General features: G+C 72.5%; 31 protein-coding genes, 3 tRNA genes and 2 pseudogenes. 17 read left to right on the plus strand and 19 right to left on the minus strand.

Features of this window, described 5'->3' with window-relative positions:
- The 4 genes and pseudogenes from UW392_RS37490 to UW392_RS37505 all read left to right on the plus strand — a co-directional run.
- Positions 1 to 937 (plus strand): annotated as a pseudogene (locus UW392_RS37490) (serine protease); the annotation flags it as partial.
- A gap of 28 nt (positions 938 to 965) precedes the next feature.
- Positions 966 to 1,982: a MoxR family ATPase gene (locus tag UW392_RS37495; RefSeq protein WP_320779701.1), complete on the plus strand. Its 1,017-nt coding sequence runs from the start codon at positions 966 to 968 to the stop codon at positions 1,980 to 1,982.
- Positions 1,982 to 5,341 carry an SAV_2336 N-terminal domain-related protein gene (locus UW392_RS37500; RefSeq protein ID WP_320779702.1) on the plus strand — a complete coding sequence of 1,120 codons (3,360 nt, stop codon included), beginning with the start codon at positions 1,982 to 1,984 and terminating at the stop codon, positions 5,339 to 5,341. The genes UW392_RS37495 and UW392_RS37500 overlap by 1 nt, the downstream gene beginning before the upstream one ends.
- Positions 5,342 to 5,488: 147 nt before the next feature.
- The gene (locus tag UW392_RS37505; RefSeq protein WP_320779703.1) at positions 5,489 to 6,526 is read left to right on the plus strand and encodes a rod shape-determining protein; all 1,038 of its coding nucleotides are present in this window, start codon (positions 5,489 to 5,491) and stop codon (positions 6,524 to 6,526) included.
- A 1,007-nt stretch (positions 6,527 to 7,533) separates the two neighbouring features.
- On the opposite strand, the gene UW392_RS37510 is transcribed toward UW392_RS37505, so the two are convergent.
- The 8 genes from UW392_RS37510 to fabG are packed head-to-tail and all read right to left on the minus strand — an operon-like array spanning position 7,534 to position 15,653.
- On the minus strand, positions 7,534 to 8,640 hold the full coding sequence (locus tag UW392_RS37510) for an FAD-dependent oxidoreductase (protein WP_320779704.1): 1,107 nt from the start codon (positions 8,638 to 8,640) through the stop codon (positions 7,534 to 7,536).
- The gene (locus tag UW392_RS37515) at positions 8,637 to 10,652 is read right to left on the minus strand and encodes a class I tRNA ligase family protein (RefSeq protein ID WP_320779705.1); all 2,016 of its coding nucleotides are present in this window, start codon (positions 10,650 to 10,652) and stop codon (positions 8,637 to 8,639) included. The genes UW392_RS37510 and UW392_RS37515 overlap by 4 nt, the downstream gene beginning before the upstream one ends.
- 37 nt (positions 10,653 to 10,689) lie before the next feature.
- Positions 10,690 to 12,021, minus strand: a complete 1,332-nt coding sequence (locus tag UW392_RS37520; protein WP_320779706.1) for a lysine N(6)-hydroxylase/L-ornithine N(5)-oxygenase family protein — start codon at positions 12,019 to 12,021, stop codon at positions 10,690 to 10,692.
- A gap of 51 nt (positions 12,022 to 12,072) precedes the next feature.
- A complete protein-coding gene (locus UW392_RS37525; RefSeq protein ID WP_320779707.1) occupies positions 12,073 to 12,324 on the minus strand; it encodes an acyl carrier protein in 252 nt (83 codons plus the stop codon).
- A 51-nt stretch (positions 12,325 to 12,375) separates the two neighbouring features.
- Positions 12,376 to 13,665: an MFS transporter gene (locus UW392_RS37530; protein ID WP_320779708.1), complete on the minus strand. Its 1,290-nt coding sequence runs from the start codon at positions 13,663 to 13,665 to the stop codon at positions 12,376 to 12,378.
- Positions 13,666 to 13,669: 4 nt separating this feature from the next.
- Positions 13,670 to 14,146, minus strand: a complete 477-nt coding sequence (locus tag UW392_RS37535; RefSeq protein WP_320779709.1) for a MaoC family dehydratase — start codon at positions 14,144 to 14,146, stop codon at positions 13,670 to 13,672.
- Positions 14,143 to 14,949, minus strand: a complete 807-nt coding sequence (fabI, locus tag UW392_RS37540; RefSeq protein ID WP_320779731.1) for an enoyl-ACP reductase FabI — start codon at positions 14,947 to 14,949, stop codon at positions 14,143 to 14,145. Before fabI ends, UW392_RS37535 begins: the two co-directional genes overlap by 4 nt.
- The gene (fabG, locus tag UW392_RS37545; protein ID WP_320779710.1) at positions 14,946 to 15,653 is read right to left on the minus strand and encodes a 3-oxoacyl-ACP reductase FabG; all 708 of its coding nucleotides are present in this window, start codon (positions 15,651 to 15,653) and stop codon (positions 14,946 to 14,948) included. Before fabG ends, fabI begins: the two co-directional genes overlap by 4 nt.
- Positions 15,654 to 16,382: 729 nt before the next feature.
- On the opposite strand from fabG, the gene UW392_RS37550 reads away from it, so the two are divergent.
- The 5 genes from UW392_RS37550 (at position 16,383) to UW392_RS37570 (ending at position 22,457) form a co-directional block, all read left to right on the plus strand.
- Positions 16,383 to 17,807: a class I adenylate-forming enzyme family protein gene (locus UW392_RS37550; RefSeq protein WP_320779711.1), complete on the plus strand. Its 1,425-nt coding sequence runs from the start codon at positions 16,383 to 16,385 to the stop codon at positions 17,805 to 17,807.
- A 43-nt stretch (positions 17,808 to 17,850) separates the two neighbouring features.
- Entirely contained in the window at positions 17,851 to 19,134 is a 1,284-nt protein-coding gene (gene fabF / locus UW392_RS37555; protein WP_320779712.1) for a beta-ketoacyl-ACP synthase II, read from the plus strand.
- Complete coding sequence (locus tag UW392_RS37560) at positions 19,124 to 19,597, plus strand: SET domain-containing protein-lysine N-methyltransferase (protein WP_320779713.1); 474 nt, start codon at positions 19,124 to 19,126, stop codon at positions 19,595 to 19,597. Before fabF ends, UW392_RS37560 begins: the two co-directional genes overlap by 11 nt.
- A gap of 70 nt (positions 19,598 to 19,667) precedes the next feature.
- Positions 19,668 to 21,227 carry a 5-guanidino-2-oxopentanoate decarboxylase gene (locus tag UW392_RS37565; RefSeq protein WP_320779714.1) on the plus strand — a complete coding sequence of 520 codons (1,560 nt, stop codon included), beginning with the start codon at positions 19,668 to 19,670 and terminating at the stop codon, positions 21,225 to 21,227.
- Positions 21,228 to 21,281: 54 nt separating this feature from the next.
- Positions 21,282 to 22,457, plus strand: a complete 1,176-nt coding sequence (locus UW392_RS37570) for a Glu/Leu/Phe/Val dehydrogenase dimerization domain-containing protein (protein WP_320779715.1) — start codon at positions 21,282 to 21,284, stop codon at positions 22,455 to 22,457.
- A 4-nt stretch (positions 22,458 to 22,461) separates the two neighbouring features.
- Here the strand turns inward: UW392_RS37570 and UW392_RS37575 are convergent, their stop codons facing one another.
- The 3 genes from UW392_RS37575 to UW392_RS37585 form a co-directional block, all read right to left on the minus strand.
- Positions 22,462 to 23,064: an HXXEE domain-containing protein gene (locus tag UW392_RS37575; RefSeq protein ID WP_320779716.1), complete on the minus strand. Its 603-nt coding sequence runs from the start codon at positions 23,062 to 23,064 to the stop codon at positions 22,462 to 22,464.
- Between the two features lie 4 nt (positions 23,065 to 23,068).
- Positions 23,069 to 25,864 carry a PEP/pyruvate-binding domain-containing protein gene (locus UW392_RS37580; protein WP_320779717.1) on the minus strand — a complete coding sequence of 932 codons (2,796 nt, stop codon included), beginning with the start codon at positions 25,862 to 25,864 and terminating at the stop codon, positions 23,069 to 23,071.
- Positions 25,865 to 25,927: 63 nt separating this feature from the next.
- Positions 25,928 to 28,837 carry an AAA family ATPase gene (locus tag UW392_RS37585; protein WP_320779718.1) on the minus strand — a complete coding sequence of 970 codons (2,910 nt, stop codon included), beginning with the start codon at positions 28,835 to 28,837 and terminating at the stop codon, positions 25,928 to 25,930.
- 152 nt (positions 28,838 to 28,989) lie between these two features.
- Here UW392_RS37585 and UW392_RS37590 point away from each other — a divergent pair, with 152 nt between their 5' ends.
- From UW392_RS37590 to UW392_RS37605, 4 genes and pseudogenes are all read left to right on the plus strand, one after another.
- On the plus strand, positions 28,990 to 32,220 hold the full coding sequence (locus UW392_RS37590; RefSeq protein ID WP_320779719.1) for an amino acid adenylation domain-containing protein: 3,231 nt from the start codon (positions 28,990 to 28,992) through the stop codon (positions 32,218 to 32,220).
- Positions 32,213 to 35,074: a beta-ketoacyl synthase N-terminal-like domain-containing protein gene (locus UW392_RS37595; protein ID WP_320779720.1), complete on the plus strand. Its 2,862-nt coding sequence runs from the start codon at positions 32,213 to 32,215 to the stop codon at positions 35,072 to 35,074. Before UW392_RS37590 ends, UW392_RS37595 begins: the two co-directional genes overlap by 8 nt.
- Before the next feature lie 44 nt (positions 35,075 to 35,118).
- Positions 35,119 to 36,057 (plus strand): tetrahydrofolate dehydrogenase/cyclohydrolase catalytic domain-containing protein, encoded by a 939-nt coding sequence (locus tag UW392_RS37600; RefSeq protein WP_320779721.1) that lies wholly within the window; start codon positions 35,119 to 35,121, stop codon positions 36,055 to 36,057.
- Between the two features lie 61 nt (positions 36,058 to 36,118).
- Positions 36,119 to 36,446, plus strand: a pseudogene (locus UW392_RS37605) (hypothetical protein); the annotation flags it as partial.
- A gap of 239 nt (positions 36,447 to 36,685) precedes the next feature.
- Here UW392_RS37605 and UW392_RS37610 read toward each other — a convergent pair.
- From UW392_RS37610 to UW392_RS37620, 3 genes are all read right to left on the minus strand, one after another.
- Positions 36,686 to 36,759, minus strand: a tRNA-Ile gene (locus tag UW392_RS37610).
- A gap of 180 nt (positions 36,760 to 36,939) precedes the next feature.
- A tRNA-Asn gene (locus UW392_RS37615) sits at positions 36,940 to 37,012 on the minus strand.
- Positions 37,013 to 37,017: 5 nt separating this feature from the next.
- Positions 37,018 to 37,090 (minus strand) — tRNA-Asn (locus UW392_RS37620).
- Between the two features lie 175 nt (positions 37,091 to 37,265).
- On the opposite strand from UW392_RS37620, the gene UW392_RS37625 reads away from it, so the two are divergent.
- The 4 genes from UW392_RS37625 to UW392_RS37640 all read left to right on the plus strand — a co-directional run bounded on the left by UW392_RS37625 (position 37,266) and on the right by UW392_RS37640 (position 43,025).
- The gene (locus UW392_RS37625; protein WP_320779722.1) at positions 37,266 to 37,571 is read left to right on the plus strand and encodes a YtxH domain-containing protein; all 306 of its coding nucleotides are present in this window, start codon (positions 37,266 to 37,268) and stop codon (positions 37,569 to 37,571) included.
- A gap of 196 nt (positions 37,572 to 37,767) precedes the next feature.
- Positions 37,768 to 39,222 (plus strand): FGGY family carbohydrate kinase, encoded by a 1,455-nt coding sequence (locus tag UW392_RS37630; protein WP_320779723.1) that lies wholly within the window; start codon positions 37,768 to 37,770, stop codon positions 39,220 to 39,222.
- A gap of 135 nt (positions 39,223 to 39,357) precedes the next feature.
- Complete coding sequence (locus UW392_RS37635; RefSeq protein ID WP_320779724.1) at positions 39,358 to 41,091, plus strand: ABC transporter ATP-binding protein; 1,734 nt, start codon at positions 39,358 to 39,360, stop codon at positions 41,089 to 41,091.
- On the plus strand, positions 41,091 to 43,025 hold the full coding sequence (locus UW392_RS37640; protein WP_320779725.1) for an ABC transporter ATP-binding protein: 1,935 nt from the start codon (positions 41,091 to 41,093) through the stop codon (positions 43,023 to 43,025). The genes UW392_RS37635 and UW392_RS37640 overlap by 1 nt, the downstream gene beginning before the upstream one ends.
- A 51-nt stretch (positions 43,026 to 43,076) precedes the next feature.
- Here UW392_RS37640 and UW392_RS37645 read toward each other — a convergent pair whose 3' ends face one another.
- The 5 genes from UW392_RS37645 to UW392_RS37665 all read right to left on the minus strand — a co-directional run.
- Positions 43,077 to 44,387, minus strand: coding sequence for an RNA polymerase sigma factor (locus UW392_RS37645; RefSeq protein ID WP_320779726.1), 1,311 nt, complete (start codon positions 44,385 to 44,387; stop codon positions 43,077 to 43,079).
- Between the two features lie 156 nt (positions 44,388 to 44,543).
- Positions 44,544 to 46,442 (minus strand): DNA primase, encoded by a 1,899-nt coding sequence (gene dnaG, locus UW392_RS37650; protein WP_320779727.1) that lies wholly within the window; start codon positions 46,440 to 46,442, stop codon positions 44,544 to 44,546.
- 46 nt (positions 46,443 to 46,488) lie between these two features.
- Complete coding sequence (locus tag UW392_RS37655) at positions 46,489 to 47,754, minus strand: NAD(P)/FAD-dependent oxidoreductase (RefSeq protein ID WP_320779728.1); 1,266 nt, start codon at positions 47,752 to 47,754, stop codon at positions 46,489 to 46,491.
- Positions 47,755 to 47,937: 183 nt separating this feature from the next.
- On the minus strand, positions 47,938 to 49,305 hold the full coding sequence (locus tag UW392_RS37660; protein WP_320779729.1) for a deoxyguanosinetriphosphate triphosphohydrolase: 1,368 nt from the start codon (positions 49,303 to 49,305) through the stop codon (positions 47,938 to 47,940).
- 51 nt (positions 49,306 to 49,356) lie between these two features.
- Positions 49,357 to 49,717, minus strand: a 361-nt coding sequence (locus UW392_RS37665; protein ID WP_320779730.1) for a CbiX/SirB N-terminal domain-containing protein, incomplete at its 5' end; no start/stop codon positions are given.

A 49,717-nucleotide genomic window follows, 5' to 3' on the forward strand; every position in this document is an offset into this window, starting at 1 on the left:
GCTGCGGTCCTGGCCGCACGGTCCGGGCCACGGCGCCGGCCTCCCCGCGCAGCAGACGGGCGGCGCCCGTCCCGCGGCGGCCGGCGCGGGAACAGCAACCGGAACGGAGACCCACCGCCCCTGGTCGCCGATCCTCGTCGAGATGGCGCCCAGCGGCTGCGGCACCGACGAGTCGGGCCGGCAGATCGTCGTGGTCGAGGTGTCCGCGTACAGCGGCCGGCACCGCCGCGTGGTGGGCTCGCGCCGGCTGCCCGCCGAGCGGGTCCGCCCGTACGTGCTGGAGCGCATCGACGAGGCGTACCACGAACTGGAGCCGCGGGCGCGGGAGCTGATCGCCTTCGTGCTGCCGCGCCGCTGGCTCAACCTGGACGTGGCGCACTGGCAGCGCAGCGCCGACGACGACAGTCCGCTCGGCGCCTTCGCCCCGCTCGTCGTCATGGACCTGGAGCGGCGCCGCAGCGGCGGGCTCCAGCACAAGCTGCAGCAGAAGTGGCAGCTCCTCGACGGTCAGGCGGCCCCGCCCCGGCTGCACCGCATCGGCTGCGCCGGCACCGGCCAGGACCCGGTGAAGCTGACCGTCGGCCTGCGCCGCGCCGCCGACGTGGTGGGCTTCGGCTTCCCGCCGCGCGCGGACGGCACCCGGCGGCTGTTCGGCGCCGGCCTGAACGCGCCCGTGCCGGTGATGCTGTGGCCGCGCTCCGGCTGCCGGGGCCCGTCGCACGAGGACTGCCGGGGCACCGCCTTCCTGGACCGCCTCGCCGAGCACCTGGCGGGCCTCCCGCCCTCCGAACTCCCCGCCCACGTGCACGAGCTGCGGGAGGCGGCCTACGCCTCGGAGTCCGCCGAGCCGCACTGGGCGGACGACCTGGCGCTGCTCTGGGAGGACCCCAGATGCCTGCCCGATCCCGTCGGCTACCAGCACTCGCCGGTCGGCTGACCCGAGTTCCCCCGAGGAGCACCTCCCCATGTCCCTGTGGCCCGTCTACACGGGTACGAGCGCCCCCCACGACGGCATCGACGAGCTGCCCGGACCGCCCCCGTGGCGGTCCTTCGACGGCGGCCCCGCACTGCCCACCCCCGCCGACCACCAGGACGCCTCGGCCACCTCCCCGGACCGGCTGCACCGCGCCCGCACCTACCGCGCCACGGACCGGGCGGTGCAGCTCGTCAACGCCGCCCTGTACCTGCGCCGGCCGCTGCTGGTGACGGGACCGCCCGGCAGCGGCAAGTCGAGCCTGCCCTACGCGGTGGCGCGCGAGCTGCGGCTCGGCCCGGTGCTGCGCTGGAACATCGCCAGCCGCACCACCCTCCACGACGGCCTCTACAGCTACGACCCGCTGTCCCGGCTGTACGCGGCGGGGCGCGCCGCCGCGGCCGAGGTGCCCCCGGACGGCGAGCTGGAGGACCACCTCCGGCTCGGCCCGCTGGGCACCGCCCTGCTGCCCTACGGCCGGCCGCGCGCCCTGCTCATCGACGAGATCGACAAGGGCGACCTCGACCTGCCGAACGACCTGCTGAACGTCCTGGAGGAGGGCCAGTACGAGATCCCGGAACTGGTGCGGGCCGCCCGCCACACGCCCTCGGCGGAGGTGATGGTCGACGGCACGGACGACCGGGTGACGGTGGAGCGGGGCCGGGTGCGCTGCCGGGCGTTCCCGTTCGTGGTGCTGACGAGCAACGGCGAGCGCGAGTTCCCGCCCGCGTTCCTGCGGCGGTGCGTCCGGCTGGAGCTGCACCAGCCCCGTGCCACGCACCTGGAGCAGATCGTGCGGGCCCACCTCGGGGAGCCGGACGCCTACGCCCGCGAGCTGATCGCCCGCTTCCTGTCCCGGGGCACGGACGGGGAACTGGCGACGGACCAGCTGTTGAACGCCCTCTACGTGACCGGCACCGCCGGCTTCGACGCGGCCTCCCGGGACGAGCTGGCCGAGCGGCTCATGCCGTACCTGAGCCGCACGGGCGACGAGGCGGACACCTTCTGATGGACGGTCACGGGGCGGACGGAGCGGATCCCGCTCACGCGGCGGACGGGGCGGCGGGCGCCGGCCGGCTGGCCGAGCTGCTCGCACAGGTGCGCGGTGAGCACCCGACCTCCGTGGAGCTCGCCGAACTGCTGTGGCTGGCGCGGCACATGGCACCCGTCGAGCCCCGGTCACCGGAGCACCCGCGATCCCCCTCCCCCGGCGACGCGGACGCACCGGCGGCGACCGCTCCCCCGTCCGGTCACCGGCCCCCCGCGGCGCAGGAGCCGGAGGCCGGGGCGGCGTCCGATCCGGAGTCCGCGCCGGAACCCGAGCCCGACCTTCCGCCGGGGCACGAGCCGGGACACGAGCCGGAGCGTGCCGACGGACGTGTCCCGCTGCGTCTGGCCGGCGACGGCCCGCCGGACGCCGGGAGCGCCCCGTACACCTCCCTGCTGGCGCCCGCGCCCCCGATGCTCGCCCGTCCCCTCCCCCTCCAGCGGGCCCTGCGCCCCCTCAAGCGCCGGGTCCCCGCCCCGTCCGGCCACGAACTGGACGAGGAGGCGACCGCCCACCGCATCGCCCGCCTCGGCGCGGCGCCCCGCTGGTGGCTGCCCGTGCTGCGGCCCGCCGGCGAACGCTGGCTGACCCTGCGCCTCGTCCACGACAGCGGCCCGACCATGCCGGTGTGGCGCCCCCTCGTCCGCGAGCTGCACACCGCCCTCGTCCAGTCCGGTGTGTTCCGCACGGTGGTCGCGCACCGGCTGGCGTCCGACGGCACCGTACGGGGGTGGGGCGCTCGCGAGCCCTACGCCGACGGGCGCACCGTCACCCTGCTCGTCAGCGACTGCAGCGGGCCGCAGTGGCGGGACGGCGAGGCGGGACGGCGCTGGTACCGGGCGCTGCGGAGCTGGGCGGCCCGCATGCCGGTGGCCGTGGTCCAGCCGCTGCCCGAGCGCCTGTGGCGCACCACCGCGCTGCCCGCCGCGCCCGCGCGCCTCTCCTCGCCGTGGCCGGTGGCCCCCTGCGGGGCGTACGAGGTGGACCCGTACGCGACGGGGACGGCCGCGCCCGGCTCGCTCCCCCTCCCGGTCCTGGAGCCCGCCGCGCCCTGGCTGGCGAACTGGTCCAGGCTGCTGACCGGGGCGGGCCCGGTCCCCGGCGCCGTCGCCCCGCTCCTCCCCGGGCCGCCCCCGGACCCGGTGGACGAGCGGGGGCGGGCGGACGTGGACCGGCTGTCCGCCGAGGAGCTCGTGCTGCGCTTCCGCTCCCTCGCCTCGCCCGAGGCGTTCCGGCTCGCGGGCCACCTCGCCGTCGGCCGCCCGGAGCTGCCGGTGATGCGCCTGGTGCAGGCCGCGGTCGACCCCTGTCCCCGCCCGCAGCACCTGGCGGAGGTGATCCTCAGCGGCATGCTGACGGCGGAGCCCGGCCCGCCGGGGACGTACGCCTTCCGCCAGGGCGTACGGGAGCTGCTGCTGCGCACGCTGCCCCGCACCGCCCACAGCCGCACCGCCGGGCTGCTCGCCCGCGTGGGCGCGCCGATCGACGCGCGGGCCGGGCTGGCGGCCGGCGAGATCCCGGTCGCGGCCCCGGGGCGCGGGGGCGCCGCGGTGCGGGGCGAGCCGTTCGCGACGGTGCGCGAGGAGAGCGTGCTGCGACTGGGGGGCGTCCCCGTGGACCGGGCCCCGGCGCACGACCCGGACGGGACTGCCGGGGGCGGCCGGACGCTCCTCACGGCCGGCACCGGCGACCCCCACGCACACCCGCGGACCCACCAGGCCCTCGGCCGCCTCCTGCCCTGGCTGCTGGCGCTCGGCGGCCTGGGCCCCGACGCGTACGACACGGTCGGCGCCGACTCGGGGCACGCGTTCCTGCTCGCGCCCGGCGCGTCCGTCGCGCCCGTCCTGCAGGCGGTGGTGCGCGAACTGCCGGGCGCCCTGCGGGAGCTGGACGCCCGGCCGGGGGTCCGGGTCACGTTCCGGCACCCCGGCCCCCCGGCCGCGGCCGAGGAGCCGCCCGCCCGGGACGGCACGCCCGCGGACCTCACGGTCGTCCTCTCCCCGGCCCTCCACGGGGAGCTGGAGCCCGCGGACGCCGCCCGCTTCCGCCCCCTCGCCGGTCCGTCCCCGGACGCGCCGCCCCGCGCCTGGTTCCTCCCCCTCGACCTCCCCGGGCACGCCCCGCAGCCCGGCTTCCGCGACCTGGTGCGCGGCCCCCTCACCGCGCCCTCCGCCGAGCTGATCCGCCCGCCCGAACCGGGCCGCACCGCCGTCGTGACCGCCTCGCCCGCCTCCCGCTCCCCCGTGACGTACTACGAGGTGGACCTCACCACGCACCGGGACACCCACCAGCTGCTGCTGCCCAGCGCCGACCGCAGCACGTTCGTGGCGGCGGCCGAGCTGTCCTGGCACGTGTCCGACCCCGAGGCGTTCGTGCGCGGCCGGAGCGCCTCGGTGGCCGCCCGGCTGCACGAACACCTCGCGCGGGAGGCGGCCCGCCTCACCCGGCGCCACCCGCTGCGCTGGGCGGGGGTCGCGCAGCGCGCGGTCCACCAGCAGCTGGGCGGCTGGCCGGTGCCGGGGCTCGCGGTGACGTGCGCGGTCCGGCTCTCGCCCGGCCCGGCGCCGCGGCTGGACCGGTGGGACACCTCCACGCGCACGTCGGCGGCCTCCGACAGCCTGGCGCTGGTCCTCGCCGACACCGAGTCCGTGCTGCTGGGCTTTCCCGGCACCCTGGCCCGGATCCCGCCGGGCCGCCGCTCCCGGGCGGCCAGGGCCCTCGCCACCCGCCTGGTGGAACTCCGCCGTCCCGAGGACGCGCTGAAGGGCGAGCATCCGCTCCGGCGGGGCGCGCCCGCGCCGCTCAAGGACGGGCACACGGACCCGCTGGAGCTGCTCCGCGCGCTGTCGCACCACCCGCTGGCGTCCGAACTGAGCGGCGCGCTGGACGAGATCGAGCAGCGCGACCTCGGCGCGGCGCCCCTCACCTTCGCCGGTCCCCTGGTGTACGCGCTGGCCGACCGGGGCCTCGGGGTGGCCGTCGTCACGGACCACTCGGCGCGCGCGGTCACCACGTACCTGTCACGGCGGGGGCTGACCGGACCGGTCTCCGGCGGGGTGCACGGCCGCTCGCACACCCCCGTCCGCCTGATGCCGGACCCCGACGTCCTGCTGCGGGCGCTCGAGCGCCTGGGCACCGCACCGGACGACGCGGTGCTGATCGGTTCCTCCGTCGCCGAGTGCACCGCCGCGTCCGCCATCGGGCTGCCCTTCATCGGTCACGCACCCGACGACACGGCCGTACGACGACTGCGCGAGGCGGGCTGCCGCTGCGTGGTCACCTCCCTGGAACCAGTGCTGCGCGCCGTCCGCCCGACCTGACTCCCGACCCCGCGTCAGCGGAATCACCCGTCCGGCGGCACCCCATCCGGCCCCTCCCGGAAGGCGTCCCGCGCGCGTGCCCCGCACGATGCTGGGAGATACGCAACTCACGGCCCGTCACGGTCTGTGCACTCGGGAGGAACCGCCATGACCGCCAGTCTGGACCAGCTGCGCCGCTGCCATTTCGCCGTCGACCTGGGAGCCGCCCGGAGCCGGGTCTACATCAAGGGCGCCGGCCTCGTCGTCGACCAGCCGAGCGTGGCCGCCGTGAACACGAGGACCGGTGCGCTGATCGCGGTGGGGGAGCTGGCCGAGCGGATGAACGGCCGTACGCCCGACTACATCCGCGTCGTCCGGCCGGTGTCGGGCGGCACCGTCGTCGACATCGAGATGGCCCAGCGCATGCTGCGCCAGCTGATCGGCGACAAGATGCGCCGCGCGCTGCGCCGCAAGCCCTTCCTGCGCGGGGCGGCCTGCACCCCGCACGACGCGGACCCGCTCGCCCGGCGGGCGACGATCGAGACGCTGGTCGGTCTCGGCGCCCGGCGCGTCGAGCTCGTCGACACGCTCATCGCGGCCGCGGTCGGCTGTGAACTGCCGGTCGAGCGCCCGGAGGCCACCATGGTGATGGTGTGCGGGGCGGCCGCCACCCAGCTCGCGGTCCTCTCCCTCGGCTCGATCGTGACGGCCCAGCGCATCCCGGTGGGCGGTGAGGCCGTCGACCACGCGATCGTGCAGCACCTGCGCCACCACCACGAGCTGATGCTGCCGAGCCAGTCGGTCCGTCCGCTGCAGGTCGCCCTCTCCGGGAACGGGCTGTCCCCGCAGGGGCCCGCCTTCACCGACATCCACGGCCGGGACGTGGCGACCGGACTCGCCCGTTCGGTACGGGTGGACACCGCCTCCGTGCGCGACGCCATCCAGGGCCCGCTGACCTCGGTGCTCGACGGCGTCGGCAAGGTGCTCCGGGAGTGCCCGCCCGACCTGGTCGCCGACCTCGCCGACCGGGGCATCGTGATGGTCGGCGGAAGCGCGCTGCTGCCGGGCCTCGACCAGATGCTGCGGCACGCGACGGGCATGCCGGTGCATATCGCGGAGCGCCCCGACGTGTGCGCGATCGAGGGCCTCGGCGCGATGCTGGAGGGCCGCGTCCAGCCGCTGGAGCTGCATACGCCGGCCCGCTGAGCCGCGTCTACGCCCCCCGGGCACGTCTCGACCACCTCGGCGCCCAGTTCCCGGGCCCGCCGCAGCGCCCGCGCGTACAGCAGCTCGCCGATGCCCTGCGGCCGGTGCCCGGGCAGGACGCGCGCGATGACCGTGACCGTGGCCGAGCCGTCCACGGGAGGCCGGACCGTGGAGTTGCCCACACGGGGACGCCGTCCTGCCGGGCGAGCTCCAGGTGGTTGTGGACGTGCCGCCGGTCCGCCAGGACCCGCGGGTCCCCGGCGCCGCACACGCGTGCGATGTGAAGATCCGTCACGGGGGCAGCCAACCGGCGGGCACCGCACGGAGTCGACCGCTCGGGGCCGACCGTTCGGGGCCGGTGGGGCAGGTCAGTAGGGCAGCACCCGTCCGGAGGGCGTGCGCCGGTCGACGGTGGTGTCACGCGGGGCGGAGGGCCGACGGCTGGTCTGGATGCGGATCCGGCGGTTCATGACGGCCTCCCGATGATGTGCCCGGTATGTCCCTGCGGCTGGCGGACCCTTGTCCGTGTCTGTCCGTGCCCTGCCCTATGCGACCAGCCCCTCCTCGCTGCCGCGACCTGGTACATCCGTGCCCACGCAGGCACGCGCCATGCCTCCGCGGGCGGGAGTCCTCGCCTCCGGCCCGCCGGTGCTACGCGCGCCGGGCGCCCACGGCTCCCCGCACGGCGCCCCGGACCACCGTCCGCGCAGCACGCGCGAGGGGCCCGGATACACGTGCGCCCCGACTGGCGGGAACCAGCCGGAGCGCACGATGAGACAGTTGCCGTCGTTTCTGCGGAGGAAGTGCGAGGCGGGGCGGGTGGGACTCGAACCCGTTGAGGCCCGCAGCCTGCGGGACAGGGAGATCACCGAGGGGATACGCCGGATGCACAAGGCCGACCACGGCGTCCACGGAGCCCGCGGGATCCACGTCACCCTGATGCGCGAGAAATGCACGGTGGCCCGTCGCACGGTCCAGCGCAGGAGTACCGAGGCCCGTGAGGAACGTCAACGGTGCAGGGCGAAACGGGGGTGCGGTGTGCCGCGGCCCAGGACGAGGTCGGCGGCCATCTCACCGATCAGCGGGGCGAATTTGGCGCCGTGTCCCGAGCAGGGCGAGACCACCACCACCGGGCCGTGCCGGTCCAGGACGAAATCCCCGTCCGGAGTGGAGGTGTAGAGGCAGGTGCTTCCCGCCACCGGTTCGGCCCGCAGCCCCGGCAGCCAGGCGTCCACGAACCCGGTGACGGCGGCCCGCGAGACCGGATCCGGCACCCCGGAGCGGGTGTCGGCGGTGGTCGGGGCCCCGTTGCCGAGTTCGGCCACCTTCACCGCGGGCGCGGGACCGGCGTCGGAGCCGGAGGGGAGGCCGAACATCTCGACCTCGCCCCGGTGCAGGAAGACCGGCCAGTCGACGTCCGGATCCCGCTGACGGAAGTGGAAGACCTGCTGCTGGGTCACTGCCAGCGGTGGCGTCGGTATGCCGAAGACACCGGCCAGCTCCGGCAGCCATGCTCCCGCGGCGATCACCACCCGCTCGGCGAACAGCTCCTCGCCCGAGGCCGCGAGGAGCCGGACACCACCCGACTCCGGGTACGCGGCGTGCGTCACCCGTGTGCCGGTGAGCACCCGCGCTCCCTGCTCCTCGGCACGGCGGAGGCAGGCCGCCACGGTGGCGTCCGGGTCGACCACCCCGGCCTCCGGATGGTGGAGGACCGGACCCTCGAAACGCATGCCGGGCAAGCGCCTGCCGGCCTCCGCCGCCGACAGCAGCTCGTGCGGCACCCCGGCGTCCGCCAGCACTCCGGCCAGCTCCTCCACCCTGGCCCCGGAGCCCGAGTCCAGGCCTCCGGTACGGCGTCGCAGGACGGTGCCGGAGTCGGTTTCCAGCTCCCGCCAGCTCTCCTCGGCCCGCCCCGTCAGCGCGACGTAGAACGGGTCCGCGTAGGTCCGGCGGAAGATGCGCGAACTGCCGTACGAGCTGCCGTGCCGGTGCCCCGCCGCGTACGCCTCCGCTACTGCGACCCCCAGCCCCCGCCCGGCGAGCCGCCAGGCGGTGGCCGCTCCGGCCAGCCCCGCGCCGACCACCACGACGTCGATGGAGAGGGGGCTCATGACCGGGTCGGGGCGGCGGGCACCGGTACCGGCGCGGGTGGTGCGAAGAACACCGTGCCGGCGAGGTCGACCTGGGTGCCGGGCGGCAGCAGTTCGACCGTCCTGGGCCAGTGTGCGGGCACGCCCAGGCCGAGCGCCTTGCCGAGCCGCGCCGCGAAGCGTGGCATGAGCGGTGCCGCGCCGTGAGCCAGCAGGCGGGCCGCGGCGAGTTCCAGTGCGATGACGGTGCGGTTGTCGTCGGACCACCGGGTGGCGGCCAGCGGGCTCTCCTGACGGGAGAACCTGACGGTGTCCTCCACCAGGCCGTGCAGTTCGGCGGCAGCCCGCCGCAGGGAGAAGCCGTCCGGGCTCAACGCGGAGGTCAGCGCGGAAAGCCGCACTCCCAGCGTCCCCAGGAAGGCCGAGTGCTCCGGCGTCCAGTTCCCGGCGTCCGGTGCCACACCGTCGTACCGCTCGACCATCCGCTCACCGAGGTCGTTGAGCCACTCCTGCCAAGTCCCGATGAGGGTGCCTCGCACCAGCGCGTCGTACTCCGCGCTCGCGAAGTTGGTCCGGTCCCCTTCCGGCCGGGTGCTCGACAGGAAGTAGCGGACCGCGTCGACGCTGTCCGGACCGAGGATCTCCTTGCCCCAGATGGCGTGTCGGCGGCTGGTGGAGAACTTGCTGCCCTCCAGCAGATAGAACTCGTTGACGTGGTAGTCGATGTCGGGAGCCCACTCGGGGAAGGCCGCCTTGTAGAGCACCGGGGCGAGCACCGAGTGGTAGAAGGCGTTGTCGTAACCGAGGAAGTGGACGATCTTCCAGTCCTGACCGGGCTCGGCCACCCGCCAGTTCCTGCTCAGGCGGCCGCCCAGCGCCTGGATGCCCTGCAGGAACCCGTAGGAGAGTTCCACCCAGGCCCAGATGACCTGGCCCTCGGTCCCCTCGTGTTCCTCGGCCGGCGGCGTGCCCCAGGAGGCGGGATGGCTGACGGGCAGGTTCAGGGACGGACGGTCGAAGACCCGGGCGGTGAGTTCCCGTAGCCGGGCCGGCACCCGACCGTGGCGGTGGTGGTCGATGACGACCTCGTGGAAGTCGTGCAGCGGCAGTGTGTACCGGGTGATCGGCCCGCGCCGGGGTCCGGCCGCCGACAGCGCCGAAGCAGCATCGGCCAGATCGATGACGGTGTTCGGCTCACCGCACCCCTCGCACATGTTTCCGCCGGTCGTGGAAGCGCACGTCGGGCACGTCCCGCTGACGTCGACCTCGTAGAGGTACTCACCGGTCTCCGCGTCGAAGAGCGCTTCGTCCGCGCGCGGTGCGACCACCCCGCTGTCGATCAGGCGGGAGAAGTACGCACGCAGCCCGGCGCGGTACGCCTCGTCCCGGTGGGGCACCGTGTACTGGTCCACCCGGATGTCCATGAGGGCGAGCGTGTCCGCGATCTCCGCACTGTAGTGGGCGGCCGTCACCGCCGTCGCGCGGTCCTCGGCCCGGGCGGCGGCCTGGACGTAGCTCTGGTGGTCGTCGCTGCCGGTGACGTGCCAGGCCTCGACGCCGTTCATGCGCTGGAAACGCACATAGGCGTCGGCCCCGAGATACGGGCCCGAGAGATGTCCGAGGTGCAGATCGCCGTTGGGCGTCGGTGGGGGCGAACAGACGAAGACCGGACGTTCACCGAAGCCGAGCCGGTCGGCCGACCGGGCCGAGACCAGCGCCCGGTCGGCGTCCCTCCAGTACTGGGTCAGGAACACCAGGTCGGTGTCGCCGGTGTTCTCCAGTACATGGCTCTCGAAGGGCTCGAACAGAGCGAGCGAGCCGGGCGCGACCGGGTGCCGCGCTCCGTCGACGACCAGCTCGCCACGGCCCTGGACGATCACGAACATCTCGGTCTCGTCGTGCCGGTGCGAGAGGGATCTGCCACCCGGTGGGACCCGGCCCCAGTCGGCGCCCACGCCCAGCCCCTCGATGCCCGCGAGACCGATGCCGAAACCCTCGTACTCGATGTTCCCGTCGTAGACACTGATGATCACGTCCGGTACCTCTTTCCCATGGTCGTGCCCGTCCTCGTCACACGGTCCGGAGCTGCTCGGCGGACTCCTTCGACGACCACGCGACGAAGGAGGGAAGCTGTTCTTCCGTCCGGACACCGAGCAGCCGGTCCACGATGCGCCGGCTCCGCCAGGCGTTGAGGCTGAGGTTGGGGTCGGCCAGACCGCGTTGTTCGCGGACGGCGTTCTGCACGAAGACCCTGCGGTCGAGCGGGCCGTCCCAGTACACCGCGTAGTCCTGGTCGACGCGCAGTTCGTCGCCCTCGCGCTCCAGCCGGTGGGCGATGGGGGCGAGGAAGTCCATCGGTGCGGGACGGAAACCCGTCGCCCAGATGACGACGTCCGCCCGCTCGTGCTCCACCGCGCCCCGTTCCTCCTTGTGCCGGACCGTGAGGTCCCACGGACCGGCGGCGTCGCCGGTCACGTCGGTCACCTCGCGATGCGGGTAGAGCCTGGCCAGGTCCGCCGGGCCGGCTACGAAGGAAAGGACGTAGAGCTGCTGGTAGATCTGGCGCAGTGTCGCCTCGGACACCCCGTCACTGCTGAGCAACTGCTCGGTGTTGAAGGCGGACCGGGCTTCGGACGGCAGGTTGTAGTGGTGGTCCGCGTGGCAGGGCATGTAGAAGTCGTTGGTGAACGGCGAGTCGTCCAGCGGCAGGAAGTTGCGCCGCCGGGAGAACCAGGAGACCTGTCCCGGTTGCTCGCCTCCCGGGCGGGAGATCAGCTCCAGGAAGGCCTCCGCGCCCGACTGGCCGCCGCCGATCACGGCGACCCGCTTACCGCCCAGATCACCGGCCTTCTCCATGAACTCGCTGACGTGGAAGTGGGTCTGGCCCAATCTCGGCCGGGCGTGCTGCGGGACCCACGGCTGGGTGCCGACCCCGACCACCACGTTGTCGGCGGTGACCAGGCGCCGGTCGGTGCGCACGACGTAACGACCGTCCCCGCTGTCGTCGAAGTCCACCTCCCGCACCTGTTCACCGAAGACCACGTTGTCGTTGCGTCTGCTGGCCCAGTCCAGGTAGTTGCGGAACTCCTGGCGGGGCACCTCGGAGAACTGTGCGTTGAGGAAGTGGTACACCCGTCTCTTCTGGTGGAGGTACGCCAGGAAAGAGAAGGGGTTCGTCGGGTCGGCGAGACTCACCAGGTCCTTGAACATGGACACCTGGAGGGTCGTACCGGGTATCTGCTGGCTGTCGTGCCAGCTGAAGGCGGGCTTCCGGTCGAGGAAGAGGTTGGTCGTCTCGGGATGGCTGTGCAGGAGCGATGCCAGGCTCAGGTTGGCCGGCCCTGCACCGATCCCGACGCACCGATAGTGCGCCTGGCCGGAGCGGGCGATGTCGGACCCCATGGTGCGGACCTCTCTGTCGGTCGTCGGTCGGGGACGAGGAGCCTCGTGCCCTCAGGCGTCACCGGCCAGCACGATGAACTCCACGGCGTCGCCTATCGTCTTGAGGTTCCTGGCCTCCTCGTCCGGAATGGTGACGCCGAAGCGCTCCTCCGCGGCGACGATCACCTCGACCATGGACAGGGAGTCCACGTCCAGCTCGTCGGTGAAGGACTTCGATGGGGTGATGTCGTCGGTCGGGATACCGGCGACCTCGTTCACGATCTCCGCGAGACCGGCGAGAACCTCGTCGTGCTGAAGAGCCATGTCACATGCCTTTCGACTTCGTCGGGTCGGGTACGCACCCGGTGGGCGCGCTCATCCGGCGGCACCTCGGCCGGTGTGTTCGACGGAGGGCCGCGGTGCGTCGGACAGGTTGTCGAACTCGCGGAGGCCGGGGAGCAGAGACGCACCCGTGACCAGCACGCAGAGCACCGAGGCGAGCAGGAAAAAGGAGGGGCCGGCGCCGAACCGTTCGACCAGCGGACCGCCGGCCAGGAAACCGATGGGGCCCGCCACGTATCCGCAGGAGGTCATGAGTCCCATGACCCGGCCCCTGGTCCGTTCGGTGGAACGCAGCTGTGTCGCGAGGTTCATCAGCGGGCTGATGGGCCCGTACGCGAGGCCGACCACCACGGCACCGGCCAGCAGCAGCGGGTAGGGCGGCAGCCAGGACATCGCGAAGAGACCCGCCGACGCGGTGAACATCGTCGCCGTGAACAGCGCGCGCTTCGGCAGGCGGTACCCCACGAATCCGTAGGCCAGCGCGCCCGCGATACCGCCGACCGTCATGGTGACGGTGAGCAGACCGAGCCGCTGGGGGGTGCCCTGTTCGTGGAAGTGGGCGGGCAGGACGATTCCGGAGATCGGCAGATAGATCATGAAGAGGAAGCTGCCCAGGAGACCCACCACGCGCAGGAGCCGGTCGTTCCAGACCGTTCTCAGCCCCTCCACCGCACCGCTGCCGACGGCGCGCCAGGAGGAGCCATCGGACAGATCCGCTCCGGGCGCGGAGGACGGAAGGCGCAGCCCGGCCTGGATGAGGGTGGCCAGCAGGGAGAGGCCCGCGGCGGCCCACAGCGGGGCCACCGCTCCGCCGAAGCCGATCAGCAGGCCGCCGAGGCCGGGTCCGGCTATCAGGGCGAAGCCCTTGGCCGACTCATGGACGCCGTTCGCCTTCTCCAGTGGCCATCCGGCCCGGGCGGCGGCAGTCGGCAGCATCGCCTTACGGGCGGTGACGCCCGACAGGTCGAAGACCGATCCCAGGACCGCCAGGGCCGCGAGCCACCACAGCGAGAACCCGAAGGCCGCGTCGGCCAGCGGCACGGCCGCGACGGACACCGCGGACAGCAGGTCGGAGCTGACTGCCGTACGCCGGCGGCCGAACAGGTCGACGATGGTTCCCGCGAAGAGGGCGCTCGCCAGCAGCGGCAGGGTGGACGTCGCGGAGACCACCCCGGCGTCGGCCGGGCTGCCGGTCCGCTCCAGTACCAGCCAGGGCAGGGCCAGAGTCACCATCCCGTTGGCCGCGGTGGAAGCCGTGGCCGCCAGTTCCAGAAGGACCAGTGGGGATGCCTTGGCCCTGGCCGGTCCCTCCGGCCCGGCCACCGTGTCACTCCCCACCGTCGGCCGGCCCCCCGTCCAGGTAGAGGGTGCTCTGCTCAGCGGTGCACGCGATGCGTCCGTCCTCCAACTCGATGGCGACCGAGATGACGACCTCCGTGAAACCCCGGGGGCGTGGCCGCACCGAGAGCAGGCGGACCGATGCCCGGAGCTTGGCGCCCACCGGCACGGGGGCGCGGAAGCGAACCCGGTCGACCCGGTGGTTGACGGCCTGGGCGACACCGCTGACCTCGAGCACCTCCGCGCTGAGCGCGGAGAGGAGCGACAGGGTCAGGAACCCGTGCGCGATGGTGGTGCCGTACGGGCCTTCGGCCGCTCGAGTACGGTCGACGTGGATCCACTGGTGGTCGTCGGTGGCCTCGGCGAAGAGGTTCACCTGGCGCTGGCTGATCCGACGCCAGTCACTCGTCCCCAACGGGCCGATGTGCGCGCCGAGTCGACTCAGCGTGGGGCGTAACGGGGTCACCGGACGGCCGTGACGTGCGCGGGACGGTCGCCGACTGCGTGGGCTCCGCCGTCGACGTGGATGATCTCCCCGGTGGTAGCCGGGAGCAGATCGGACAGCAGCACCACACAGGCGTTGGCCACCGGCTGGAGGTCTCGGGAGTCCCACCCCAGCGGCGCCCGTTCGGCCCAGCCGCCGTCGAAGGTGCCGGAGCCGTCCCCCGACGGGGAGATGCTGCGCGCCGCCAGGGTGTACAGCGGTCCGGCCGCGACGAGGTTGACTCTGATGCCCCGCTGACCGAGGTGCGAGGCGAGGTAACGGGAGCACGACTCCAGTCCTGCCTTGGCCACCCCCATCCAGTCGTAGCCCGACCAGGTCCGGCTGGCGTCGAAGTCGAGGCCCACCACCGAGCCGCCGCGGTCCATCAGCGGCAGCAGCGAGGTGGTGAGGGCCTGGAGGGAGTAGGCGGATACGTGGAAGGCGGTGGCCGCCTCCTCCCAGGTGGTGTCGAGGAACTTGCCGTCCAGCGCTCCGGGCGGAGCGTACGCGACCGAGTGCAGCACCCCGTCGATCCGACTGGCGTGCTCGCGTACCCGGTCGGCCAGCGTGTGCAGCTGCTCCCGGTCGGTGACATCGAGCTCCACCACCGGGGCGGGCTCCGGGAGCCGTTTGGCGATGCGCTGGACCAGGGACAGCCGGCCGAATCCCGTGAGGATCACCTCGGCTCCCTGCTCCTGGGCCTCGCGGGCGACCCGGAAGGCGATCGAGGACTCGGTGATCACACCGGTGATCAGCAGCGTCTTGCCCGTCAGCAGTCCCATCAGTGCCCCATTCCGATTCCGCCGTCCACCGGGACGACCGCCCCGGTGACGTAACCCGCCTCGCGGCTCGTCAGGAACCGGACGGCGGCGGCCACCTCGTCCGGCCGGCCGAAGCGGCGCAAGGGGGTCTGGCCGGCGGCTTCCTTCCGTGACCCCTCAGGGAGGGCAGCGGTCATGTCCGTCTCGATCCACCCCGGGGCCACGACGTTCACGGTGATGTCCCGGCCGCCCACCTCACGGGCCAGCGAGCGTCCCAGTCCGATCAGGCCGGCCTTGGCCGCGGCGTAGTTGGCCTGTCCGGCCGAGCCGGACAGGCCCGAGACGGACGAGATCAGCACGACTCGTCCGTGGCGTCGCCGGATCATGCCGCGCAGGGCCCGGCGGACGACGCGCGCCGTTCCCAGCAGATTGGTCTCCACCACGGCGCCGAGGTCGTCGTCCGACATCGTGACCAGCAGGCCGTCCCGGGTGATGCCCGCGTTGGCGACCAGTATCTCGACCGGACCGAACTCCGCCTCGACCTGCTTGAAGGTCTGCTCGACCTGCTCGGGGTCGGTGATGTCGCAACGCGCCGCGTTGATCCCGTCGGGCGGAGGATCGTTCCGGTACGTGGCCACCACCGTCTCACCCGCCTCGGACAGGGCCCGGACGGTAGCGAGTCCGATTCCTCGGTTTCCTCCGCTGACCAGGGTTGTGCGTCCCGGCATGAGAATTACTCCCCCGTAAAACAGACTCGCCTCGAATGCGCGTGTTCCGCATGGCGCCCAAATGAACAGCTCTCCAGCAGAAGGCGGCGGACGTGTCGCGAGTGCTATCGAAAATCACGATATCGAAGATCAACGACCGCGCAGATCAACGACCGCGAGACCGGATTGACATGGAAATCCCACCGCACTCGGCCCCCGTTGTGCGGCTCCGGGGAAATCGATTCGGTCGACTCAGCGACAGAATTCACCCCGGCGGCGGTGTAGTTCGTGGATCTAAGCAGAGGAGCAGGAGGGTGTCAAGCAGCTCCCAGCCCCTCGGATCGCAACCTCACACGGAAATGAATTGATCAAGAAACTGACCGCCGTACCGGCCGGCAGTGCGGATCAAAGCGTTCCGGATGATCGGGGGCGAGATGTTGTTGACGTGGCCGGATTGGTGAACCTAGGGTTACGCTCAAGCGGCTAATCGCGGCTCCCCCTGGGGCGCCCGGGCCGCAAACGGGGATTCACAGGAAGGCAAGGGGCGTTGCCCTGCAACCGCACGTGGGCACGTGTTTCATCGCGCATGTCCACGCGTTGCGTGTCCGACTTGCTTCCATTTTTCGGGGGACCGGCGAGGCCTTCCCCCTGAGCTCATCCTTCCGCTCCCTGTCGTGCCTGATCCTGCTCACCAAGCACACGCACTAGGGAAGGAAAAGTAGTCAGCACATGCCAGCGAAACTTCTGTCCATGGATTCCGTGCAGACATGGCCCCAGTTACAGGGCACGGCCTTAGGTGTGGTGGATGTGCTGCGGGAGGCGGGGGTGCGCCCCGGCGACAGGGTCGTTCTCAAGGCGGGCAACTCCGCCGGATCCGTCACCGTCCTCCTGGGACTCATACACATGGGAGCCTCCGTCGTCCTGCTCGACCAGCGGCAGCGGTCGGAGGACAGCGGCCGGGCCGCCGAGCAGGCCAGGGCCCGGCTCGCGGTCGTCGACGACGACGCGTCCCCCGTTCCCGGGCTACGCCGGCTCTACGTCTACGAGCTGCTGACCGCCGCCGCGGAACACCGGCCCGCGGACGAACGGATCCGCTTCGACCACTGGGAACGGCTGCCGGACGCCCTGATCGCCTGGTCCTCGGGCTCGACCGGCGAGCCGAAGGGCATCGTGAAGTCCGGACTGTCCGTGCTGCAGAACGTGCGCCGCACCATCGAGTTCATGGGCTACCGGGCCGGTGACGTGTTCCTTCCTCTTCTTCCCTTCTCCCACCAGTACGGGCTGTCCATCCTGCTGGCCGCATGGCTGGCCGACGCCTCGCTGGTGGTCGCTCCCTACCGGCGGCTCGACCGCGCGATACGCATGGCCGGGCAGGCCGGCGCCACCGTCGTCGACGCCACACCGGCCACCCACAGGAGCCTGCTCAACCTGGTCGAACGCCGCCCGGAGCTGGCCGCGGACCTCGGCAGCGTGCGGATGTACTGCACCGGCGGCGCCCCGCTCGACCGCGCGGCCGCCGACCGGTTCACCAAGACGTTCCGGCTGCCCCTGCTCGACGGTTACGGCAGCACCGAGATGGGCAACATCGCCGCCGCGACGCCCGACAACCCGGTCGGGGCCGGCCAGACGTTCCACGGCGTCGAGGTGCTGATAACCGACGACGACGCCGTTCCGCTGCCCCCGGGCACGGTCGGCGAACTCCGCATCCGCACACCTGACTCGTTCAGCGGTTATCTGAGCCCCGGCGGGGAGGTCGTCCCGGAGAGACCCGCGTGGTACCGGCCCGGAGACCTCGGCACGGTGGACGGCGCGGGCAATCTGTTCGTACTCGGGCGTAAGTCCGCGGTACACCGCATGGGATACACCCTCTATCCCGACATCATCGAGCGCAGAGCCTCCGGGTGCGGGGCTCCACTGAAGATCGTTCCACTGCCCGACGAGCGGCTGGGAAGCCGACTGGTGTTCCTGGTCGAAGATCCCGGGGGCGGTACGCCGCAGTACTGGCGCGAAAGGATCTGCGAACTGCTTCCGGCCTACGAGCAGCCGAACAGAGTCGTTGTGGTCGAGGAATTCCCGCTCAACCACAACGGGAAGACGGATTCGCGCCGCATGCTGAGGCTGGCGGAATCCACGGTCGACGACAGTGACGAAACCGCGACTCCCCTTTCCCTGTGACCGTAGCACTCCGTCGGAAGGGGTCTTATCGATGGGATCTCAAGTGGCATCGAAATCACAGGAGAGACGACGCGTCGTCATCACCGGCTATGGAGCTATTACGCCGGTCGGACTGACGGCGGACGAGTTCTGGGTGTCGCTCGTCGACGGACGCAGCGGGATCTCGGACATCGAGGGCTTTGACGCGTCCGACCTGCCCGTCCGCATCGGGGCCGAGGTCAAGGAGTTCGATTCCGGCGTCTATATGCCGCACAAGGTGTCACGCCGTATCGACGTCAGCACGCAATACGGCATCGCGGCGGCGATGCAGGCGGTTCAGCAGGCCGAGCTGGAGGTCGACGAGGAGCTCGCCCCCCGGGTCGGCGTCTATGTCGGTTCCTCGGCCGGCCCTGCCACGATGAACTACGACACCACCATCAAGCTGCACGAACGCGGGGCTCGTGCCGTCAGCCCGTTCTTCTTCGCCACCAGCGGCTCGGAGAGTTCGGCCGGGGAGATCGCGCTGTGGCTCGGTGCCTGTGGTCCGTCGGCGAGCCTGACCACCGCCTGCGCCTCGGGGGCCACTTCCATCGGCGAGGCGATGCGGCTGATCGAGTTCGGCGTGGCCGATGTGATGGTGGCCGGCGGCACCGAAGCTCCCGTCACCCGTCTCAACATCGCCGCGGCGGCGGCCTGCCGGGCGTTGTCCCGGCGCAACGACGACCCCGCCCGGGCCTGCCGTCCGTTCGACAGGGGCCGGGACGGGTTCGTCATGGGAGCCGGGGCGGGCGTTCTCGTCCTGGAGGAGGCCGAGCACGCGAAGGCACGGGGCGCCCGAATCCTTGCCGAGCTGGTCGGGTACGGAGCCACCACCGACGCGTACCACCTCACCGCCCCGCACCCCGAGGGACTGGGCACCAAGCGGGCCATGCGGATAGCCCTGGAGTCGGGAGGTCTCCGGCCCGAGGACGTCGACTACGTCAACGCCCACGGCACGAGCACCGAACTCAACGACAGGAGCGAGGTCGCGGCCATCCGGGAGGTACTGGGCGAACGCGCCCTGCACATCCCGATCAGTTCCACCAAGTCCATGACCGGCCACCTCATCTCGGGTACCGGCGCGGTCGAGCTGATCGCATCGGTGCAGGCGATCCACCACAATGTCGTGCCTCCCACGCTGAACTGCGAGGACCCGGAGGACGACCAGCTCAACTTCGTGCCGTCCGTGGCCCAGAAGTGGGACACCGACGTCGTGATGAGCAACTCATTCGGATTCGGCGGACACAACGCGGTACTCATTGTTCGTCGCTGGGAACAGGAAGGATCCAGTGCCACACATGCGGCTTGAATCTCACGTGCAGGAGACCTCGTTCCACGCCGGAGGCAAGGGGTACAACGCCCGGCGCGCGCTGAGAGTGGGAGACGTCGTCTCCCCGCTGACCGGCAGGATCAGGGTCGGGGAGCCCACGGTGTACAGCGTCCAGGTCTCCCGGAACGAGCACCTCGACCCCGAGAACCTCCACTTCCTGAACCACTCCTGCGTGCCCAACACCTTCCTCGACACCGAGGCGAGCCATGTGATCGCCATCCGGCCGATCGCCGAGGGCGAACCACTCAGCTTCTTCTATCCCTCCACCGAGTGGGAGATGGGCAACCCCTTCACCTGCGAGTGCGGCACCACCGCCTGCCTCGGCACCATCACCGGGGCTTCCGCGCTGCCGGCCTCGGTCCTGGAGCGCTATGCCCTCAATGCCCACGTCCGGGAACTGGTAGCGGAACGCGACGGTGTCGAGGCGCTCGTCACGGACTGACCGCACCACCGCGATCCCCGTGTCCCGGCGCGAGCGCCGGGACACGGGTGTACCGACCATGGGGGGAATCATGGCCACTGGCGGAGAGCTGCTGGTCTCGGCGCTGCGCGCCAACGGCGTCGAGGTGGTTTTCGGCATACCCGGCACGCACAACCTGGAGATCTACCGACACCTCGGACCCGGCCGGCTGCGCGTCGTCACACCTCGCCACGAGCAGGGCGCCGGATACGCGGCGGACGGGTACGCCCGGGTCGCCGGACGACCCGGTGTGGTGGTGACCACCAGCGGGCCCGGCCTGCTCAACGCCGCGGCCGCGGCCGGTCAGGCGTACTCGGACTCCGTACCGCTACTGATCATCTCGCCCGGCATGCCCTTGGACCACGACCGGGGATCCGGGCTGCTGCACGAGGTCAAGGACCAGTCGGCGGCCCTGGCCTCGGTCTGCGCGCAGAGCCGACGGGTCCGGACCCTGCCCGAAATGGTTCGCGTCCTGGCCGCCATGTTCACGGACTTCACGCTCGGCCGCCCCCGCCCGGTCCATCTGGAGATCCCCTACGACCTGCTCGCCCGCACCGCGGACATCACCGTACCGCCCGCGGTGCGGGCGCTGCCCGCGGCTCCTTCGGAGGCAGCGGTACGGGCCGCCGCAGCGACGCTGTCCGAGGCCCGGCGGCCGGCCCTGGTGGTGGGCGGCGGAGCCCGGGGCGCGGCCGCCGACGTGCGCGCGCTCGCCGAACTCCTCGGCGCACCGACGGTGACCACCGCCAACGGCAAGGGGGTGCTCCCGGAGAGCCATCCGCTCTCCCTCGGAGCCGGGCTCCACCTGCGCGAGGTGCGGGAGTTCCTGCACGGCGCGGACGTTGTCCTCGCGGTCGGCACCGAACTCGCCGAGACCGACTCCTGGGACGAGCCGCTCCGCTTCGGCGGTCGGCTGATACGGGTGGACCTCGACGCGGACCAGTTGCACCGGCCGTTCGCCGCGCACCCCTTGGCCGGTGACGCGGCAACCGTCCTGGCCGGACTGCGGCGGGCCGTCGGAAACCGGTCCGCGACCCCGTCCCTGGATGCCCGGTCGGCCCGGTCCGCCGTCACCGCGTACGGCGCACGCTGGCGGCCGATCGCCGAGGCCCTGCGGGCGGCGCTTCCCGAGGACGCCGTACTCGTCAACGACAGCGCGCAGGTCTGCTACTTCGGTGCGCTGACCGGCTTCGCCGTGGAACGCCCCGGCCAGTTCCTCTATCCGACCGGTTTCGGCACCCTCGGGTACGCACTGCCCGCGGCCATCGGCGCGGGCATCGGCGCACCGGAACGCCCGGTGGCCGTGCTCACCGGAGACGGCGGACTCCAGTTCACGGTCAACGAACTGGCGACGGCGGTGGAAGCCGGCCGGCCGCTCCCTGTGGTGGTGGTGAACAACGGTGGTTACGGCATGATCCGTCAGGAGATGGCGGAGCGGGGCTGCCCCCCGGTCGGCGTCGACCTGCACGGTCCGGACTTCCCGGCGCTGAGCCGGGCGTACGGCGGTGCCGGGGCACATGCCGCGAGCCCCGCCGAGCTGCGGGACGCCGTGGGGAAGGCCCTCACCACACCGGGGCCCACCGTCATCGAGGTTCCCGAGCCGCTCGGTTGACGCCTCGCTCCATCGGCCCGTCCAGCCATCCGCTCCAACTCCTCCGGAGGAGCCGTGAACCGAACCCCCTATCTGCAGCTGACCTGGTACGACGAGCAGACCGACGCGCAGGGCTATCTGGTGATCGACCGGCTGCTGCGCGGCGTCGCCAGCGGTGGTCTCAGGATGCGCCCCGGCTGCACGCTGTCCGAAGTCACCGACCTGGCCAGGACCATGACGCTCAAGGAGTCGCTGGTGCACCAGCCCGGCGACCGGTATCTGCCCTTCGGCGGCGCCAAGGGAGGCATCGACTTCGACCCGTCCAGCCCGGAGGCACCAGGGGTCCTGACCCGGTTCCTCGGTGCGGTCAGCCCCCTGGTGGAGACGTACTGGGCGGTCGGTGAGGACCTGGGCACCCGGCAGGAGGACATCGACGCGGCGGTGACCGCCGCCGGGCTGCGGTCCTGTGTCCACCCGGCGCTCCGTCACGTGCCCGATGGTGCGGAGGCGGGACTGCGCCGGATCGACCACGCCTTCGCGATCCGGATCGACGGGCTCGGCCTGGGCGACACGGTCGGTGGCTACGGCGTGGCCCAGGCGGTACTGGCCACTCTGGCGGAGACCGACGAGAACCCGGTGGGGCTCACCGCCGTGGTGCAGGGGTTCGGTTCGATGGGCGGCGCCGCGGCGCGCTATCTGGCCCGTGCCGGCATGCGCGTGGTCGCCGTCGTCGACCAGGACGGCGTAGTGGCCGACCCGGACGGCCTGGACGTGGAGACGCTGCTGGCCCGTCGCAGCTCCGCGGGTCTGGTCGACCGCGACCGGCTGCCTCCCGGCGCCCGACTGCTGCCGGGCGACGAGTGGTTGTCGGTGGCGTCGGACGTCCTGGTCACCGCCGCCGCCTCCTACGCCGTGGACGACGCCAACGAGGACGAGGTGCGCTGCGGCTATCTCGTCGAGGCGGCCAACGTCTCCGTACTGCCGAGCGCCGAGAGGGCCCTGTTGAAGCGCGGGGTGATCGTGGTCCCGGACTTCCTCGCCAACTTCGCCGCGAACAGCTGGTGGTGGTGGACCCTCTTCGGGGACGTCGACGCGGACGCGGGCGAGGCACTGGCGAAGATCGACAAGACCATGTGGCGGCTCGTCGAGGACGTCTTCGCCGAGGTCCGCGCCACCGGCCTGAGCCCCCGGGCGGTGGCGAGCCGTCTCGCGGAACGCAACCACGCCCACGTACACCACCTTTCGGGCTGAGTGGCTACGCTCCGTCCCCCATCGGCCGGGTCCGGCCGGCCCGGCGCGGTGCCGCCGGGCGGCCGGACGCCCTCCTCCGGGCCAGTCGCCGGCCTCCGTAGGCAGCCGCGTGCACGCCGAGGATGCCGAGCGGGAACATCATGGCGCTGCTCACCACGTTCCGTGTGTCGACCTCCCGGAGCACTCCGCCGCGCCGCAGCTCGCGCCAGGCCCAGAGGGAGAACGGGGCGACCACCAGCGGGGCGGTGATCACGCCGGGTGTGTAGCGGCGCAGGACGGCGCTCTGGGCGACGTGGGTGACCGCGTGCAGGCCGAATCCGGCCAGCACGGTCTGGAAGAACGGCGACTGTCCCCCGGTCCTGGCTCCGTCGGCCGACGCGGCACCGACCACCAGACCCATCAGGCCGATGGCGGTGGCCGTGTGCCCGGGCGACACGCTCATCGCGGACCACACCCGTTCGGGAACCTTCGGGAAACTGTCCCGCAACCGGTCCACCTGGGTCGCGGCCCAGGCAGGCATGGTGGCCAGCTCCTCGAGGTCGTGCACCGCGAAGGCGGCCAGCAGCCCCCAGGTGACCGCCGGGGATACGCCCCCGGATTCCGCCATGTGCTCAGGCATACCGCTCCCATGAGTCCGCCGTCTCCCCGGCCGGTACGCCGGGCCCGGCCTGCCCGGCCTGCCCGGCCTGATCGTCGGTCCCGACCGACACCGTGCCCAGGAATCCGTTCACGGTGAGTTCCTGCCCGTCCGACACGGCGGAGAGCAGGCCCGGCACGCCGACCACCGCCGGAATGCCGTACTCCCGCGCCACCACGGCACCGTGCGAGTTCACTCCACCGGTCTCCAGCACCACGCCGCCCGCCGTGAGGAAGAGCGGGGTCCAGCCCGGGTCGGTCGACGGTGCGACCAGGATCTCCCCCGGCTGCAGGTTGACGCCAACCGGGTCGTACACCACCCGGGCCGGGCCGGTGGCGGTGCCGGCCGACGCGGCTGCGCCGAGCATGGTGCCGTCGTCCGCGGGGGCGAGGGTGGGCTCCGTGCCGTCCGAAAGCAGCACCCGGGGCACGTGGCGGCGCAGGTTCTCCCGGGCGAACTCCTCGCGTCGCGGCCCGATCCGGTCGCGTACGTCCGTCCCCGCCAGGGCCTGTGCGATCTCGGGCAGATCCAGGAAGCAGACGTCGTCGGCCGCGTCGAGCCGCCCGTCGGCGGCCAGTTCCCCGCCGATCAGCAGCAGTTCTCGCCGTGCCTGTGCCATCAGCAGGACGGAGTAGAACTTGGTGACCTCGCGCAGCCCCAACAGCTGCCGGGCACGCCGGATACCGAAGCGGACCACGGCTGCCGGCAGCCTGCCGCGCTTCCGGGCGCGGGCGACCAGTTCCCGCGCGGTCCGCTCGGCCAGTTCCGCGCCGTCGGTGAACTGTTGCTCGGGGGAGGTGGCGTCCGGAGCCAACGCCAGGTAGCCGGCGAGGACGCCGAACAAGTGGGCCGGGGCATCGGCCCACCGGGGCGCCCCGACGTCGATCTCGGCCACCGCGCGGTGACCGAACTGGTCGAGGAAGGCTTGCATTCCCTGTTGGACCATGGGGGGCAGAGTGCCGTTCCGGTACGCCCCCGCCAGTTCGTCGGCGGAGGAGTTCCGCAGCAGACGGGCGTCGTCCGGTTGCTTCCGGATCCGGTCGGCGAGCTGCCACAGGGCGAGGTCCATCTCGGTGGTGACATTGTGGGGCAGGCCACGCAGCAGTGCCAGGCCCTCCTCCTCGGACACCTCCTCCCCCAGCTGCTTCAAGGCGATCCCGAGGGCCGCGCCCCCGACGGCCGGGATGGGCACCATGCGGGGGAAGACAGCCGGAATCCCCTCCAACAGGATGCGCCGCGCGGTCTCCAGGCGCTGCTGCGGCCGGACGGCGCCCGGGAGCACGAAGCGCTCTGCCTGGCGGGCGCCCACCCGGGCGACCCGGTCGCGGGCCGCAGCGGGCCGGAACACGGCCTCGGCCACTCGCAGCGGCACCCCGGCGCGGAGGGCGATCCGCCCGAGCCGTCTGACCAGTCCCGTTCTGGACGAGTCGGTCAGCGTGAAACGGGGGTCCTCGAAGAGGTCGTCGACGAGCTTGGCCGTCTGGTTGTCCACCATCTTGAGCAAGCCAGGGAGCACAGCACGGCCGCCCGCCCCGCGCAGGGCGGTGGTGATGTCGAGGAACATGCGGTTGCCGGACTCGGCGTAGGCGCTGGGTCCCTCGTACAGGTCGGGGACCGGCAGCCCGGCGAGCCGTGCCATGCCGGAGGCGACCAGCCGGAGGCCGGACAGTCCCACCGGGGTCAGCGGTCCCTGAATGCCCTGCCAGACCATGCTGTAGCAGAAGTAGGCCCGGACCTCCTCGTTCCCGCGGGCGTTGGTGACGGGCAGCGGGTAGAGCGTGGTGACGGCACGGGACTGGGTGAGCCAGAACCGGCCGTCCGCGTCCAGCGTCCATTCGACGTCCTGCGGGCTGCCGAAGAGCCGCTCGGTCTCCCGGCCGAGGGCGACCAGGGCGCGCAGCTCGTTCTCGTCGAGACAGGCGTCGGCCGCCGCTCCGGGGCCGGCGGGTTCGACGTGCTCCGTGCCGCCGCCCGGCAGCGGGCGGATCGCCAACTGCTTGTCACCGAGCCGACGCTCGACCACCTCGTCCTTGTCGGTGTCCACGACGAAGTGGTCGGGGTTGACGGCGCCGGAGACCACGGCCTCGCCCAGCCCGGGGGCGGCGTCGACGGTGACCCAATGGCGCCGTCCGGAGACCGGGTCGGCGGTGAACATCACGCCGGCCACCCGTGCGCCGGCCATCCGCTGGATGACGACGGCCAGCCGTACGCTGCGGTGGTCGATGCCGTTCGTGACACGGTAGGTGACCGCCCGGTCCGTCCACAGGGAGGCCCAGCAGCGGCGGACGGCGTCAAGAACCGCATCCTCGCCCACCACGTTGAGGAAGGTGTCCTGCTGTCCTGCGAAGCTCGCCGACGGCAGGTCTTCGGCGGTCGCGGACGACCGCACCGCCACGGGCACGTCGTCCCCCAGATCCCGGTACTCGGCGGTCACGGCCTGGGTGACGGCATCCGGGACCGGGGCGCCCCGTACGGCCTCACGGATCCGCTCCGCCAGTTCGGCGAGCTTCGCCGTGTCGCCGGCCGGGACCTCGGACAGTGCGTCGACCAGCACGGCGAATCGGGGTTCCTCGGTCACCCGGCGGTAGGCCTCCGTGGTGACGCACACGCCATCCGGCACCTGCATGCCCGCAGCGATCAGCGCTCCGAGGTTGACTGCCTTCCCGCCGACGAGCGCCGACGCGCCGGAGCCGATCCGGTCCAGCGCGACGACCACGGGCGGCCGGCCGTCGGCCGGTCGTGCGATGGCCGCCGGGTGTACCTCACTCATGATCCTCTGTGCCTTCCGTCGCGCCAGGGGGTCATACCAGTGCAGCGTCCGGGCGCGCGGCGGTCATCGTGGTCGCCCCGCAGGAATATCCGTACCCTCGCCCGTGGGGGCGGCGCCGTCGTCCTCCGGGAACCCGTCGGCGGCGAACTGCCGCAGGGCCTCCGGCAACTGGCTCCTGCCGCGGATGCCGAGCTTGCGGTACGCGCTCGTCAGGTGCGCCTCCACCGTCCGGCGGGCGAGGAACAGGTGCTCGGCGATCCCTTGATTGGTGGCCCCGTCCGCGGCCAGCCGGGCCACCCGCCACTCCGCCGGGGCGAGCGGTGAGAATCCCGCCGACCGGCTGATCCGGGGCCGACCGCCGACCGCCAGCAGTTCCTCCCGGATCCGCCCGGCCAGCCGGTCCGCCTCACACTGTCCGGCCAGCCGGTATGCCTCCGTCAACGCGTCCCGGGCCGGGTCGTGGGAGCGCCGGGACCGGTGCAGCCCGCCCTGGGCCAGCAGGGTGCGGGCCGACTCCAACGGGAATCTCTGGTCCGCCAGCAGCGACAGCGACTCCTCGACGTCGGCAAGGCCCTGGTCACCGCCGCGCAGCACACCGCGTCGGCGCAGGGCCACCGCCAGGGCGCGCGGCGCGCCCCAGGCGCGGGCCAGCCGAACTTCCTCGTCGGCGAGCGGATGCGCCTCGTCGGCCCGGCCGAGGCGGGCCAGGGCCAGCGCCGCCGCGGACCGCCAGGGCGACATCGCCGGGTTGAGGCAGCCGATGGCGAGCAGCCGCCGTCCGGCCTCCAGCAGGTCTGCCAGCCCCGCGCTCACATCACCCTCGACCACCCGCAGCCGGCCCCGGCCGGCAAGCGCGAGGTCCGCGACCCACAGCCGGGGAACCTCCCCGCCCGGCTCGCCCACGAGAGGTTCGAAGGCCGCTGTCGACTCCCCGCCGCACTCCTCCGCCAGCCGCATGGCGACGATGGACGGACCGGCCGCCCACACGTCCCAGGGGCGCTCGCGGGCCAGACCGACCGCGGTGGCGGTAAGCCTTCGGGCCTCGGCCAGCCGGCCCGCGTTCACCGCGACGAGGGCGTGCAGCCACAGCGCCGTGTACCGCGGCAGGGGGGCGTTCCACCGTTCCGCCTCCTCGGCGGCACGCCCGAACACCCGATCGGCCGCCGTGAGGTCATCCGCCCACAGCAGGATCGACCCGATGGCCAGCCAGCCCATACTGCTCTCGTCGGTCGGTTCGGGGCCGCTGGACAGGGCATCGTGAATGCCGCCGACCAGTTCTCCGGACGTGTGGCAGGCGAAGGCTCCGGCGAGCGCCCGTGAGGCCCGCGAGAGCCGCACCGCGCGGGCGGGCAGCAGCGGGGCCTTCTGCCGCGGCAAGCCGGTCCAGTCGCTCCCGTCGACGGACCGGTGACGGGCACGGGCGGTGTCGTCGTCGCTGAGGACGAGGAAGAACAGTTCGGCGGCCGCGCGCCGGACCAGCTCGTGGCTGCTGCGCAACGGGGTCTGTTCCAGTTCGGCCCACAGCACGCGGTGGCCCTCGGCAGCCTCCCCGGTGATCGCCAGGGCGTGGGTGAGCCGCAGGGTCCACAGCAGCCTCTCCTCCGGGGAGTCGGCCCCGGCCACCGCCGGCCGCAGGTGCTCCACGGCGGACCGGGGGTCCCGGTACAGCTCCGCGAGCCCCAGGTCGGCCAGGATCTCCGCCCGGTCCTCGTCGGTCGGCGGCTCTTGCAGTGCGCGCCGCAGCAGGCGGGCGGCGTACGGGTAGCGGCCCGCGGCCAGCATGCGGCGACCGGATGCCTGAAGTATCCTCACGTGCCGGGCGTCACCCTCCGGGAGAACAGCCAGCAGATGCCCGGCCGCCTCGTTCAGCGTCTCGGGCCGACCGACCAGCACCCGGGCGGCCAGGCTCTCCGCGCGGTGCCGCTCCGAGGGACGCATCCGCGCTCTGACGGCCCGGCGCAGCGCTTCGGGCGCGATCAGCACACCGTCGGAGCCGGCCACCAGATAGCCCAGTCGCTCCAGGACGGCCAGGGTGTCGGCGGACTCGGCGGGCTCCAGGTTCAGCAGCCGGGCGGCCTGCCGGGCCGGCACCGGGCTGCGTAATACCGACAGGACCCTCAGCGCATGCGCCGTGGCTTCGCCGTGCCGGGCGGCGCGGGAGAGGGCGGCGCTGGCCACGGCGGGCGGTTCGCATCGCCGTACCGCCTGTTCGGGCGTCTCCCCCGGCGTGGCGCGGGAGGCCATGCGCAGCACCTCGACGACCAGGCCCGGCACCCCGCCCGTCACCTCGAGGCAGGCCTGCACCACCGCCTCTCCGCCGTCACCCAGGAACTCCTGCCCGAGCGCGGTGACTTCGCTCCGGCCCAGCGCGGGAGGCGACCACCACAGCCGTCCGGGTGCGTTCACCACGTCCATGAGCAGCTGTTCGGCGCCGGACCGCTCCACGGGGTCGACGGAGACGGCCAACAGCAGGGGCAGCTGGTGCAGCCTGCGCACGAGCTGCCCGAGGAGCCGCAGCGACGGGGGGTCGCACCAGTGCACGTCGTCGACGGCGAGCACCAGGGGCCGTTCGACCGCCCGCTCCGCGATCAGCCAGTACAGCCGCTGAAGGGTCTCCCACGAGTCGCCCTCGCGCACGGCGGCGAACCAGTGCTCGTCGCGGACCTGGAGCCGGTTCCGCACCGGGGATGCGTCGGCGGGCCCGGGGAGCGCGTCGAGCACCTGTCGTACCAGGCCCCAGTCGAAGGCCGACTCGTCCCGCCCGCACCGCACCAGGGCGGCGTCCGTCCGCCCCCGCCGCCGCGCGGACGCGACCAGGCGCCCAAGAGCGGTGCTGCGCCCGTGGCCCGGCCCGCCCTCCACCACCAGCAGCCGCGACTCCCCCCTCTCGAGCCCGTCCAGCAGCTCACCGGCACCTCCGGGGCCGACGGGATCACGTCCTTCCTGCGTACCCTCACCGTCCGAATCGAACATGACGGCACGCTATACGGTCGCTGCGGCCCATCTCGCCGAATATGACGGTTAGTTCGCGTACCGGTACGTGTAGCCGCTGCGGTGATCGCCGGGAGATACCTGTGGACGGTCGGTTTCGGCCGCCGCCTGACGACCACCGGGAGGGGACCGCAGTGGAGGAGATCAGCCTCAGTGCCGAGCAACGCAAGCTGGTGCTGTATCACCGGCTCTATCCGGGGGACACCGCGTTCACCCTGGCGCACGCGGAGCGCATCCGCGGGGAGTTCGACGCGGAGCGGTTACGGGACGCCCTCGAACACATCCTGTCCGAGAGTGTCGGACTGAACCTGGTCTTCCGGCAGAGGACCTCGGGCGAGGAGGCCGGCCAGCGGCATCCCGGGCGGTCCGTGGTCAGGATCCTGGACGCCCCTGCAGGCCTGGACGCCGAGGCGGAGGCGGCTGCCGTGGCGGCCGAGATCGGGCGCGCGGCGGAGCGGCCGCGGACGCCGGACGAGTGGCCGCAGTACGAGGTGGCTCTCTACCGCGGGCGCCACGCCGGATATCTGGGGGTGGTCTGCTCGCACCTGGTGAGCGACGCGATCACTATGTACAACATCGCGGAGATGGCCTCGCTCCTCTACCGGGGACAGCAGTTGGCCCCGGAGTATCTGGCCGGGCTGCGCCACCAGCCGATGAACGGCATGAGCCCGCACCGGACGGCGGCCGCCGTGAGCGCGTACCGGAAGCTGTTGCGCGGGGTGTCCCGGCTCTCGCACGAGGAGCTGACCGAGAAGCGACGGGCCGACGGGGCGCTGCCCGGAGTGGTCCGGCAGGTTCCGTTGCCGCCGGACCTCGACACGGCCCTGCGCGCGGGCGAGCCGACCGCGCAGTCGGGGGCGTACACCGTGTTCCTCGCGGCGCACGCCGTGGTCATGTCGGCTCTGACCGGTCGGCCGGACGTGGTGGTGGGCGTACCGCTGGCGACCCGGCGCAACTGGCAACAGATGTTCGCGCTGGGATACTTCATCAACACCCACCCGCTGGCACTGGACCTGGATACCGTCCCCACTTTCGCGGACCTGTGCGAAGTCATCGCAGTGCGGATCCGCACCATGCTGCGGCACAAGCTGCTCGACCTCACGGAGCACGCCCCGCAGGTGTTCGAGGGCCGCCGGACGCCGGCCCTCCAGATGGACAACGCCATCACCCACTACCGCAAGGCCTATCCGCTGGATCTCCCCGGCTGCACCACCGACACCCTTTTCGTGCCGCGGACCCTGGTGCGCTACCCGCTGGCAGTCAACGTCCGTGAAGGTGACCAGGGCTTCAGTCTCGGCGTCGAGTACGCCGACCGCCTGGCTCCGGCGGACCCGGCGGCGATGCTGATCAGCGTCCTGCGTACGGCGGTGGCCGATCCGCTGACGCCTCCGTCCCGGATACCGGTGCTGAGCCCGGAGGCCGATCGCGGCCTGGACGACCTGGTCAACGACTACCGGCCGCAGCACAAGCCCGACACCGTCGACGCCTGGTTCTCCGCCACCGCCCGTGTCCACGCCGGGCGTACGGCGGTCACCGACGGAGCGGGGACGTGGACCTACGCCGAGCTGGACGGTGTGGTCACCCGGGTCGCCGACGCGCTCGACGCGGGCGGCCACGGCGAGCACGTGGCCGTGGCCCTGCCGCGCGGCCGGGAACTCATCGCCGTACTCCTGGGGGTGTTGCGCTCCGGACGGACGTACGTACCGCTGGACCCGGACGCGCCCGCAGGGCGGCTGCGGCACATCCTGGGCCAGTTCGCGACCATCACCGTGGTCGCCGACAAACTGCTGCCGGGCGCGGAGGGCCGGCGGCGTCTCAGCGGCGGCGAGCTGCTCGCGGAACAGCGTGGCCGGCCGGAACAGGAGCGGGCCCGCCGGGACCCGTCCCGCGACGACGTGGCCTACATCATCTTCACCTCCGGGTCGACGGGCGCTCCCAAGGGCGTGGAGGTCACCCACCACAATGTGACGCGGCTCTTCGCTGCCTCCTCGGAGCAGTACGACTTCGACGAGAACGACGTCTGGTGCCTGTTCCACTCGTACGCCTTCGACTTCGCGGTCTGGGAGATGCTGGGCGCCTTGCTGCACGGCGGTCGGCTCGTCGTGCCGGACGAGGACACCATCCGTTCGCCCCTCGGCTTCGCCAGGCTGCTCGCGAACCAGGAGGTCACCGTCCTCAACCAGACTCCGTCGGCCTTCCGCAGGCTCACCGAGGTCCTCGACGCGGAGACGGCAGCCGGACTCCGGGTGCGCTGGGTGATCTTCGGCGGCGAGGCGCTGCACCCCGGCACCGTGGGGCCCTGGACGGCGCTGGTGGGGGGCCGGGCCCGGCTGGTGAACATGTACGGCATCACCGAGACCACCGTGCACACCACCTTCCACGAGATCGACCCGGCCACCGTGGACGGTGAGGACAGCGGCGTGATCGGGAAGCCCCTGGCGGATCTGCGGATCGCCGTCGTCGACCGCAACCTGAACCGCTGCCCCGTGGGGGTGCCCGGCGAGATGCTGGTGGCGGGCGACGGCGTGGCCCGCGGCTATTTCGGCTGTCCCGAGCTGACCGCCGAACGCTTCGTGACCGGCAGCCGCTACGGGGACCGGGTCTACCGGACGGGTGACCGCGGATACGTCAGGCCGGACGGCGAACTGGTCTACCTGGACCGGATCGACCGCCAGGTCCAGCTGCGCGGCTACCGCGTGGAGCCGGGCGAGGTGGAGACGGCGCTGCGCGGTGCGCCTGGCGTGAAGGACGTGCACGTCGCGGTCCACACGCCCGAGGGCAGCGAACCGCTGCTGGCCGCATGGCTCGTCGCGGAGGAGGAACCACCGGACGAGGTGGCCCTGCGCAAGCTGCTGCTGGACCGCCTCCCGGTGTACATGCTCCCCTCTCTGTACGTACCGGTCACGGAACTGCCGCTGACGGTGAACGGCAAGGTCGACGCGGCCGCGCTGCCCGCTCCGGCCACTTCCCGGGCCGGCGCGGCACCGGGCACCGGAGACGAACTGACGGAAGCCGTCGCCCGGATCTGGGCCGAGGTCATCGGGCGCGACTCGGTCGGCCCGGACGTCAGCTTCTTCGACGCGGGCGGGACCTCCATGCACGTGGTCCAGGTCCATCGCAGGCTGACTCAGGAGGTACACGGCGCGCGGCTCGACATGGTCGAGCTGTTCGAGTACCCGACGCCCCGGCTGCTCGCCGCCCGCCTGAGCCGGGCGGACGCGACGGACACCCTCGCCGGGACGCGCCCCGGCGGGCGGGTAGGCACCCGCAGGGCACCGGTGGGCGGCGACCGCAGGCGCGCCGTACGCGCCGCGGTCCGTGGGGGAGCACGCGGCACAGCAGGGGGAGAGACTACGGATGAGTGAGGGAAGCAGCGGCCAGGAGACGGCGGCGGCCGTGGTCGGCATGGCGGGCCGGTTCCCGGGTGCCGGGTCGGTCTCCGAGCTGTGGGAACGCCTGCTGCAGGGCAAACGCGCCGTACGGCGGTTCACCGCCGAGGAGCTGCGCGAGGCAGGTGTGCCGGACGACCTGGCGCGACACCCGTCCTACGTACCGATGGCCGCGGCCCTGGACGGCATCGAGCTGTTCGATGCGGACTTCTTCGGTGTTCCCTCGCGCGACGCGCAGCTGACGGACCCGCAGCAGCGGCTGTTCCTGGAGACGTGCTGGGCGGCCCTGGAGGACGCGGGCCACCCGCCGGGCCGGTTCGACGGCCGGATCGGGGTGTTCGGCTCCAGCAGCATCAGTACGTATCTGCTGGGTCTGGTCGCCGCGGGTGAGGAACTGCCGCCCGACGGCATCAGCTACCCGCTGCTGCTCGGGAACGACAAGGACTTCCTCTGCACCAGAGTGGCCCACCGGCTGGGGCTGACCGGCCCGGCGGTCACGGTTCAGACGGCCTGTTCGTCCTCGCTCGTCGCCGTGCATCTCGCCGTGCAGTCGCTGCTGGCGGGCGAGTGCGACATGGCGCTGGCGGGCGGGGTCAGCGTCAGCGTGCCGCAGCGGACCGGCTATCTGTACCGCGAGGGCGGCATCCTGTCGCCGGACGGCCGGTGCCGGGTCTTCGACGCGTCCGCCAACGGCACGGTACGCGGCAGCGGTTGTGGCGTGGTCGTGCTGCGTCGGTTCGACGACGCGGTCACCGACCGCGACCGGGTGAGCGCGGTGATCCGCGGCAGTGCGGTGAACAACGACGGGGCCGACAAGGTCGGGTTCACCGCGCCCGGTACCGCGGGCCAGGTGGAGGTGATCCGCGAGGCCGTTGCGGTCTCCGGCCTGCCGGCCAGCGCCATCGGCTACGTCGAGGCGCACGGGACCGGCACGGCGCTGGGCGACCCCATCGAGGTACGCGCCCTGGCCACCGCGCACGCCGCCGACGGGGATCCGCCGAAGGTGTGCCACCTGGGGAGCGTCAAGGCCAACCTCGGGCACCTGGACGCCGCCGCCGGAGTCACGGGCCTGATCAAGACGGTCCTGGTCCTGCGGGAGCAGGTCATCCCCGGCCAGCCGGACTTCACCGCCCCGGGGCCCGGGATCGAGGCGCATCTGGACCACTACCGCATTCCGGCGGAGCCCGTACGGCCCGACTCCCCCGTCCGGGCGGCGGCCGTCAGCTCCTTCGGGCTGGGCGGCACCAACGCCCATGTGGTGCTGGCCGCGCCACCGCGGATCGAGGTACGCCCCGCGCCGACGGGCACTCATCTGGCGCTCCTGTCCGCCCGGGACGCGGAGGCTCTGGCGATGCTGGCGGCGGGACTGCGCGACTGGCTGGCGGACGGCCCCGACATCCGGCTGGACGACGTCGCTCACACCCTGTTCGAAGGCCGCACCGGCTTCGCCGCCCGCACCGCCCTGCGGGCCGGGTCGGTGTCCGAACTCGTCGGCCTGCTGGGGACCGTGGCCTCCGGCGGCACGGTGCCGGACGACCCGGCAGCGGCCGCCTGGCTGGCCGGGGGGCAGCTGGGCCCGGAGGCGGTCGGCGACCGCACGCACGCCCGCCGGGTGGCGCTGCCGGGCCACCCGATGCGCCGGCGGCGGCACTGGATCGACGTACGGCCCGCACACGGGCCGGCCTCGGTGCCCCGGTCACCCGCGCCCGCATCGCAGTTGGCGGAACAGGTCCGGGAGGTGCTCACCCGGATGCTGGACGCGCCCGAGCTGGGGCCGGACGACGACTTCTACGACCGGGGCCTCGACTCGATGCGCGCGGTGGAGACGGTCACGCTGCTGCGGGACACCACCGGACTGCCGATGAGTTTCGAGGAGTTCGACGGGCTGCGCACGCTGTCGGCCGTGGTCGAGCGCCTGACCGCTCTGGCCGGGGCGGCCGTCCCTGACAGCCCGCCGTCCGCAGGCGCGGACCCGCTGCCTTCCACCCTGCCGCGGGCGGCGGACGGGCATCGCCATCTGCTCTCCAGGATCAGGGAAGGCTCCGCGCCCGGGCACGTGTTCATGGTGCCTCCGGCGGGCGGCACCATCGCCGCCTACATCGACCTCAGCCGTCACATGGGCGACGCGCGGACGCTGTGGGCGCTGACGCACCCGGCGGGGAAGCCCGGACAGCACCGGTCCGTCCGGGACCTCGCCCGGCTGTACACCTCCCTGATCCGCGAGGTGCAGCCCCAGGGCCCCTACCTCCTGTCGGGATACTCCTTCGGCGGCAGCGTGGCCTTCGAGATGGCGGCCGAGCTGGAGCGGGACGGGCAACCGGTGGAACGGGTCGTGATGCTGGACTCGCACCCGCCGGAGGCCTACATCGGCGGCACGGTGGACGGCTCCGCCTTCCTCGCGGCCTTCCCCACCCTCGTCGGGCAGATCCTGCCCGGAACGACGTCCGGGAACGACGCCGGCGCCCCCGCGGCGCGGTCCGTCGAGGAGGTCATCGAGCGGATCGGCGACCACACGTGGTCGGAGGCGATGAAGGCCGAACTGGCGGGGTTCTTCCACACCTGGCAGGACAACCACGAAGCGCTCAAGCGGTGGTTCCCCGACCGGCGGCTGACCTCGGACATCGTGGTCCTGGCCGCCGAGCAGGAGGAGAACCGGGACATCATGCGCACCCTCGGCATCCGCGGCACCGAGCGCGGTCTGTGGACCCGTCACTGCTCGGGCCGGGTCGACGTGCTCCAGGTACCCGGCGACCACTACTCGATGATCCGATCCCCGGAGAACATCCGGCACCTGGGTGCCGTCTTCGACCGCGCCCTTCGACCTGAGTGACCCCTGTCCCCGGCCAAGGCCGGGGAGACACGAGAGGAATCACGTTGCCAGCCCGTATCGCCACCGGCCAGACGCTCAAGCGCACGCTGATCGAACAGGCCGCGCGCAGCGCCGAGGAAGCCGGTATCACCCCGACCGTGGCGCTCGTGCGAGTTTCTCACGACGACCCGATGCTCCCGGTCAACTTCCGCCTGCACCAGGAGCTCTTCGGTGAGGCCGGGTTCCGGGTGCGCCCGTACGAGCTCGCCGAGGACACCGACTGGGAGACGCTGCGGACCCTGATAGAGCAGCTGAACGCGGACGACGACGTGGACGTGATCCTCGTCCTCATCCCGCTGCCCGAGCATCTGGACATCAGGTCGGTGCTGGCCGCCATCGCCCCGGCGAAGGAGGCCGAAGGGCTGCATCTGGACCACGTCATGCGGCTCAACCCGCTGAGCGCCCTGCCCGCCACCCGTATCCCGGTGGTGCCGACCGCGGTGGTCCACTTGCTCGACGCGATCGGCTACGACCCGGACGGCCACGAGGTCGTCGTCCTGACCGACCCGGATCTGACCGAGACCAACCCGGTGGCGAAGATGGTGGCGCGGATCGCGGCGTTCGCCGCGCTGCCCCCGAACGCCTCGGGCTGTGTGGTGCCAGTGACCCATCCGAGGGCCCGGGAGCTGGCCCGTTCGGCCGACCTGCTGGTGGTTTCGCTTCAGCGGCCCGCGGCGGTGACGGCAGAGTGGATCAAGCCGGGAGCCGTGGTCATCGACTTCAACCCGATCTTCACGGGCTTCCGGCCGAGCCGGAAGCACCCCGGCCGGGAGGTGCCCCACCTGGTCGGCGGAGTCGAGGTGGACTCGGCCAGCACCGTCGCAGGGGTCATCGTGCCCGCCCCGGGCGGTGTGGGGCCGGTCATGCTCGGCGCTCTGGCTCAGCAGATCGTCACCACGGCCGTCAGCCGCAGAGCCGAGCATGTGGCACCGTCGGCCGCGTGACCCGGGCGGGTCCGGCCTCCGCGTCGTCGTCGGCGGCGGTCCGCTCGGGCTCGCCCATTACCTGAGGACACACGACGTCGCCCTGGTCGACGACACCGGCACGCTTGTGGCCGCACGGCACATCACCGACGACGTGGCCTGCTGGTCGCCGTCCTACGGACCGGCAAGCGCAAGGTGCACTCGATCCACCCGATGGCTGCCGCCCGCTATCGCGATCGGCAGGGTGTCGCGCCGCCACGTGGACCAATGGCTTGTGTCGTCCCGAGGCTCGTGAGCTCTTGAAGGCCGCACCGGCCCCCGCCCGGGCCGCGCGGCTGACCCGCGCTCAGTTCCAGGCAGCCCTGGAGCGCGCCGGCCGCAAGCGCGGCAGTTCGACGAGCACACCGCGTTCCCCGTCGGTCGAACTCGACACTGCGGCTTGACGAGTTGGCATCGTCAGGTGCCTTCCTCGGGCCGCCCCCTGAGAGCGATCGAACCCGGAGGCCGAGCTGCGGCCGCGGGCCACACGCGGAGGGCGCCAGTGTCGATGCGGTGAAGGCAAGAGGTTCGCGAGGCATCCGCCGCACGCGAGACACCCTCGGAAATAACGTTTCCCCAGGTCAGATCGATTGTGCCTGGGGACGCTCGGTGGGGCGGGTGGGACTCGAACCCACGGCCGACGGATTATGAGTCCGCTGCTCTAACCGGCTGAGCTACCGCCCCGATACGGCGCGCCGCGTACATGTGTGCGCGCCGTCTGCCGCAGCATAGCCGCTCATACGATCTCCTGCCTCGGATGGTCGGCCACACCTGCCCGTCAGGACCTCACCAGGGGCTCCGTGGTTCCCCCGGGCCGAGAACAGGACATGAAAAAGGACCCCTGAGGGGTCCTCGTTCGGGCTGCTCCCCCGACTGGACTCGAACCAGTAACCTGCCGGTTAACAGCCGGCTGCTCTGCCAATTGAGCTACGGAGGATCGAGCTCCCCCGACTGGACTCGAACCAGTAACCTGCCGGTTAACAGCCGGCTGCTCTGCCAATTGAGCTACGGAGGAATGCCTCGGTGCATTGAACGTACCGACCTGGGTATTCGCCAGGGGGCGCGCGCTCGCTGCGACACATACATTAGCGCAAGCAGGGGGGTGCTCCGCCAATCGGTACTCCTGTGCGGGCGCCGAAGCTGTACGCAGGACCGATCAGAACCGACGCAGACCAAGGAAGGTGGCCGCCATGCTCAACCGGCTCACGTTCGTCGCCGGACTGGCCCTGGGCTACGTGCTGGGCACGCGGGCCGGGCGCGAGCGCTACGAGCAGCTCAAGAAGTCCGCACGCCAGGTCGCGCAGAACCCGGCGGTGCGCAACACCGCCGAGTCGGCCGCCCAGCAGGGCCGCGTGTTCGCGGGCAAGGCGTACCACGTGGTGAGCGAGAAGGTGGGCGATCGCATGCCCGACTCGGTCGCCGGGCGGGTGCGGACGCTGCGGGAGCGCAACGCCCAGGGCAGCGGCGGGGACGACTGGGGGACCAGCACCACCTGAGGACTCCGAGCGCCCCGGGGACCGGGGCGGCAGGGATTCGGCCGGGTGCGCGCGACGGCGCGCCCGGTCACCCGGGGCACCGGTGCGGCACCGAGCCGCCCGGTGCCCCTGCCGTCCCCGGGAGCTCCTGCGCCCCTGGGGGCCGCTTCCGCACCGGGCGCACGGCCCCTTCTCCCCGTACGGCAGAATTTCCGCCATGGGGATAGTCGCCGGGTTGGACAGTTCGCCCGATTTCACGCGCATCGTCGTCTGTGACGCGGACACCGGTGCCGTCATCAGGCAGGGGTACGCCGCGCATCCGCTGGAGCCGGCGGGCGGTGGCCGTCCCTCCGACGTCGATCCACAGGCCTGGCTGCTGTCCCTGGGCGAGGCGGCCGGCGGCGGGCTGCTCGAGGGCGTGCAGGCGATCGGGGTGTCGGCGCAGCAGAACGGTCTGGTGCCGCTCGACACGCAGGGCAACACCGTGCGGCCCGCGGTCGTCGGCGGTGACAAGCGGGCGCAGGTGGCCGCCGCCGACCTGGTCGACGGGCTCGGCGGGCGGCACGCCTGGGCGGAGGCCGTGGGCTGTGTGCCGCAGGCGGCGCAGCCGGTGACCAAGCTGCGCTGGATGGCGCGGAGCGAGCCGGAGAACGCGGCACGCACGGCGGCGCTGCTGCAGGCCCACGACTGGCTCGTGTGGCAGCTGCTGGGGCGGCCGGTCAGGAGAACCACCGACCGGGGCGGCGCCTCGGGCACCGGGTACTGGTCGGCGGCGACCGGCTCGTACCGCACCGACCTCGTCGAGCTGGCCCTCGGGCACCAGGCGATGCTGCCCGAGGTGCTCGGCCCCTCCGAGGCGGCGGGGACGACCCCCGAGGGGCTGCTGATCTCCGCCGGGACCGGCGAGACCATGGCCGCCGCCTTCGGGCTGGGCATCGGGCTGGGCGACGCGGTGGTGTCGCTGGGTGCCTCCGGGTCCGTGATGGCCGTGCACCCCGAGGCGCTCGTCGACTCCAGCGGAATGATCACCTCACTGGCCGACGCGACGGGCATGCACCTGCCCGTGGTGACCACCCTCAACGCCGTACGGACCCTGCGCGGCACCGCCGAACTGCTCGGGGTGCCCGATCTGGAGAGCCTGTCCGACCTGGCGATGAAGTCGACACCGGGCTCCCACGGACTGGTGCTGCTGCCGTACCTGGAGGGCGAGCGCACGCCCCACCTGCCGCACACCGCGGGCACGCTCACCGGGCTGCGGCGGGAGTCGATGCGGCCGGAGCACCTGGCGCGGGCCGCCTTCGAGGGCATGCTGTGCGGGCTCGCGGACGCGCTGGACGTGCTGCGCGGCCGCGGGGTCGACGTCCGGCGGATCTTCCTGCTGGGGGCGGTCGCGGAGCTGCCGGCCGTGCAGGCGGCGGCGCCCGCGCTGTTCGGGGCGCAGGTGGTGGTGCCACAGCCCGGCGACTACGCGGCGATCGGCGCGGCCCGGCAGGCGGCCTGGGCGCTCGGCGCCTCGCAGGGCACGCTCGATCCGCGCACCCCGCCGCCCTGGCAGGGCGCGCCCGCGCAGGTGCTGGACCCGAACGAGGAACTGGCCGTGGGGCAGGCGGTGCGCCAGCAGTACGTGTCGGTGCGGGAACAGACGCATCCGGGGGCGTTCCAGCAGTACTAGTACGGGGGCGGTCCGACGGATCTCGGCGGCCGGTTCTTGGGCCCTCTCGGGTTAATCGGTTGAGGTAACACCGGTGGAGTGTTCGACGATGGGGGGTGGTGCATCCCGCCCCTCCTCGACGACGAGAGATCCCGCGTGCTCATAAGACTGCTGCGGACCCACCTGGGTCCGTACAAGAAACCCTTGGCACTGCTGGTGCTGCTGCAGTTCGTGCAGACGTGCGCCACCCTCTACCTGCCCCAGCTCAACGCCGACATCATCGACGAGGGGGTGGTGGCCGGGGACACCGGCCGCATCCTGTCGTACGGCGCCGTGATGATCGGTGTCTCCCTCGCCCAGGTCGTGTGCAACATCGGTGCCGTGTACTACGGGGCCCGTACGGCGTCCGCGGTCGGCCGGGACATCCGGGCGGCCGTGTTCGACCGGGTGCAGTCGTTCTCCGCGCGTGAGCTCGGTCACTTCGGGGCACCCTCGCTGATCACGCGGACCACGAACGACGTCCAGCAGGTGCAGATGCTCGCGCTGATGACGTTCACGCTGGTGGTGTCGGCGCCGATCATGTGCGTGGGCGGCATCGTGATGGCGCTCGGGCTGGACGTGCCGCTGTCCGGGGTGCTGCTGGGCGTCGTCCCGGTGCTCGCCGTCTCGGTGAGCCTCATCATCCGGCGGCTGCGGCCCCTCTTCCGCACCATGCAGGACCGGCTCGACACCGTGAACCGGGTGCTGCGCGAGCAGATCACCGGCAACCGGGTCATCCGGGCCTTCGTCCGGGACACCTACGAGAAGCAGCGCTTCGGGAAGGCGAACGCCGAGCTCACGGAGGTGTCGCTGGGCACCGGGCGGCTGCTGGCGCTGATGTTCCCGATCGTCATGACGGTGGTGAACCTGTCGTCGATCACGGTCGTGTGGTTCGGTGCCCACCGGATCGACAGCGGCGGGATGCAGATCGGCGCGCTGACCGCGTTCCTCGCCTATCTGATGCAGATCGTCATGTCCGTGATGATGGCCACCTTCATGTTCATGATGATGCCGCGCGCGGAGGTGTGCGCCGAGCGCATCCAGGCCGTGCTGCGCACCGACTCGAGCGTCGTCCCGCCCGCCGCGCCGGTACGCGAGCTGCGCCGGCACGGGACGCTGGAGCTGCGCGACGCCGGGTTCCGCTATCCGGGGGCCGAGGAGCCGGTGCTCAGGGGCATCGGTCTGGTGGCCCGGCCGGGCGAGACGACCGCGGTCATCGGGTCCACGGGCAGCGGCAAGTCCACCCTGCTGGGCCTCGTCCCCCGGCTGTTCGACGCCACCGAGGGCGAGGTGCTGGTGGACGGGGTGGACGTGCGCACGATCGATCCCGCGTTGCTGGCCCGTACGGTGGGGCTGGTGCCGCAGAAGCCGTACCTGTTCGCGGGCACCGTCGCCACCAACCTGCGGTACGGCAATCCGGACGCCACCGACGAGGAGCTGTGGCACGCGCTGGAGGTGGCGCAGGCCGCGGACTTCGTCCGGGGCCTGGAGAACGGGCTGGACTCCCCCGTCTCCCAGGGCGGCACCAACGTCTCGGGCGGTCAGCGCCAGCGCCTGGCGATCGCCCGCACCCTGGTCCAGCGCCCGGAGATCTACCTCTTCGACGACTCCTTCTCCGCGCTCGACTACGCCACCGACGCGGCCCTGCGCTCCGCGCTCTCCCACGAGACCGCCGAGGCGACCGTGGTGATCGTCGCGCAACGCGTGGCGACCATCCGGGACGCCGACCGGATCGTGGTCCTCGACGAGGGCCGCGTCGTCGGCACGGGCCGGCACGAGGAACTGATGGCCGGCAACGACACCTACCGGGAGATCGTGCTCTCCCAGCTCACGGAAGCGGAGGCTGCCTGATGGCGGGGCCGGCGGGACGGATGATGGCCGGGGGCGGCCCCGATCAGCGGTCCATGGACTTCAAGGGGTCGGGCAAGCGGCTGCTCGCGCAGTTCCGGCCCGAACGGACCACCATGCTGGTCCTGCTCGCCTGCGCCGTGCTCAGCGTGGGGCTCTCGGTGCTGGGGCCGTGGATCCTCGGCAGGGCGACGGACCTCGTGTTCGCGGGCGTCGTCGGGCGGGAGATGCCCGCGGGGGCCACCAAGGACGAGGTCCTCGCCTCCATGCGGGAGCGCGGGGAGGGCGGCGTCGCCGACATGCTGGGCGGCACGGACTTCACCCCGGGCCAGGGCATCGACTTCGGCGCCGTGGGGAACGTCCTGCTGCTCGCGCTGTGCGTGTTCGCGGGGGCGGGGCTGCTGATGGCGGTGTCGACCCGGCTCTCCAACCGGGCCATCAACCGCACGGTGGGCCGGCTCCGCGGGGACCTGCAGGCGAAGCTGTCCCGGCTGCCGCTGTCCTACTTCGACCAGCGGCAGCGCGGTGAGGTGCTCAGCCGCGCGACCAACGACATCGACAACATCGGGCAGACCCTGCAGCAGTCCCTGGGCCAGCTGATCAACTCGCTCCTCACCATCGTGGGCGTGCTGGTGATGATGTTCTGGGTGTCACCCGTGCTGGCCCTGGTCGCGCTGGTCACGGTACCGCTGTCGTTCCTGGTCGCCACCCGGATCGGCAAGCGCTCGCAGCCGCACTTCGTGGCGCAGTGGCGGACGACGGGCGCGCTCAACGCGCACATCGAGGAGATGTACACCGGGCACACGCTGGTGAAGGTGTTCGGGCGGCAGCGGGAGTCGGCGCAGCAGTTCGCCGAGGAGAACGAGCGGCTGTACGAGGCCGGGTTCAAGGCCCAGTTCAACAGCGGGATGATGCAGCCGCTGATGTTCTTCGTCTCCAACCTGAACTACGTGCTGGTGGCGGTGGTGGGCGGGCTGCGGGTGGCCTCGGGCGCGCTGTCGATCGGCGACGTACAGGCCTTCATCCAGTACTCGCGGCAGTTCTCGATGCCGCTGACGCAGGTCGCGTCGATGGCCAACCTCGTGCAGTCCGGCATCGCGTCGGCGGAGCGGGTGTTCGAGCTGCTGGACGCGGAGGAGCAGGAGGCAGACCCGCTGCCGGGCACCGGCGCGCTCCCCGCGGAGCTGCGCGGGCGGGTGGCGCTGGAGAAGGTCTCCTTCCGCTACGACCCGGAGAAGCCGCTGATCGAGGACCTGTCGCTGACGGTGGAGCCCGGGCGTACGGTGGCGATCGTCGGACCGACGGGTGCGGGGAAGACGACGCTGGTGAACCTGCTGATGCGGTTCTACGAGGTGACGGGCGGCCGCATCACGCTGGACGGCGTGGACGTGGCGGAGATGTCGCGGGACGAACTGCGGGCCGGGATCGGGATGGTGCTCCAGGACACCTGGCTGTTCGGGGGCACGATCGCGGACAACATCGCGTACGGCGCCGCGCGGGAGGTGTCGCGGGAGGAGATCGAGGAGGCGGCGCGGGCGGCGCACGCGGACCGGTTCGTGCGGACGCTGCCCGACGGGTACGACACGGTGATCGACGACGAGGGGACGGGGGTGAGCGCGGGCGAGAAGCAGCTGATCACCATTGCGCGGGCGTTCCTCTCGGACCCGGTGATCCTCGTCCTCGACGAGGCGACGAGCTCGGTGGACACCCGGACGGAGGTGCTGATCCAGAAGGCGATGGCGAAGCTCGCCCACGGGCGGACGTCGTTCGTGATCGCGCACCGGCTGTCGACGATCCGGGACGCGGACACGATCCTGGTGATGGAGAACGGGGCGATCGTGGAGCAGGGGGCGCACGAGGAGCTGCTGGCTGCCGGGGGCGCGTACGCGCGGTTGTACGAGGCGCAGTTCGCGCAGGCGGTGACGGAGGTGGACTGAGGGCTGCGCCCCGGACCCCGCTCGAGGAGCGGGGTCCGGGCCGGAGCCCCCTCAGTCCAGGTACCCCCGCAACTGGTCCGCGAAGGCGTGGTCCCGCAGCTTGTTCAGGGTCTTGGACTCGATCTGGCGGATGCGCTCACGCGTCACGCCGAAGATCCGGCCTATCTCCTCCAGCGTGCGCGGACGGCCGTCCACCAGCCCGTACCGCAGCTGCACCACCTTGCGCTCGCGTTCCCCCAGCGTCGACAGGACCGCTTCCAGGTGCTCCCGCAGCAGCAGGAACGCGGCCGACTCCACGGGACTCGTCGCGTCGCCGTCCTCGATCAGGTCGCCGAGCGCGACGTCGTCCTCCTCGCCCACCGGCGCGTGCAGCGACACCGGCTCCTGGGCGAGGCGCAGCACCTCGCTGACGCGCTCGGGCAGGAGGTCCAGGTGGGCGGCCACCTCCTCCGGAGTGGGCTCGTAGCCCCGTTCCTGCAGCATGCGGCGCTGGACGCGGACCACGCGGTTGATCAGCTCCACCACGTGCACGGGCACCCGTATCGTCCGGGCCTGGTCGGCGAGGGCCCGGGACATGGCCTGGCGGATCCACCAGGTCGCGTACGTGGAGAACTTGTAGCCGCGCGCGTAGTCGAACTTCTCCACCGCGCGGATCAGGCCGAGGTTGCCCTCCTGGACCAGGTCCAGCATCGTCAGGCCCCGGCCCACGTACCGCTTGGCGACCGACACGACCAGCCGCAGGTTCGCCTCGATCAGGCGCCGCTTGGCCATGCGGCCCATGACGACCAGTTTGTCGAGGTCCAGGGCGAGCTGGCTGTCCAGGTCGGGAGTGCTGCCCAGCTTGTCCTCCGCGAACAGTCCGGCCTCCACGCGCCGGGCCAGTTCGACCTCCTCGGCGGCCGTCAGGAGGGGGATGCGGCCGATCTCGCGGAGGTACTGGCGGAACAGGTCGGAGGAGGGGCCGCTCGTCTCGGTGCGCGTGCGCGGCAGGTCCGCCGGTTCGACCGGTTCGGGTGCGTCGGCCGGATCGGCCGCGTCCGCCGGGAGTTCGTCGGACTCCGGTGGCGAGTCCTGCGGTTCCGCCTCGGGGTGGTGCGTGACACGGCTCTGCGAGGGCACCGCCGGGATGACGGCGGTCTCCGCGTCGGGCTCCGTACCGTCCGCGGCGGTGTCGGTCTGGGAGAGGGTCTGGGTCTGCACGGGGGCGACCTCCAGGAATGTCGCTGCCAGAGCGTGCGGCAGCGGTACGTCGGGGACGGCGTCGCCGGCCTCGCCGACGGCCCTCCCGTAGTCAGTGAGCGGAACCGCGGGGGTCACGGACCCGTCGGGGACGGGTCGGCCGCGCTCCGAGGACTCAGGCACCGGAACCCAGTGTGGAGTACGACACATCGCCGCCACGAGGGGCGTGCGGTGACTTTTTGAGTCCGGTCCGTGACCGACCGGTTACCCTGACGTTCGGGTGCGCAGCCCTGGCGGGGGCCAAACATGGTGAAGGGCGTACGGAACCGTACGGGGACGTCAGAGCGCTTCCGCGCCGCGTTCCCGGAGCGCCTGGTCGTACTGCTGGAGGACCCAGAGTTCGTTCTGCACGGCGGCGAACTGGGCCGGGTCGGCGTGCTGGCCGAGCCGGGTCAGGGCGCTCTGGACGTCCCGGACCCGGCGTTCGACGGCGCGGCGGCGGACGGTGACGAGCTGCTCGCCCGCATACACCTCGTCGACCGTGCGGCGCATGATCGGCTCCACGGCGAGCTCGGTGACCATCGCGCGGATCGTGTCGTCCGGAGCGGCCTCACGTGCCTGGACGAGGTAGTCCTGCGGTGAGTGGACGCCGTACTCCGCGCCGCCCGCGTCCGCGATCACCTGGCGCACGGCGGCGTACGGGGCGGCGGTGAACTCGTCCACCTCGAAGGCGTCGAACGCCGGGGAGACCAGCTCGGGCCGCTGCAGCGCCAGTTTGAGCAGTTCGCGCTCCGTCTTCGCGGCCGGGTTGCGCAGGGTCAGCGGCGGGCCCGCGAAGGGACGGCCCGGTGCCGCGGCCGTCTCCGGTGCGCGGGCCCGGCTCGGCATCGGCCCGGTGTCCTTGCCCGCGCCGCGCCGCGCCAGGTAGCCGACGCGGTCCACCACGAACTCCGGGTCGAGGATGCCGACCAGCCCCGCGAGTTCGACGGCCATCTCGCGCCGCGCGGTGCGCTCCTTGATGCGGGCGGCCACGGGGGCCGCTTCGTCCAGGGCCGCCGCCCGGCCGCCGGGGGTGTTCAGGTCGTAGCGCCGCACGATCTGCTGGAGCGCGAACTTGAACAGCGGCACGCGCGGCTCGGCCAGGTCCGCGACCGCCGCGTCGCCCTTGGCCAGGCGCAGGTCGCAGGGGTCCATGCCGTCGGGGGCGATCGCGATGTAGGTCTCGGCGGCGAACTTCTGGTCGTCCTCGAAGGCGCGCAGGGCCGCTTTCTGGCCGGCCGCGTCGCCGTCGAAGGTGAAGATGACGCGTGCGCTGCCGTTGTCCATCAGCAGGCGGCGGAGGATCTTGATGTGCTCACCGCCGAAGGACGTGCCGCAGGTGGCGATGGCGGTGGTGACGCCGGCCAGGTGGCAGGCCATGACGTCGGTGTAGCCCTCGACGACGACCGCCCGGCTGGCCTTGGCGATGTCCTTCTTGGCGAGGTCGATGCCGTACAGGACCTGGGACTTCCTGTAGATCGCCGTCTCGGGGGTGTTCAGGTACTTGGGGCCGTTGTCCGCCTCGTACAGCTTGCGGGCGCCGAAGCCGACGACGTCGCCGCCGATGTCGCGGATGGGCCACATCAGGCGGCCGCGGAAGCGGTCGATGGGGCCGCGGCGGCCCTCCTGGGAGAGGCCGGAGAGGACCAGTTCCTTGTCGCTGAAGCCCTTGCCGCGCAGGAAGCGGGTGAGGTGGTCCCATCCCTGCGGGCTGTAGCCGACGCCGAAGTGCTGGGCGGCCCCCTGGTCGAAGCCGCGCTCGGCGAGGAAGGCGCGGCCGGTCTCCGCCTCGGGGCCGGTGGCCAGCTGCTCGGCGTACCACTGGGCGGCCAGCTGGTGGGCCTCGACCAGGCGGATGCGCTCGCCGCGCTGGTGGGCGGGGTTGTAGCCGCCCTCCTCGTAGCGCAGGGTGATGCCGGCCTGGGCGGCGAGGCGCTCGACGGCCTCCGAGAAGGTGAGGTGGTCGACCTTCATCACGAACGTGATGGTGTCGCCACCCTCCTGGCAGCCGAAGCAGTGGAAGAGGCCCTTGCCGGGGCTGACCTGGAAGGACGGCGACTTCTCGTCGTGGAAGGGGCAGAGGCCCTTGAGGTTGCCGCCGCCCGCGTTGCGCAGCTGGAGGTACTCGGAGACCACGGCGTCGATCGGGACCGCGTCCCGTACCGCCTTCACGTCCTCGTCGTTGATCCGTCCTGCCACGCGTGAATTCTACGGGGGCCCGCGGACATCCCCGCCGCCTCCACCGCTAGACGAGCAGACTCTCCAGGGGGACGCGCGGGTCCGCCAGCCGCTCCGCGTCCACCTGGTTCCCGGCACGGATCAGGGACTGGACGGTCTCTGTGACGTCCCACACGTTCACGTTCATCCCGGCCAGCACGCGGCCCTCGCTCACCCAGAACGCGATGAACTCGCGCTTGGCGGCGTCCCCGCGGATGACGACCTCGTCGTACGAGCCGGGCGGCGCCCAGCCGCTGTACTCCATGCCCAGGTCGTACTGGTCGGAGAAGAAGTAGGGCACGCGGTCGTGGACGACGTCCTTGCCGAGCATCGCGTGGGCCGCGGCCGGGCCGCCGTTCAGGGCGTTGGCCCAGTGCTCCACGCGCAGCCGCCGGTCGGCCGGCCCGTGCGGGACGGAGGCGACGTCCCCGGCCGCGAAGATGTGGGGGTCGGAGGTGCGCAGCGTCTCGTCCACCGCGATGCCGCCGCCCAGTTCGCGGTCGGCCAGCGCGAGGCCCGCCGCCTCGGCGAGGGCGACCCGGGGGGCCGCGCCGATCGCGGCGAGCACGTCGTGCGCGAGGTGTTCCTCGCCGTCGTCCGTGCGGGCGGCGAGCACCACGCCGTCCTGGCCGACGATCTCGGTGAGCCGGGCGCCGAAGTGGAAGCGGACGCCGCGCTCGCGGTGCAGCTCGGCGAAGAGGGTGCCGAGCTCGGGGCCGAGCACCCCGTACAGCGGGGTGGGGTCCTGCTCGACGACGGTGACCTCGGCGCCGTACTCGCGGGCCGCCGCCGCGACCTCCAGGCCGATCCAGCCGGCGCCCGCGATGACGATGTGGCCGTTGTCCCGGCCGAGCGAGGCGAGCACGCCCTTCAGGCGTTCGGCGTGGGCGAGCCGGCGCAGGTGGTGGACGCCCGCGAGGTGGGTGCCCGGGACGTCCAGGCGGCGCGGCTCCGCGCCGGTGGCGAGCAGCAGCTTGTCGTAGTGGACGAGGGTGCCGTCGTCGCCGAAGCGGACGGTCCTCGCCGTGCGGTCGATCGCGTCGACGGTCTGGCCGAGGTGCAGTTCGACGTCGTGGCGCGCGTACCAGGACGGCTCGTGCACGAAGACCTTGTCGCGCTCCTGCTTGCCGAGCAGGAAGCCCTTGGAGAGCGGCGGGCGCTCGTACGGGTGGTCACGTTCGTCGCAGATCAGTATCACGCGCCCGGTGAAGCCCTCCGCGCGGAGCGTCTCGGCCGCCTTGGCGCCGGCCAGTCCTCCTCCGACGATGACGAATGTCTGATCCGCGTCGACCACTTGATGCCTCCTGCGGGCGTGTGGGGGATGTCACATGCGAGCGTCCCGCACGGAGCGTGATGCGGGAAGGGGTTGTGGCCCGATCAGGCCACGCAGGGTGACCTTCACCCTGCGTCCGAGTCACTCCCGTCACAGAGAACCACACGCGTCACACGCGGAGTCACGCGGGGCGCTTGCGCGGAGTCACGCGGGTTGCGTGAGCCGCGCGTGCAGCGAGCGCGCCGACACGTCGGTGAGCGAGGCGATCTGATCGACGATCACCCGCTTGCGGGCACGGTCGTCGGGCGCCGCGTCGAACAGCGCGCGGAACTGCGGCTCGAGCCCGGCGGGCGCGCGGGCGGTGAGCGCCTCGGCCAGTTCGGCCACGACGATCCGCTGGTCGGCGCGGAGCCGCTCCTGCTCGGCGCGCTGCATCACGTACAGGTCGGCCACGGCCTTGAGCACGGCGCACTCCAGCCGGGCCGCGCGCGGCACGACGAGTTCGGCGGCGTACCGGGTCAGGCGCCCGCTCCCCCACGCGGCGCGCGTGGCGCCCTCGGCGGCCAGGCAGAAGCGGCCGATGAGCTGGCTGGTGGCGTCCTTCAGCCGGGCCTGGGCGACGGCCGTGCCGTCGTAGCCGTGCGGCCACCACTCCTGGTCCAGGAGGCGGTCCAGGGCCTCGGCGAGCTCGGCGGGGTCGGTGCCGGCGGGCGCGTACCGGGCGGCCGCCACCGCGAAGACCGCCTGCCGCTCGGGCTCGGCGTGCAGACAGGCCGGCTCGATGTGGCCGGCGTGCAGGCCGTCCTCGATGTCGTGCACCGAGTACGCCACGTCGTCCGACCAGTCCATGACCTGCGCCTCGAAGCAGGTGCGGTGGCCCGGGGCGCCCTTGCGGATCCAGTCGAAGACCGGCCGGTCGTCCTCGTACACCCCGAACTTCGGCGAGGCCGGGTCGGCGGGGTGGGCGCCGCGCGGCCAGGGGTACTTGGTGGCGGCGTCGAGGGCGGCGCGGGAGAGGTTGAGGCCGACGCTGACGAGGTCCCCGGAGGCGGGGTCGGTGCTGAAACGCTTCGGCTCGATGCGGGTGAGCAGGCGCAGGGACTGGGCGTTGCCCTCGAAGCCGCCGCAGTCCTCGGCGAACTCGTTGAGCGCCTGTTCGCCGTTGTGCCCGAAGGGCGGGTGCCCGAGGTCGTGGGAGAGGCAGGCCGCCTCGACGAGGTCCGGGTCGCAGCCGAGGGCGGCCCCCAGCTCGCGGCCCACCTGCGCGCACTCCAGGGAGTGGGTGAGGCGGGTGCGGGGGCTGGCGTCCCAGGCCGGGGTCCTGGTGCCGGGTGTGACGACCTGGGTCTTGCCGGCCAGCCGGCGCAGCGCCGCGGAGTGCAGGACGCGGGCGCGGTCGCGCTGGAAGGCGGTGCGGCCGGGGCGTTTGTCGGGCTCCGCGGCCCAGCGCTCGACGGCTGCCTCGTCGTAGCCGCCGGGGGCGACGGTGAGCTCGTGCGAACCGTTCGCGTGCGGGGGTTCCGCCGCGTGTCCGGGTGCGGTGCCGTGGGCCTTCGGTGCGGTGCCTGCCATGCCCCGACAGTAGACGCAGCGGCCGGTGAACGGGACGGCCGATCCGGCCGGTCAGACGGAAGTCAGCACCGGTGCCGGGACCGTGGCGGTGCTCGCGCGGGCCCGGTCGTAGCGGTGGAGGACGAGGCGGGCCAGGGCCGGGTGGGCGCCGAGCGGGTCGGCGGCGATGCCGGGGGCCGCCTCGGCGCACTCGGTGGCGAACCGCCCGGGTGCCGTGAAGTACGAGGCGACGGCGGTCCGGTGGCGGCCCCGGGCGGCGAGGGCGCGCACGGCCCCGTCGACGGTGGGCGCGGCGGCGGAGGCGTACGCGGGGACGACCGGGACCCCGAGACGGTCGGCCAGGAGCGCGGCGGTGCGGCCGGTGTCGGCGGCCGCGTCGGGGTCGCGTGATCCGGCGGCGGCGAGGACGACG

Source organism: Streptomyces sp. CRN 30 (assembly GCF_034105845.1).

What these genes read in the sequence shown, in the direction of transcription:
- UW392_RS37495 (WP_320779701.1), top strand. Translation starts at nt 966, where the DNA reads ATGTCCCTGTGGCCCGTCTACACGGGTACGAGCGCCCCCCACGACGGC.
- UW392_RS37500 (WP_320779702.1), top strand. Translation starts at nt 1,982, where the DNA reads ATGGACGGTCACGGGGCGGACGGAGCGGATCCCGCTCACGCGGCGGAC.
- UW392_RS37505 (WP_320779703.1), top strand. Translation starts at nt 5,489, where the DNA reads ATGACCGCCAGTCTGGACCAGCTGCGCCGCTGCCATTTCGCCGTCGAC.
- UW392_RS37510 (WP_320779704.1), bottom strand. Translation starts at nt 8,640, where the DNA reads ATGAGCCCCCTCTCCATCGACGTCGTGGTGGTCGGCGCGGGGCTGGCC.
- UW392_RS37520 (WP_320779706.1), bottom strand. Translation starts at nt 12,021, where the DNA reads ATGGGGTCCGACATCGCCCGCTCCGGCCAGGCGCACTATCGGTGCGTC.
- UW392_RS37525 (WP_320779707.1), bottom strand. Translation starts at nt 12,324, where the DNA reads ATGGCTCTTCAGCACGACGAGGTTCTCGCCGGTCTCGCGGAGATCGTG.
- fabG (WP_320779710.1), bottom strand. Translation starts at nt 15,653, where the DNA reads ATGCCGGGACGCACAACCCTGGTCAGCGGAGGAAACCGAGGAATCGGA.
- UW392_RS37550 (WP_320779711.1), top strand. Translation starts at nt 16,383, where the DNA reads ATGGATTCCGTGCAGACATGGCCCCAGTTACAGGGCACGGCCTTAGGT.
- UW392_RS37560 (WP_320779713.1), top strand. Translation starts at nt 19,124, where the DNA reads ATGCGGCTTGAATCTCACGTGCAGGAGACCTCGTTCCACGCCGGAGGC.
- UW392_RS37565 (WP_320779714.1), top strand. Translation starts at nt 19,668, where the DNA reads ATGGCCACTGGCGGAGAGCTGCTGGTCTCGGCGCTGCGCGCCAACGGC.
- UW392_RS37575 (WP_320779716.1), bottom strand. Translation starts at nt 23,064, where the DNA reads ATGGCGGAATCCGGGGGCGTATCCCCGGCGGTCACCTGGGGGCTGCTG.
- UW392_RS37580 (WP_320779717.1), bottom strand. Translation starts at nt 25,864, where the DNA reads ATGAGTGAGGTACACCCGGCGGCCATCGCACGACCGGCCGACGGCCGG.
- UW392_RS37585 (WP_320779718.1), bottom strand. Translation starts at nt 28,837, where the DNA reads ATGTTCGATTCGGACGGTGAGGGTACGCAGGAAGGACGTGATCCCGTC.
- UW392_RS37595 (WP_320779720.1), top strand. Translation starts at nt 32,213, where the DNA reads ATGAGTGAGGGAAGCAGCGGCCAGGAGACGGCGGCGGCCGTGGTCGGC.
- UW392_RS37625 (WP_320779722.1), top strand. Translation starts at nt 37,266, where the DNA reads ATGCTCAACCGGCTCACGTTCGTCGCCGGACTGGCCCTGGGCTACGTG.
- UW392_RS37630 (WP_320779723.1), top strand. Translation starts at nt 37,768, where the DNA reads ATGGGGATAGTCGCCGGGTTGGACAGTTCGCCCGATTTCACGCGCATC.
- UW392_RS37640 (WP_320779725.1), top strand. Translation starts at nt 41,091, where the DNA reads ATGGCGGGGCCGGCGGGACGGATGATGGCCGGGGGCGGCCCCGATCAG.
- UW392_RS37660 (WP_320779729.1), bottom strand. Translation starts at nt 49,305, where the DNA reads ATGGCAGGCACCGCACCGAAGGCCCACGGCACCGCACCCGGACACGCG.